This window comes from Mycobacterium marseillense (genome assembly GCF_010731675.1).
GTDB lineage: Bacteria > Actinomycetota > Actinomycetes > Mycobacteriales > Mycobacteriaceae > Mycobacterium > Mycobacterium marseillense.
Map to the genome: position 1 here is coordinate 3,481,980 of NZ_AP022584.1, position 57,671 is coordinate 3,539,650.

Sequence of the window (57,671 nt, forward strand, 5' to 3'; positions counted from 1 at the left end):
GGCGCGGTTCCCCGAACACTGTTGTGGGACAACGAGTCCGGTATCGGTCAACGCGGTCGCCTCGCCGAGGGCGTGGTCGGGTTCTGCGGGTGTTGGCCACCCGGCTGATCCAGACCCGACCGTACGACCCCGAATCCAAAGGACTCGTGGAACGGGCCAACGGCTACCTGGAGACCTCGTTCCTGCCCGGCCGCGCCTTCTCCTCGCCCGCGGACTTCAACACCCAACTGTGGGCGTGGCTGGCCACGATCGCCAATCGCCGCACCCACGCGACCACGGGCCTGGTGCCCGCCGATGCACTCGCGGTGGATCGGGCGGTGATGGCCGCACTGCCACCGATGGCCCCGGTGACGGGAACGACGGTCACGACGCGGTTGGGTCGCGACTACTACGTCAGTGCCGGCGGCAACGCGTACTCGGTGCACCCGGAGGTGATCGGGCGGATGATCACCGTCACCACCGGGTTGAGAAGATCACCGCTCACTGCGGTGACCGATTAGTCGCTGACCATCAAAGGCTCTGGGGCACAGCAGGTCTGGTCACCGATCCAGGCCATCTTGCGGCTGCAGCGGTGCTGCGGGAGCAATTCCGGGCTCGTCCGGCCGCGGGGTCGCATCTGGCGGTGGACGTCGAGGTGGCCGATCTGAGTGCCTACGACGCGCGGTTCGGAACCGGGGAGGTCGCCTGATGCCCGCCAAGCGCACACCGTCAGCGCCCGGTGACGCCGACAAGCTCATCGCACATCAGGCCCGCTTGCTCAAGGCTCCGCGCATCGCCGAGCACTACCACCGGCTGGCCGAACAGGGCCGCGACGTCGGCTGGTCGCTGGAGGACTACCTGGGTGCGGTCTTGGCGGTGGAATCGAATGCCCGTGCGGAATCGGGTGCACGTCAACGCATCCGGTATGCCGGGTTCCCGGCGATCAAGACGATCACCGACTTCGACTTCACCGCCCAACCCGCCGTCGACCGCGCTCAGATCGCCCGACTGGAAGCCGGTGGCTGGCTTGCCGAGGCCCGCAACGTCGTGCTGCTCGGCCCACCGGGCACCGGCAAAACCCCTGGCGACCGCGCTAGCGATCGCCGCCGCCCACGCCGGACACCGCGTCGCCTTCGCCCCGGCCACCGGCTGGATCACCCGACTGGCAGAAGCCCACCGCACCAACCGGCTCGAAGCCGAACTCCGCAAGATCAGCCGCTACGGGCTCATCGTCATCGACGAGGTCGGCTACATCCCGTTCGACACCGAAGCGGCCAACCTGTTCTTCCAACTGGTCTCCACCCGATACGAGAAATCGTCGATCATCCTGACCTCCAACCTGCCGTTCTCACGCTGGGGACAGGTCTTCGGCGAAGCCACCATCGCCTCAGCCATGATCGACCGGATCGTGCACCACGCCGACGTCATCGCCCTCAAAGGTGCCAGCTACCGCATCAAACACACTGCGATCGAATCCCTACCCTCCGTGGAAGCCGATCGTCAGGCAGACTCAACTCCGTAAACCTGCTCACTTTTCAACCGGAGCAGGCTGCTCAGGATTCAACCGGAGCCGACAGTTCGACCTCCCCGAGGCAGTCGAGGGGGCGCCACCTGTATTGACCGCGCACGGTGTCGCCGAGCGAGTCACTGTGACGGGCGGGTCGTTCTTCGAAAGCGTGCCAACCGCTGACGCTTATGTGATGAAGAACGTCATCCACGACTGGCCTGATGACAAAGCCATCGCGATCCTCGGCACCATCAAAGCGGCAGCTCCTTCGGGTGCGAAGCTGCTGCTGCTGGAGATGGTCGTCCCCGATCACGACCGCGAATTCCTCGGCCACTACGCCGACATGGAGATGCTGGTGCTGGCGGGCGCACTGGAGCGCGGCCTCGAGCAATGGACCGACCTTCTCCGACGGGGCGGCTTCCGGCTGCAGCGCGTGGTGCAGACGGCAGGGCCGCTCTGCGTCATCGAAGCCGTGCCCAGCTAGGAGGCGCGCTTCCGATTCGCACCTCGCTACCGCGGGCCTCTACAGGGAGTTTCTCAGCTCGATGCCAGCAGGCCATCGCCCTGCCGTCCGCGGACGCGCTGGAGCAGTGGATGGACCGCACCGGCTAAGGCGCGATCGCGTCCGCCTCCGCGTCGACGGCCTGCGCGGCCTCGGCCGGCCTCTCGCGTTTCTCCCAGCGGCGCAAGGCTTCTCGGCAGGGGGACTCGACCAGCGCGTAGCTGACGGCGGCGATGGCGAACCCGAAGATCAGCGTCAGCACCAACACCGTCGGCATGTTGCCGGTGAACGGGAACGTCCCGACGATCGGGAACACCATGGCCAGCGCGGCCAGGTGCCAGATGAACAGGCCGTAGGACCAGCGGCCCAGGGTGACCATGGCGACGGTCCCCAAGACCCGGTGCGGCGTATCCGGCCGATCCAGCACCAGCGGCGCGACCAACGCGAAGGCCACCAGCGCGCCCATCGCGGTCTTCACTGCGAACTGCGCGGGCGTACCGGGCACCAGGCCCTCCGGGCCGGCCAGCGGCGACGCCGCGACCAAATAGGCCGCCCCCGCGACGACGGCCATCACCAGGCGGTGGCGGGCGATGCGATGCGGCAACCCGACGCCGCTGTGGACCCACTCGGCCAGCAGCATGCCCGCGGCGAACCAGGAGAAGAACGCCGGCGGCCAGTTGAGCGGATTGATGCCCTCACCCGCGAGGCCCGGCACCCAGCCCCACGCCCAGCTCAGCGCCCCTAGCGCGGCGATCGCCGGCACCCGCGCGCGCACCGGGAGGCGGCGGGCCAGCAGCGCGAAAATCGGCAGCGCCAGATAGAAGCTGACCTCGACCGAAAGGCTCCACATCTGGGTCAGCCCGCCGGTCAAGGTGAGCGGCACATAGATCTGGGTGAGCGTCAGGTTGGCCAGCCACACGGTCAGGCTGGCGTGGTCGGCGTCGGGCAACAGCGTCAGGATCACCACGACCGCCACCACGTAGGCGGGCATGATGCGCACGACCCGCGACCGCAGATAGTGGCCGGTGCGGGGCCGGGGCGCCAGATCGCGTGCGGCCGCGGCGTGCCCGCGCCACAGCAGGAAACCCGACAGCGCGAAGAACACCGCGACGGCGAGGTCGAAGCGGCCGAACAATCGGCCGGAGGCGCCGCTGGAGTGCCCGGTCTGGAAGGCGACGTGGGTGACCACCACGCCCATCGCCGCGCAGGCGCGCATGCCTTCCACCGCCGGCAGGAAGCTGCGCACCCCGCCCACCCGCTGGTCGTCGCTCACCCTCACAGTTTGCCTGTGCTGGGCGGCCCGACGAATGGGTACACCCGAAGGACCCGCCCGCGCGAGCGTCAGGTTCGTAAGCCGCCGCCTTACTTTGTGCTGTTAGGGTCAAACGAGTTTGCCCCGGGCTGCTGCTCGGGTCGGGTCGCGGCTGAAATGCAAGGACTTGAGGAGGGCACAGCGACGTGAACCGAGCAGTCATGTTGCGGTTCGCCGCATGCGGGATCATCGGACTCGGAGCTGCCCTGCTGATCGCCGCGCTGCTGTTGTCGACGTACACCACCAGCAGGATCACCAAGGTCCCCCTGGACCTCGACGCCACGCTGGTCGGTGACGGCACCGGGACGGCACTGGACTCCGCGTCGTTGTCCACCGACCACGTCGTCGTCAACCAAAACGTGCCGCTGGTCTCCCAGCAGCAGATCAGCGTCGAGTCACCCGCCAACGCCGACGTCGTCACGCTGCAGGTTGGAAGTTCGTTGCGGCGCACGGACAAGCAGAAGGACAGCGGGCTGCTGCTGGCGATCGTCGACACCGTCACGCTCAACCGCAAGACCGCGCTGGCCGTCTCCGACGACGCCCACACCGGCGGCTCGGTCCAGAAGCCGCGCGCCGTCAACGACGAGAACCCGCCCACGGCGATGCCGCTGCGCCACGACGGGCTGTCCTACCGGTTCCCGTTTCACACCGAGAAGAAGACGTATCCCTATTTCGATCCGATCGCGCAGAAGCCGTTCGACGTCAATTACGACACCGAGGAAGACGTCAACGGGCTGACCACGTACAAGTTCACCCAGAACGTCGGCTACAACGGCGACGGCAAGCTGGTGGCCCCGGTGACGTACCCGTCGCTGCTGGCCGGCAACGAGGACGCCAAGCAGACCACGTCGGCGTCGATGTGGGGCGTCCAGGGTGGCGACCCGAACGAACAGATCACCATGACCCGCTACTACGCGGCGCAGCGCACGTTCTGGGTGGACCCGGTGTCGGGCACCATCGTCAAGCAGACCGAGCACGCCGACCACTACTTCGCCCGCGATCCGCTCAAGCCGGAGCTCACGCTGGCCGAATACAAGGTCACCTCGAACGAGGACACCGTCGAATCCCAGGTCAACGCCGCCCGCGATGAGCGCGACCGGCTGGCGCTGTGGTCGCGAGTGCTGCCGATCACGTTCACCGCGGTCGGCCTGATCGCGCTGGTCGGCGGCGGCCTCCTCGCCTCGTTCAGCCTGCGCAGCGAGAGCGCGCTGACCGACCCCGGCCTGGACCGGGGCGATCAGGACTTCTTCGGCCGCAGCGGCCTCGAGGAGCCGGTGCCCGGCGCCGAGGCCGAGACGGAGAAGCTGCCCACCCAGCGCCCCGATCTGCGTCAGGAACCCGGCGGGGACCCGCCCGGCTCGCCCGGGGCCCCCGGACCCTCCGGCGCATCCGGCCCGGACGAGCCCACCGAGGCGGGGCCGACCGAGTCCAATCCGCCCGGCCCGCACGACCGCGAATAGCCCGGCCCGGATGCCTTAGCCGTGCGCTGGACCCGGCCCGGGTACGCACTGGTCCTGGCACTGCTGGTGGTCGGGCCCCTGCTGGCCCCGGGGTACCTGCTGCTGCGTGACGCGGTCTCGACGCCGCGGTCCTACCTGTCCGATACCGCCCTGGGGTTGACGTCGGCGCCGCGCGCCACCCCCCAGGATTTCGCGGTGGCGCTCGCCTCGCACCTGCTCGACGGCGGCGTCGTGGTCAAGGCGCTGCTCGTGGCGGGGTTGTGGCTGGCGGGCTGGGGCGCGGCCCGGCTCGTCGAGGCGGCCGTGCCGCCTGCGGGCGCGCCCGGCCAGTTCGTCGCCATCACCCTGTCGATCTGGAATCCCTATGTCGCCGAACGACTTCTGCAGGGCCATTGGAGCCTGCTGGTCGGCTACGGCTGCCTGCCCTGGGTGGCGACGGCCGTGCTGTCGTTGCGCGCGGGATCCGGCTCGTTCTTCGCGCTGGCTTTCTGGATCGCGCTGGCCGGGCTGACCCCGACCGGGCTGCTGCTGGCCGCGACGGTGGCGCTCGTCTGCGTGGCCGTCCCGAGTGACGGCACGGCCGGGTCCTGGCCGCGCCGGTGGTGCGCCGCGGCGGCGCTGGGCACCGCGCTGGTGGCGGCGCTGCCGTGGTTGGTGGCGTCGACGGCCGGTGCGTCGCTGACCGCCCACACGGCAGCCAACCGGCTGGGTGTCGAGGCGTTCGCGCCGCGCGCCGAGCCCGGGCTGGGCACGCTCGCCAGCCTGGCCAGCCTCGGCGGAATCTGGAATGGAGACGCCGTACCCGGTTCGCGCGCAACGCTTTTCGCGGTGTTCTCGGCCGCGGTGCTGCTGGGGATCGTGGCGGCGGGCCTGCCGACGGTGGCCCGCCGTCCGGTGGCAGTTCCGCTGCTGGTGCTGGCCGCGGTGTCGGTGCTGGTTCCCGCGGCGCTGGCCACCGGGCCGGGCCTGCACCTGCTGGGGGCGGTGGTCGATGCCGTGCCCGGCTTCGGTGTGCTGCGCGACGGGCAGAAGTGGGTGGCGCTGGCCGTGCCGGGCTACAGCCTGGCGGGTGCCGGCGCGATGGTGACGCTGCGACGGTGGGCGCCGCCTCCGACAGACGTTGCGGCGGCGCTGGTCTGCTGTCTGGCGCTGCTGCTGGCGCTGCCCGACCTGGCCTGGGGGGCCTGGGGCAAGGTGGCGCCGGTGCACTACCCGCGCGGCTGGGCCGCCGTCGCCGCGGCGATCAACGAACAGCCGGCTGCCGTCGCGGTGTTGCCGGCCGGGACGATGCGGCTGTTTTTCTGGGCTGGCCCCGCGCCGGTGCTGGACCCACTGCCCCGCTGGGTGCGCGCCGAGGTGCTGAGCAGCGGCGACCTGGTGATCTCGGGGACCACCATCGCCGGCGAGGGTGCGCACGCCCGCGACGTGCAGCAGCTGCTGTTGGCCGGACCCGATCCGTCGGCACTGGCCGCGGCGGGCGTGGGATGGCTGGTGGTGGAAGCCGACAGCGCCGGCGACATGGGGTCGGCGGCCCGCACCCTGGGCGCGCTGACGCCGGCCTACCGGGACGACGCGATCGCGCTCTACCGCGTCGGCGGGCGGAGCGTCGGGGCGCCCGCCGATCGTCGGGCGGCGACGCTGGTCGCCCACCTGGCGTGGCTGGCGCTACTGGTCGCCGGCGGTGCCGGCGCGGGGATCGGCGCGTGGCGGCGCCGGGCCCGTTCAGCCCCTCCCGCTGACTAGCCCCTGGACGGTGCGGCCGCTGTGCACCGCGTCCAGCACGCTGCGCATCGCGTCGGCGCTTTGCGCCCAAGAGAATTCGCCGCTGCGGGTGTGCGCCTTGGCGCCGAGTTGATCGCGCAGCACCGGATCGGCGAGCAATTCCTCGAGCCGGTCCACCAGCTCGGCATGGGTGTCCACCAATATCCCGGTCACCCCGTCGACGATCGAATCCGACAGGCCGCCCGAAGAGCGGTAGCCGATGGTCGGCACCGCGTGCTGGGCCGCCTCGACGACCGCCAGCCCCCAGCCCTCCTTGCGGGAAGGCAGCACGTGCACCCAAGCCCCTTGCAGCACATGGTGTTTCGTCACGTCGTCGACGTGACCGTGGAACGTCACCGCAGCGCAGATGCCAAGCCGCTGTGCGTGCTCGACGAGCCGCTCGCGCCACCAGCCGTCGCCGACGATGTCGAGATGCAGGGTGGGTATCCGCGGCAGCAACCGCGCGACCGCTTCCAGCGCGTCCTCGATCTGCTTGTGCGGCACCAGCCGCGACAGCACGACCACCCTCGGCGCGGTCGCGCGCGGACCCGACAGCGATTGCGCCGGCGCCTGATCCAGGCCGTTGCGCACCACTGCGATCTGGGCGCCGTCGACGCCCAAGGTGACCAGGTCGCGCGCGGACGGCAGCGACACCGTCACGTACTGGTTGCGCCGGTTCAGCCGGGGCGACAGCGTCGACTCGACGAACCAGCCAAGCCGGCCCAGCACCGGGCCGGCCACCGGCCACTGCTGGCGGTGGCAGTGGTGCACCAGCACCACCACGCGGCGGCCGTAGACCAGCCGGGCCAGAAAGGGCAGGCCGTTCTGGGTGTCGACGACCACGTCGGGCCGCACCGTGCGCAGCGGGCCCACCCCGAGGCGGGCCGCCGCCATCGCCAGCAACGCCCAGACGTACACCGAGTAGCGGCCACCGGCGCGGTCGATTCGCACGCCGTCGACGACTTCGCGGCGCGGAGCGCCGCGGTAGCGGGCGGTGCGCAGCGTGACGTCGATGCCCGAGGCGGCCAGTTGCGCGCCGATGCGCTGCAGATAGGCTTCGCTGCCGCCGCCCTGCGGGTGCCCGGTATCGCGCCAGCACAGCAGCAGGACCGAGCGCAGAGCAGACATCACCGGTCAGCCTAATGGGAATCGGTCGCCGCGCCATGCTGGGCCGCTAGCGCCGCACCCGCCCGTCCTGCCGGGTCCGGCGGCCGATCCACCGGATCAGTTCGATGATCCCGGCCAGCGCCAGCGCCGTCCCGAACGCCACCGCGAACGCCGCGACCGTGTTGTCGGCGAAGGCGTTGCCGCCGATGTAACCGATCAGTGTGTTGAGCGTCGCCCACACGACGGCGCCGATCGCGTCGAACACCACGAACTGGCGATACGGAAAGTCCAGCACGCCGCAGGCGATGGTGGTGGCCGTGCGGCCCCCGGGCAGGAACCGGGCCACGATCACCAGTGGGCCGCCGTGGCGGTCCAGTTCCCGGTGTGCCCAGTCGAGGCTGCGCTGTCCCTTCTCGCCGCGGGTGATCCAGCGGCGGGCGAAATCGTCCGCCGAGTGACCGATCGCGTACGCGAGGTTGTCGCCGACGAACGCGCCGATGGCCGCCATGACGATCACCCAGCCCAGCAGCATCGACCCGTTGGCGGCGAGGATGCCGCCGGTGAGCAGCGCCGTCTCGCTGGGCAACAGGGGAAGGATGGCGTCGAAAGTGCAGGAGACCAGGATCAGCGGATACGCCCACCACGAGTTGCCGAGCGCGTCAAGCAGGGAATCGAACACTAGAGCGCAACACTACACAGCGCGCGCCGGCGGCCCGGCGCTCACGAGGTCAGGAGGTCAGGCCCATCCGGACGAACGGTTCGGCCTCGCCGCGGCCGACGGCTTCGTCGTGCTTGGCGGCCGCGCGGTCGAACAGGTCGATCAGCACGGGCTCGTCGCGGACCAGCTGGCGGTACTTCGGCCCGAGCGCGAGGATCTGATCGCGCTCGGCGAGCAGCTTGCGGAAGATGCGTTCGCGTTCGGCGGGATCGTGGGTGTACTCGGAGTCGAGGTAGGCCGCGGCGTGGCGCCGGGCGCCGGCGATCGCCGTCCGGGCCTTGCCCATGGGGCTCAGCAACGAGGCGACGACGGTGACGACCAGGACACCGACGATCACGGCCAGCGACAGGTAGGTGCTGATCTCGACCAGCGAAACCGGCTCGCCGTCGTTGATGAACGGCACGTTGTTCTCGTGCAGCGCGTGCAGGATCAGCTTGACGCCGATGAAGCCGAGGATCGCCGCCAGACCGTAGGACAGGTAGACCAGTCGGTCCAGCAGGCCCTCGATGAGGAAGTACAGCTGCCGCAGGCCCAGCAGCGAGAAGGCCGTGGCGGTGAAGACGATGTAGACGTTCTGGGTGAGGCCGAAGATCGCCGGGATCGAGTCGAGCGCGAAAAACATGTCCGTGCCGCCGATGGCGACCATCACCAGCAGCATCGGCGTCATCGCGCGCCGGCCGTCCACCATCGTGAACAACTTGTCGCCGTCGTAGTGCTCGGTGGTGTGCAGGACCTTCTTGGCGATCCGGATGACGACGTTGTCGGCCCGGCGGGATTCCTCGCGCTCGTCGGGCCGCAGGACGCCGCCGGCCGCGACCAACAGGATCAGCCCGAACAGGTAGAAGACCCACGCGAACGTGTTGATCAGCGTGGCGCCGAGGAAGATGAAGCCGGTCCGGGCGATGAGCGAGAAGACGATCCCGAACAGCAGCACCTTCTGCTGATCCTCGCGCGGGACCCGGAAGCTGGCCATGATCATCAGGAAGACGAACAGGTTGTCGACCGAGAGCGCCTTTTCGGTGACGTACCCGGCGAAGTATTCCGGGCCTTCCTCGTGGCCGCCGAACGCGAGCAAGCCGACGCCGAACAGCAGCGCGATGCCGACGTAGGCGAGCGACCAGAGCGCGGCCTCACGCAGCGTCGGGACGTGCGCCTTGCGGACATGGAAGAAAAAGTCGAAGGCCAACAACCCGACGATGGCCAGGACGGTCAGGGCCCACACCCAATCGGGAACATCCATTCGCTGCCTGAGCCACCTTCGTCGGAGCCGTCGTCTGAGTCTTCGACGCTTCCGTACCCTCTTTGCCGCCACAGTATGTGTGCGCCCGGCCGTAGGGTTGGCCGGTGGCCGTGACCGACCTCTTCGCTCGCCGCGCGACGCTGGCCCGCTCGGTGCGGCTGCTGTCGCAGTTTCGCTACGAGCAGTCCGATCCGGCCCGCTTCTACGGCGCACTGGCCGCCGATACCGCCGCGATGGTGAGCGACCTGTGGCGCGCCGCCCACGCGGACTCCCCCGCGGGTCGCACGCTGCTCGACGTCGGGGGCGGCCCGGGCTACTTCGCGACGGCCTTCGCCGACGCCGGGGTCGGCTACATCGGGGTCGAGCCCGACCCGGCCGAGATGCACGCGGGCGGCCCCGCCGTCGCGGCGGGCCCGGGAACGTTCGTGCGGGCGTCGGGCATGGCGCTGCCGTTCGCCGACGCTTCGGTCGACATCTGCCTGTCGTCCAACGTCGCCGAGCACGTGCCGCGGCCCTGGCGACTCGGCACCGAGATGCTGCGGGTGACCAGGCCCGGCGGGCTAGCCGTGCTGTCCTACACGGTGTGGCTGGGCCCGTTCGGCGGCCACGAAATGGGCCTGACCCACTACCTGGGCGGCGAGCGCGCCGCCGCGCGCTACGCCCGCAAGCACGGCCATCCGGCCAAAAACGACTACGGGTCGTCGTTGTTCGAGGTGTCGGCGGCCGACGGCCTGACATGGGCCGCGAGCACCGGCGCCGCCCTGGCCGCTTTTCCCCGCTACCACCCGCGATGGGCGTGGTGGTTGACGCGCGTGCCGGTGCTGCGCGAGTTCCTCGTGAGCAATCTCGTGCTGGTGCTCCAACCCCAAGAGTGAAACGTGTTCTCGTTTTGCGTCGGCTTGGGTAGGGTGGCGCGCATGCCCGCCGACGACGATGACAGGGCAGCGCGATCTGAAACAAGCAGGAGGAGTGGCGGAAGATGACCGACGTCAAGACCGAATACGACAAGCTTTTCATCGGCGGCAAGTGGACGGAACCGTCGACCTCCGAAGTGATCGAGGTGACCTGTCCGGCCACCGGTGAGTACGTCGGGAAGGTGCCGCTGGCCGCCGCTGCCGACGTCGACGCCGCCGTCGCCGCGGCCCGCGCGGCCTTCGACAGCGGCCCGTGGCCGACCACGCCGCCGAAGGAGCGCGCGGCCGTGATCGCCAACGCGCTCAAAGTGATGGAGGAGCGCAAGGACCTGTTCACCCAGCTGCTCGCGGCCGAGACCGGCCAGCCGCCCACCGGCGTCGAAACGATGCACTGGATGAGCTCGATCGGGGCGCTGAACTTCTTCGCCGGCCCCGCCGTCGACCAGGTCAAGTGGAAAGAGGTCCGCACCGGCGGTTACGGGCAGAGCATCGTCCACCGCGAGCCGATCGGTGTGGTGGGCGCGATCGTCGCCTGGAACGTGCCACTGTTCCTGGCCGTCAACAAGCTGGGCCCGGCGCTGCTGGCCGGGTGCACGGTGGTGCTCAAGCCGGCCGCCGAAACCCCTTTGAGCGCAAACGCTTTGGCGGAGGCCTTCGCCGAGGCGGGGCTGCCCGAGGGCGTGCTGTCGGTGGTGCCCGGCGGCATCGAGACCGGGCAGGCGCTGACTTCGAACCCGGACGTCGACATCTTCTCCTTCACCGGCAGCTCTGCCGTCGGCAAGGAGATCGGCCGTCGCGCCGCCGACATGCTCAAGCCTTGCACGCTGGAGCTGGGCGGGAAGTCGGCCGCCATCGTCCTCGACGACGTCGACCTGGCGTCCTCGATCCCGATGCTGGTGTTCTCCGGGATCATGAACACCGGCCAGGCCTGCGTGGCCCAGACGCGCATCCTGGCACCCCGCTCGCGGTACGACGAAATCGTCGATGCGGTAAGCACTTTCGTGCAGGCGCTGCCGGTGGGCCTGCCGTCGGACCCGGCCGCCCAGATCGGTTCGCTGATTTCGGAGAAGCAGCGGGCCCGGGTCGAGGGCTACATCGCCAAGGGCATCGAGGAGGGCGCGCGGCTGGTGTGCGGCGGCGGCCGTCCCGAGGGGCGCGATGACCTAGCCAGCGGCTTCTTCGTACAGCCGACCGTGTTCGCCGACGTCGACAACAAGATGACGATCGCCCAGGAGGAGATCTTCGGGCCGGTGCTGTCGATCATTCCCTATGACACCGAGGAGGACGCGATCAAGATCGCCAACGACTCGGTGTACGGGCTGGCCGGCAGCGTGTGGACCGCCGACGTGCAGCGGGGCATCGAGGTCTCGGAGAAGATCCGCACCGGGACGTACGCGATCAACTGGTACGCGTTCGACCCGTGCTGCCCGTTCGGCGGCTACAAGAACTCCGGCATCGGCCGCGAGAACGGCCCCGAGGGCGTCGAGCACTTCACGCAGCAGAAGAGCGTGCTGATGCCGATGGGCCACACGATCGAAAGCTAGGTCTGGCGCGCGTCGAACGTGCACTCAGGGCGAGGGATCTGCCGGCGGATTCATACGGTCAATGCAACATCCGTGGATTTAGGAGTTGCGATGCCGAGTGGTTTTCCGCATTCGCCGGCGGTGCGTCGGGAGTTGTTCGACCGGGTATGTCGGGGAGCCCCGCTGGTTGTGGCGGCTCAAGGTATGGGCGTGTCAACGACCAGGGCGTGGGTGTGGTGGCGTGACGCTGGAGCGATGAAACTGCATATCGGAGGCCGGGGTCAACGTGGCCTGCTCAAGCCGGGCAACATGTCCTTGCCCGGTGGAGCGGGTCATCGGCTCAGTGTCAGCGAACGCGTGGAGATCATGCGCGGCCGCGACGGCGGACTCAGCGCCGCCGACATCGCCGAGCGGCTGGGTCGCGACCGCACAACGATCTACCGCGAGATTCGGCGTAACTGCAATGCCGACGGCGACTACCACGCTCTGATGGCGCATGCGCGGGCCGCGCAGAAAGCGCGGCGGCCCAAGGAATTCAAGCTCGCCGATAACCCGTTGTGCGCGATGATCGAAGGCTGGATGGATCAGGGCTGGAGTCCGAAACTGATCGCCGAGGTGTTGGCCCGCGATCACCCCGGTGACAGGCTGGCACAAGTGAGCCACGAAACCATTTATCAGTGCCTGTATGTGCAGACTCGCGGCAGTTTGCGCGCTGATCTGCACAAATGCCTGTCCACGAAGCGGGCCGCACGAAAGCATCGAGGCTCAGACAATCGTCGTGGGGTGTTTAGCGCCGGTGAGGAATTCACCATCGCTGATCGCCCACCTGAGGCTGATGACCGCGCCGTGCCGGGCCACTGGGAGGGCGACTTGATCGTGGGACCCCACAACAGCGCAATCGGCACCCTGGTGGAGCGCAGCACCCGCTTCACGATCCTGCTGCACCTGCCCGGTGACCGCACCGCGGCCACGGTAGCCGCCGCGATGATCGAGGCAATGAGCGAACTGCCCGAGCACCTGCGCCGCTCGATCACCTGGGATCGTGGCAGCGAAATGGCTAGCTGGCGCGACATCCAGCTACAGCTGGCCGCTCCGGTCTACTTCTGCGATCCCCACTCACCGTGGCAACGAGGCAGCAACGAAAACACCAACCGCCTGTTGCGATTCTGGTTCGAAAAAGGCAGCGACTTAAGCGGTTACACCAAAGCTGACCTCAGACGAATCCAAGACACCCTCAACCAACGCCCCCGACCCACGCTGAACCTCGATACCCCGGCCCAACGCCTAACCGCCCTCCTCGACCAAGCCGCCTAACCCAAAATGTTGCATTCACCGCTTGACAATGCCGCCGAATTTTCGCCGTGAGTGCACGTTCGGCGTTTGGGGGGTCGGCTACGGGCCGCCCATGCTAGAGACTATGCAATAGGGCATATTTTCTGCCGATTGTCGCCGCCGCAGGTACGGACCCGCAGGCGAACCCGCCCCATTTGTGCGGCGTACGTCACATTACGCCTGAGAAATTGCTTAATTTACGGATGTCTTATATGGTTCTTAGCATAATCAAGGGCCGCACACAGGCCGGGAGAACACCATGTGGATCATTGAGCTCAACGTCGCCGGCTATCAATTCACCCGCGAGATGCCAGACTTGCGGCGCCGGACATTCCGCTTCAGCCCGCGTCATATGCACTGGCCGGCGCTGCGCCACTCGCACGCTGCATGACGCCAGCCCCGGGAGGTACGCCAGTGCCGACTATCGGTGACGCCACCAAGGAGCACGCCCCGACGAAGCGTGGAAGCACGCGGACGAAGATGCTGGCCAGCGCGGCCGAGGTGATGCGCGAGCGCGGAGCCGCGGGCGTGACGATCGACGCGGTGCTCGCCCGCAGCGGCGCCCCGCGTGGCTCGGTCTACTACCACTTTCCCGACGGGCGCAATCAGATCCTGACCGAGGCGCTGCGCTACTCGGGCGACTCCATCACCGCCATCATTGATGACGCCGCCGACCGCGGTGCCCGGGTGCTGTTGCAGGAGTTCGTCGAATTCTGGGAGCGGCTCCTCACCGACGGCGGCTTCAGCGCCGGCTGTCCGGTGGTCGCGGCGGCGATCGGCTGTTCGGACGGCGATGATCCCAAGGGCCCCAAGCTCTCCGCCGAGGCCGGTGCCATCCTGGGCCGCTGGTGCACCGCGCTCACCCGCGCGTTCGTCAACGACGGCTTCGACGACGCCGACGCCGCATCGCTGGCCGTGATGTCGATCTCCGCGCTGGAGGGCGCCGTCGTCCTGTCGCGGTCCACCCGCAACGCGGGCCCGCTGCATCAGGTGGGCGAGCAACTCGAATTCCTGATCAAGGCAAAGGAATTCGTTCTCCGGAACAAGATTCCGGGCAAGCCTGACGGCTCGCGGTGACGTCGTCAGTCGCTCGCGGGTAGCGGCTTGACCTCTTTGAGGTTCAGCGCGGTCTGCCCGATGCTCAGGCTCCCCGCGCCCGGCTTGGTCACCAGCACCTCGGCGCCGGCGTCGTCCACGTAGCGCTTGCCCATAACGGTGCCCTCGGAGAACGACGGGTCCAGTTCGCCCGAGCGTTCGGCGCCCACCGGCACCATCGGCACACCGCCACACCGCAGGTCGTCGAGGCTGTCCGCGCTTCTGACGACGATCACCTGGGTGTCGCAGACCTGGCTGGCGAGACGAGTTCCGTTCTTGATCATTGATTTCCGTCCTTGATCGCTTACTGCTGGACCGGCGCGGCGCGCAATCCCGTGAGGGTCTGGATGATCTCCCGCCGCAACACCTTGCCGGTGGCGGTGGTGGGCAGCTCGTCGCGAAACACTACCTCGTCGGGAGTGCGTGATCCGCGCAAACTCTTGCGGACGAACTCGCGCAGTTCGGCGGGGTCGGGGTCGACGCCCGGCGCCGGCACCACCACCGCGACGATCGCCTGGCCCCACTGCGGATCCTCGACACCGACCACGGCGACGTCGCGCACATGGGGGTGCTCGACCAGAACCTCTTCGAGTTCGGCGGGCGCGATGTTCTCGCCGCCGCGGATGATGGTGTCGTCGCTGCGCCCGCCGATGAACAGGTAGCCCTCGTCGTCGAGCATGGCGATGTCCTTGGTCGGGAACCAGCCGTTCTCGTCGAGCACCGAGCCGATCCCGGTGTAGCGGCCCGAGACCTGCTCGCCCCGCACGAACAGCTCGCCGGTCTCGCCCGGCGGCAGCACATTGCCGGCCTCGTCGCGGATCTCCAGCTCGATGCCGGCCACCGCCTGCCCGACCGAGCCCAACCGCCGCGCGCCGTCCGCGGTCGACGCCGCCTGCGCCGCGCGATGGTCGTCGGGAGTCAGCACCGCGATCGTCGAGCTGGTCTCGGTCAGGCCGTAGGCGTTGACGAAACCCACGTCGGGGAGCAGCTCGAGGGCCCGGCGCACCAGCGGCAACCCGACCTTGGAGCCGCCGTATGCGAGGTTGCGCAGCGACGGCAGCTCGATGGCCGCGCCGTCGCCGTTCTCCAGCACGGTGATGATGCGGTCGAGCATGGTCGGCACCACCGTCGCGGTGGTCACGTGCTCGGCATTGATCAGCCGAACCCATTCCTGCGCATCGAAATTGGGCAGGTACACCATCTTTCGGCCGGCGTACAGATTCGACAGCGCGGCGCTGACCCCGGCGATGTGGTACGGCGGCACGCAGATCAGGGCGGCGTCGGTGTCGGAGGCCGCCCCGAACTCCACCGTCCCGGTGACGTAACTGGTCAGGTTGTTGTGCGAGAGTTCGACGGCCTTGGGCTGCGAGGTGGTGCCCGAGGTGAACAGCACGATCGCGACGGAATCCGGGTCGGGAAACTCCGCCGCCGGTTCGGCGGTGCGCGCGGCCTCGAGGAAATCGTCGGAGATCATCACCCGGTCCGACACGTCGCCGATCGCGTCGCGGTAGCGGGCGTCGACGACCACCAGCGGCTCGGGCAGCCGCTCGATCAGCGCCTGGATGCCCTCGGCGGAGAGCCGGTAATTGATCGGGGTGAAGGCCACCCCCGCGCGCGCCGCGGCGAAGATCAGCACCGGCAGCATCGCGCCGCCGGTGCCCACGTAGACCAGGTGCTTGGCGCCCGAGGCCGCGACCACCCCCGCGCCGCCGTCGGCAAGATCGCTGAGCTGCTGCGTGGTCAGCCGCAAGTCCCCGGATACCACCGCGGTGCGCTCGGCGTCGCCCGACGCGGCCATCTCGAGCAGCAGGGAAATGCTCATCCTCGATCTTTCTCTGGTTTCAGCACGTTACAAAGCTGACCAAAAGTGTCATGCCCGACTGTAGTTTAGATCACGCAAGCATCGCGTCGCCCAGCACCGTCGGCCGCTCCGCATCGCCCGAGCCCGGCGGCGAGGTTTACCCGCAGCTGGCGCCCGGTTAACCCACCCCGAAGCCCGCCCGGGCCCCCGCAGCGCCCGCGGGCACAAACACCGTTTGACGTAGTGGGGGAACCGCGTGCACTTGACATCGACCATCCGCCGACAGCAGACACCGCCGACGGCGAGCGCGCTGACCAGGCTGCGCGCCGGGCTGCCCGGCGCGATGCTTGCCGAGTTCTTCGGCACCTTCGTCCTGTTGCTGCTCGGGCTCGGAACCTGCGCGCTCAACGCGGTCGGGCTGCCCGGGTCCGGCCGCCAAAGCGTGCCGTTCGGTCCGGCGAACTGGCTGATCATCGTGTTCGGGTGGGCGTTCGCCGTCATGCTCGCGACCTATGTCGCCGGCGGGATCAGCGGCGCGCACCTCAACCCGGCGGTCACCCTGGCCTTCGCGGTGGCGCGAAAGTTCGACTGGCGCAACGTCATTCCGTACTGGGTCGCCCAGCTGATCGGAGCCTTCAGCGCGGCCGCGGCCGTCTACGCCGTCTACGGCTCGGCCATCGACAACTACAACGCCGCCAATCACCTGACCCGTCCGGAGTCGCAGGACACGTATTCGATCTTCGGGACCTTCCCCGCCGAGTACTTCCACGGCGGCTACCTGGGTCCCCTGCTCGACCAGCTCGTCGGCACCGCCATCCTGGTCGCGCTGGTCGCGGCGTTGATCGACCACCGCAACCAGGCGCCGGCGGGCAACATGGCGCCCCTGATCATCGGCTTCGTCGTCGCGGTGATCGGCTGCTCTTACGGGACCAACGCGGGCTACGCGCTCAACCCCGCCCGCGACTTCGGGCCGCGCGTGTTCACGTACTTCATGGGCTGGGGGAAGCTGGCGTTCTCCGGCGACTACGGCGGCACCACCGGATATTGGTGGATTCCGATCGTCGGCCCGCTGGTCGGTGCCGTGGTCGGCATCTTCACCTACGACTTCTTCATCGGCCACGTGCTCGACGCGCGCGCGACGATGCTGCTGACGCCGGAGCCGGGCCTGGCGCCGCTGCCGACCACCCACGCCGCATCGACGGTGGCCGGACCGGTCACCGTCGAGGACAGCGCGGACTCGGAAAGCCTTGGAGCCGAAGAGGATCAGGCCGCCTAGCGGCGGATCAGGTGCCCGTCCACTTGGGCGGCCGCTTCTCGGCGAAAGCGATGGCGCCCTCTTTGGCGTCGTTGGACGAGAACACCGGAGCCAGCAGCTTGTTCTGCTCGGCGAACATGGTGTCGGGGCTCCAGCCGCGGGACTCGACGATGATTTGCTTGGTGGCGGCCACCGCCAGCGGCCCGTTCGCCGCGATCTTCTCGGCCAGCTCGATCGCCGCATCCAGCGCGGATCCGGGGTCGGCGAGGACGTTGACCATCCCCAGCGCGTGTGCGCGCTCCGCGCTCAAATTTTCACCGGTCAGCGCCAGCTCCATGGCGATCGCGGACGGGATGCGCTGCGGCAGCCGCAGCAGCCCGCCGCCCCCGGCGACCAGGCCGCGCTTGACTTCCGGGATGCCGAACGCCGAGTCTTTGGAGGCCACGATCAGGTCGGTCGCCAGCGCCAGTTCGGTGCCGCCCGCCAGCGCGTAACCCTCGACCGCCGCGATCAGCGGCTTGACCGGTGGGCGTTCGGTGAAGCCCATGCCGCGGCCCTCGACGATGGGGAGCTCGCCCCGGGCGAAGGCCTTGAGGTCCATGCCCGCGCAGAACGAGCCGCCGGCCCCGGTGAGGATGCCCACCGACAGCCCGGGTTCGCCGTCGAGCCGGTCGACGGCGGCGGCCAGGCCGTTGGCCACCGCGGAGTTGACCGCGTTCTTGGCCTTCGGCCGGTTGATCGTGATGATGAGGATCCGGTCCCGCTGTTCGACCAGGACTTCGGGCTCGTTGGCCTCTTGGTTTTCGCTGCTCACGCGCCGCACAGCTCCTTCAGGTATCGGTGGCTCCTGTCGGACCGATGGTAACGGTCGCCGGGAATGGCGTTAACGTCCCGGAGAGATTCGGGTTACCACCGGGTGCCGTCACCGCCCGGCCTGAGCCGATCAGGCCGGCGCCATCGCGGCTTCGACGGTGGTGAGGTTCTCCGAAAGCCCCGCGGCCCTGCGGATTTCGATGAAGTCGTGAACCATGGCGTCGGTCACCTCGTGCGGGTCCTCGCACGTGGCCCCGTCGGCGAGCACCGAGATGTTGAGCTGATCGACATAGCTCCACACGGTGATGTTGAGCCCGCTGCCGGCGGTCAACGGGCCCACCGAATAGATCTCGGTGACCAATGCCCCGCCGACCCGGCCGCGCTCCCGCGGCCCGGGGACATTGGAGATGTTCAGGTTGAGGATCTTGTTGTGGCCGTCGCGGCCGGACGCCCACCGGAAGAAGGCCTGGGTGGGGCCGGGCGGCATGTATGCCGCCCATCGGCTGACCAGCTCCGGTCCCATCAGCTGGTTACTTTCCTTGGCCGCGATGGCGTTCTCGTGGCTGCAGCGCACCCGTTCCAGCGGATCGTCGGCATCGGTCGGCAGGCCCACCAGGACGCCGGTGAAACGATTGCCGGAGATCCGCTCGGGCGAGAAGTCGAAACTCATTGGCACCGAGGCCAGCAGCGGTTCGGCCTTGCCGTCGTAGCGCAACAGCAGCGTGCGCAACGCGCCCGTCGCCATGGCCAGGACCATGTCGTTGATCGTCGCCCCGAGCCGCTTGCCGGTCTCCTTGACGTCGGCCAACGCCAGCGTGGCGGTGGCAAACCGCCGCTCCGGGGTGATCTTGTGGTTCATGAACGTCGGCGGCGGTTCGAACGGCCGCGTCAGCTCCGGGGAGAACTTACGCGCGCTGCGGCGCACCCGGCCCAAACCCTGCGCGGTGTAGCGGATGGTGTGCGGGATCCGCCCGACGTGGCGCACGTGATCGGCGAACGCCGAGGCGACGAGCTGCCGCGTGGTGGGGGGCGGGTCGCACATGTAGGGCTTGCCCTCCGGGCACGGCTGCAGGTCCATGCCGCGGGCCAACAGATTCGCCGACGCCACCCCGTCGGCGAGCGCGTGGTGAATTTTGCCGACCACCGCAATCCTGTTGTTGGCCAAGCCCTCCACGAAGTACATCTCCCATAGCGGGCGGCTGCGATCGAGCGGGGTGCTGGCGATTTGCCCGATCGCCTCGTCCAGCTCCCGGCGGCCCCCGGGCGGCGCCACCCGCCACGGGCGGATGTGATAGTCGAGGTCGACCTCGCAGTTCTCCCGCCACATCGGGTGGTGGAAGTTGAGGGGGACCTCGATGAGCTGGTAGCAGAACGGATCGAGCTTGTTCAGCCGGCCAGCGATGACTTCGCGAAACGCGTCGACGTTCAGGGAACGCCGATCCACGTCCAGTTCGATGACGGCGGCTTTGATGGTGTGCATGTGCACGTTCGGTGCTTCGCTGTACAGCAGTACCGAGTCCCAGCCGCTAAGCCTCTTCACCGCTGCCCCTTGCCCATAGAGGGACCATACTCAGCGGCGCCAGCTCAGATAACCTCTTTTGCCCCGATCCGTGTTTTGGTGCGATAAACCTGGTTGAGGAACAGCGAGGCGACGTGCGCCGCGGCGCCCGCGCGCTCGCCGTCGATGAGGTCGTATCCGTGGCCCGCGCCGGGCAATTCCAGGTAGCCGACCGTCGAATGCGACACCCTCCGCAGCTTTTCGACGAAGCTGCGCGCCTGCTCCACGGGGATGACGCTGTCCTTACTGCCGTGAATCACCAAAAAGGGCGGCGCATTACGGTGCACCCGGGCGATCGGCGACGCGGCCCGGAAAACCTCGGGGTGACGGGCGATCGACTTTCTCACCACGACCCGCTCCAGGAAGTCGACGAACCGGGCCCGCTCCGGCGTCGAGCGGTCCTCCCAGTCATAGCGGCCATAGATTCCGACGACCGCGTCCACCGACGTGTCCGCGCCCTCGGGCAGCTTCGCCTGATACTGCGGGTCGTCGGGGGTCAGTCCGGCCAGCGCGCACAGGTGGCCGCCGGCCGAACACCCCGCTATCGCAACGAAATTGCGGTCGCCGCCGAACTTGTCGACGTTGGCGCGCGCCCACGCGATGGCGGTCTTGACGTCGACGATGTGGCGCGGCCAGCGATGGTGCGGCGCGACGCGATAGTCCACCGCCAGGCACACCCAACCCTGCTCGGCCAGCCGTGACATCAAGGCGGACCCCTGACCCATGCACCTGCCATGCACCCAGGCGCCGCCCGGCAGGAAGATCAGCACCGGTGCGGGTTGCGCGGGCAGGTCCTTGCGACGCCAGACGTCGAGCACCTGCGCGGGGTGGTCCCCGTAGTGGACGGCGCGGCGATACAGGTGGCGCCGCTGGCGCAGGCTGTCCCAAATCGGCGGCGTCCGTTCGGCCGCCGGCCAGTCCAGCTCGAGATCCGCCGCGGACACGACCCCCCGCAACGCCGCGAGGGAGACCTGCCGCGTGCTCTCGCGGTCCCGGCGCCGCGCGTCGTTGATCCCCGGTGTGAACCAGTCCTTGGTCGCCGCCGAAATCGCCTCCGGCGCGTGCCGCGCCCCCCACACGCCCATGGCGGTCATCCCGGCCAGCGGCTCGAGGTGCTTGCCGACCACCGGCAGCGACGCCCCGGCCACGCTCAGCGCCAGCGCATAGTCGGCGGGACCGGCCCGCAGCAACCATTTCACCCACGGTGTGATGCCCGGTCGGTTCGCCGTCATGTCGGGAACTGTACCCCCGGGCAGGTCGGCGAAACCGGCGTTTACGTAGAACCGGCTATGGTTGCGCTGACACTTTGCCCGAAGGCGTCGCTGAATGGGTTATTCACCCTGTTTAGAATACATTTGGCGGTTCGCTGCGCGCGGTGGATTTAGCTGTGCGCGACACGCTCAGACCGCCGCCAGGCTGGCGATCACCCGGTCGCCGATCAGGCGGACGCCGGTCAGCGTCAGCCCCACCTGCGCGGCCAGCGCGGCGGCGCTGTCCACTCCGACGGTCGCCCAGCGAAACCAAGGGCCGACCTCGCACGACGACTCGAGGCGGACCCAGCGCGACCGGATGCCGATGGTCTCGGCTTCGAATTCGGCGATGCAGCGGCCGCCGCGGGCCAACAGCTCGAAGGCGCGCCCGAGAATCCGCAGGGGGTCCCCGCCCAGTCCGACGTTGCCGTCGACCAGTAACACCGTTTGCCACAAGCCCGTTCCGGGCAGCTCCTCGAACACGTCACCCAACAGGGCCGGCGCACCGCCGCGACCCGCCAGCTGGATCGCGGTCGCGGAGCGGTCGATACCGAGCGCGGGGATGCCCCGCTGGATCAGCCTCGCCACCAACCGCCCGGGACCGCAGCCCAGCTCGATGGTCGGCCCGGTGCACATCTGCGTGACGGCTTCGTCGAAAACCTCGTCGACGTCACCGGATACGCCGGCGCCGTTCGGGGGACATCGCACGCCCAGCCAGCGGTGGGCCGGCAGCGGTCGCAGTTCGCCGTCGTCGTGGCGGATCCAACATCGCTCCCCGCCGAGTGCCCGATCGTAAAGTTGCCCCAGCATGTCTCGCCCCTCGCGTCGCGGCCGATCGGGCGGCCTGCAGACGCTCGGCCCCAGGCGGGACGTCGCGAACACGAGCCGGCAAACCCCAACAAGCTGACGGCAAGCACGTTCGCCAGCATTGCACCGATACCCCGATCGCGGCTCGGTTAATCCACTGCCTTGTGGGCCCTCGGCGGGCCCGTTAGGGCTACGTGGCAGCGGCCGTTTCGGTTCGATAGCGGTGTCGCGTCACCCGAACAGAAACGACTCCAGCAGCGCGTTCACCCGGGCGGGGTCCTCCAGCGCCGCGAGGTGGGCGACGCCGTCCAGCACGGTGAAGGACGCGGTGGGAATCGACTCGGCCATGGCCCGGGTCTCGGCCACCGGGAAGGTGGCGTCTTCCGCGCCGGCGACCACCAGCACCGGCGCCGTGACGCGCCCCAGCAGGGCGTGCTGGTCCGGGCGGGCCGAGACCACGCTGCGGACCGCCCAGCGGACCGAATCGACGTTTACCGCAGCCACGTTCGTCCGCACGGTCTCGACCACATCGGGGCGGGTGCGCAGCGTGGTCGGACCCAGGAACGCGCGGACGCTCGACCGCGTCAGCGGCGGCCGGATGCCGCCGAGTAGTTGCGCCAGCCACAGCATGGCGGCGTATTGAACCTTTTGTGCGACACCGGCTTTGGAGGCCGTGCAATTCATCAGCACGGCCCGCTCGAGCCGGTCGGGGTGCAGGGCGGCGAAGGTGCCGCCGATCATCCCACCCCAGGAATTGCCCACGAAGTGGGCCCGGTCGATGCCCAGCCCGTCCAGCAGGTCGACGACGCAGCGCGCGCAGTCTTCAAAGCTGAACGGTCCGCTCAGCGGCGCACTGCCGCCGTGGCCGGGCGGGTCGATCAGCACCAGGCGATGGCTGTCGCCGAAGCGCGCCGCCTGGCCGGCCCAGAGGTCGCCGGTCATCAGCAGGCTCGGCCACATCAAGACCGCGGGCCCGGTTCCGTCACTCACCTGGACCCGGAGCGTCCCGAGGGCCGTGTCGACCGATCGCGTGGCGAGGTGGGGGACGTTTGCGGGCACGCTGCCTCCTGAGGTCATACACGACAGAACACCGATAGCGGTCCTTTGATTTTCCCCGTCGGCGATACTGGATCGGTGACGAACGACGTTGTTCATCCTGACCTGCAAAAACTCGCCCGCTTCGCCCCTCGGCGCCTCGTCGGCCCCCGCACCCTGCCCATGATGCGGGTGGCGATGGCCTGGCGGTCACGCCTGGGCAAGCCCGTCCGCGACGTCGAGGTGATCACCCTCGAATCGGGCGCCGGCGTCCGGCTGTTCCGGCCCGCGGGCGTCAGCGAGCCGACGCCCGCGCTGCTGTGGATCCATGGCGGCGGATACGTGATCGGCGACGCCCGGCAGGACGACCGGTTGTGCAGCGGGTTCAGCAAGCGGCTGGGCATCACCGTCGCGTCGGTGGAATACCGCCTGGCGCCCGAACATCCGTATCCCGCACCGCTGGACGACTGCTACGCGGCGCTGACCTGGCTCGCCGCACTGCCGTCGGTGGACCGCTACCGGGTGGCCATCGGGGGCGCGAGCGCCGGCGGCGGCCTCGCCGCGGCCCTCGCCCTGCTGGCACGCGACCGCGCCGAGGTGAGCCCCTCGTTTCAGCTGCTGACCTATCCCATGCTCGACGACCGCAGTTCGGCCACCGAGCCCAGCGCGAACTACCGGCTGTGGGACAACCGCAGCAACCGCTTCGGCTGGGCCGCCTACCTGGGCAACGCGGACCCGCAGGTCGCCGTGCCCGCCCGGCGCGACGACCTGAGCGGGCTGCCGCCGGCGTGGATCGGTGTGGGCACGCATGACCTGTTCCATGACGAAGACCTGGCCTACGCCGAACGGCTCAACGCCGCCGGGGTGCCGTGCCAGGTCGAGATCATCCCCGGCGCCTTCCACGGATTCGACCTTGCCTTGCCGAAAGCCCAAGTAACAAAGCGGTTTTTCGATACCCGCTGCGACACATTGCGGGTAGCGCTCGCCACCGCCTGACCGCTGGGTACATCGAGATACATTCGATGCCACGCGGTCAATCCTGCGGCTTCGGCTATCTGAACCGAATCCCTCCAACAGTCGGACGGTAGATGCTTCACTTAGAGAGTGCACATCCGTCGAGTGGTGACCGGACACGACGCATCCGGCAAGTCTGTATTTGTCAGCGATGAAGCAGTGCAGCCGCGGCTACCTGTATTGCTGCCCGCCAGTGAATTTCATCTCCTTTGGGGAGGCGACGACACGCCACAATATCCGGATGACGGTGCAATGCCCGAGTGGCATACGTACTTTCCGCCGATCGGCGGATTTCGGTTCGCGATGCTCACTATTCCCCCAGCAGCCGCACCCAAAGATCAGGAGCTGGGCGATCCCGGGGAAGCGCTGGCTGATTTTGAAGAGAAGCTACCGGGGATGATTCGTTACATGGACCGTAGCGACCCCGGCATGCATACCACCGACACTATCGACTTCGAAGTGGTTCTTGAGGGCACCTTAGTGCTCGAACTGGACGACGGTGCGGAGGTGATCCTGCATCCCGGCGATACTGTGGTACAGAACGGAACACGACACCGGTGGAAGAACGCTGGCGACACTCCCGCCCGGATGGCGGTGTTCATTTGCGGCGCCTCGCATGCCAGGGTGCCGTGAAGCTGATCAGGGTAAATCTGTGACACTACGGAAAGCTGCACAAGCAGCTAGCCCTTGGATGTTTCGGCTATGTTCTGGCTAGCTCTGGTTTAAACCCCCGCGCCATCGGCGATTTCGTAGGCTTTGCTCAGTAACGAAGTGATTTGCTGAACGGTAGGGATTCCTGCTGCGGCCCGATTCTCCGGTTCATCTGCCGCACGGCGTATGACGCCTTCACAAATGATCGCCAACTTCCACAGCCCTAGTACGTGCCAGTACTGCAACGCGGCGGGGTCACGTCCCGTGGTCTCAAGGTAGAGCCGAGCCATCTCGGCGCGATCCGGGAAACCGTCCAATGTAGACGGCGCAAAGTCACCGCCGGTCGTCTCACCGGGTTCGGGCCAATAGGTGAGCAGGGTGCCCATATCGGCCAGCGGGTCACCGAGAGTTGAGAGTTCCCAGTCCAGTACCGCAACCACCTGGTTGGTGGACACAGAAGTTATCAGGTTTCGTAGATGAAAATCACCGTGCACCAATGTGATCTCGCGCTGCTCAGGTATCGCCGCGGCTAGGCGGCGGGTAAGCTCGTCGACCTCGGGCAGTGTTCGTGTCTTGGACAGTTCCCACTGCGCCGACCACCGCTTGAGTTGGCGGTGTGCGTACGCTTTGTGGCTGGCCAGATTTGCGAGTCCTGCATCGGTAAGGTCGACGCCGTGAACGGCTGCAAGGGTACGCGGCAACGACAGGGCGATCTGTCGGCGCTGCGGTGGTGCTAGCGTCTCGGCGATGTCCATCGTGTCGACGGCCAAACCGTCGACGAATTCCATCAACACTAGCGGCACGCCGAAAGACTCGGAACCTGTTGTGTAACCGAGGATTTGCGGCACCGGCACATCCGTGTTCGCCAACGCCACCATAATGCGAGCTTCGCGGACAACATCGTGAGCCGATGCGAGCAGGTGCCCGAACGGCGGACGGCGCAGCACCCACGTACGACCCGCCCCGTCGCTGACACGGTAGGTGAGGTTCGACTGTCCCAGCCCAATCCGCTGAAAGCCTAACGGCAGCGTGAATTCGATCCCCAGCGTAAACATCCACTGCGCCACCGCGCCGGGATCAATGCCGAGGATCTCTTGGTTTTCAGTCACGGACGGCATCTCCGCTCCGGAACGGACGAACATCGCCGAGCCGCTGTCCGCCGTCGACAACGAAGGTTTCGCCGGTAACCCAGCTTGCTGCATCGGAGACAAGGAACGCGATGACCGCGCTGACGTCCATTGGCTCGCCGATTCGCGCTAGCGCAGTTGAAGAGTTCAACTGGTTTTCTTTTTCCTTCCAGAGTGTTTCCGCCAATTTGGTGCGCACCACGCCTGGCGCTATCGAGTTGACGCGCACATTCGGGGAAAGTTCGAGTGCCAACTGTTTGGTGACGTGGATCAGAGCGGCCTTCGAGGCGTTGTATAGCCCGAGATTCGCTTCGCAACCCATCCCACCGATGGATGCGGTGTTGACGACGGTTCCGCCATATCTGGTCATCCATGCGCGCGCCACCAGCGACGTCCACATGATTGGTGCCCAAAGATTTACATCGAAGGTCTTGATGAATCGTCCATGGTCTTGGTCGATCAGCGGCCCGTACGCCGGGTTGGTGCCGGCGTTGTTCACCAGGATGTCAATGCTGCCAAAGCGTTCGAGTGTGCACTCAATGCAATGCTTCGCTGCTTGTACGTCGGCGGCATGAGCTGCGACGCCGAGCACGTTCCCATCTACCTCGGCCGCCGCAGCGTCCGCGGCATCCTGTCGGCGCGAAGTCAGCACAACGTTCGCACCAACTGCAGCAAGTGCTTTCGCTGTTGCCAACCCGATGCCACGAGACGCGCCGACGACCATCGCGGTTCGGCCAGTGAGATCAAGGTTGCTCATGTCATCGCACCGTCACGCACCGCCCATGGGCATCGTTGGAACGTTGCGGTACTTTCCCAACTCCCGCTGGGCGATGGTCCGCTTGTGCACTTCGTCTGGGCCATCAGCTAGCCGCAACGTTCGCAGATGCGCCCACGCCATCGCCAACGGAAAGTCCTCCGTCACCCCCCCGCCGCCGTGCACTTGGATGGCACGATCCACCACCTTCAGTGCCACGTTCGGTGCCGCCACCTTGATCGCTGCGATTTCCGATCGGGCTTGTTTGTTGCCGACTGTGTCCATTAGGTACGCGGTCTTGAGTGTCAGTAGCCGAATCATTTCGATCTCGATGCGGGATTCCGCAATCCAATCGCGAACGTTGGCATTCGCGCTGATTGGCCTTCCGAACGCAACCCGCGACAGGGCGCGTTCGCACATCAGCTCCAGGGCACGCTCGGCCATGCCAACAGCGCGCATGCAATGATGAATCCGGCCGGGCCCGAGCCGGGCCTGGGCGATCGCGAAGCCCTCACCCTCACCCTTGAGTACATCCTTCGCGGGCACCCATACGTTGTCGAAGTCGATTTCCGCATGCCCTTCCCGGTCGTGATATCCAAACACCCGCAGGTTACGTATGACCGTGACGCCCGGCGCGTCGCATGGCACGACCATCATCGACTGCTGACGGCGTACCGCCGCGGTCGGATCCGTCTTGCCCATGACAATCAAAACCTTGCAGTTCGGGTGCATCCCGTTGGATACGAACCACTTTCGTCCATTAAGTAGGTAGCCTTCGCCGACGCGAACCATGGTCAGTTCGACGTTGGTCGCGTCCGAACTAGCAACGCGCGGTTCGGTCATGGCGAAGGCAGATCTAATGGTGCCATCCAGCAACGGCCGCAGATAACGCTCTTTATGTTCGTCCGTTCCAAAGAGGTTGAGCACCTCGATATTACCGGTGTCTGGTGCGCTACAGTTGCATGCTTCGGGTGCGAGGTGGCTACGCCCCATGATTTCAGCCAACGGCGCGTATTCAAGATTGGTCAGTACCGGACCCGACGTGAGGTCAGGGTAGAACAGGTTCCACAGGCCCCGCTCCCGAGCTTCCGCCTTCAGCTCTTCCAGGACGGGTGGATGGAAATGGGGATCGCCAGCCGCAGCCATTTGCTGGTCGTATACGGCCTCGGCGGGATATACGTGAGAATTCATAAAGCTCAATAGATTTGACCGATACTGCTTTGCGCGATCGGATACATCGAATATCGACATTGTAGCTCTCCTATTCGCCGCACAGGCGTTGCCTCGTGCTCCTGAAGGGCGGCTTCTTGGTCTGTTTACGCGCCGCGCTTAGCGCTGGACTAGTTCCGCGCCGCGCCAGAGCGCACCGCAGCGTCTCCGCCGATCGAGCTACCAAAGACCTGTGGGCCTAACAGTGCTGTAGGACAACACTTTCCGCGGCTATGCAAGCGCGGTGGAATTATTGCCATCGACCGGAAACTGTTCGGAGTCAACGTATCGAATCTGCCAGCCAGGGCGGAGGGAGAGTGTCGGGGCTGCTGATTTCATTGGTGATCCATTTGCCCATTCGCCGCAGGACTTCGATCCCGTCTTGGGGGCAGGCCAGGGATGCCGAGGTTGCGTATCCCAGTGAGACAAATCTTTGAGCGCCGTACAGCGGCAGGATGTTCTGGAGGTCATCCTTCAAGGCCTCCGGGAATACTCCGACCGTTTGGGTGTACGCGTTGGTGCTCTTGATGGCGTCGGCGAGGGTGTCAGCCGGTACCAGGTTGGCGGTCCGGTCGCCCAGCATGCCGGCGAAGTCGACTGAGTCGGGCAGCTGGGACACGATGATTGCACCCTCGTCGTTCTCACCGCCGATCACGCGGTACCAGTCGTCATCAAGGCGAAGCGCGTCGACGTGTGCCTTCAGCTCGCGGTCGTATGCCTTGGGCTTGGTGCTGAGTGTCGGAGGCAGCTGCAGCATTGCGTCGTAAACTCGCTCAGCGAAAGCGTTGAGCTTCTCTACGCCCGCGGCGTCTGTGCCGCAAAGCGCATAGATGACCCGCGCATTGACACAGCCGACCTGGTTGAGCGCACCGATGTCGGTCGCAAGCCGCATGGCAGCTTCGCCTTGCAGGGTGTCGGAATCAAAAACTTCGGGACCGAGGATGCTGACGCTGCGTTTGGGGTCTAGGGCGATGAGCTCCAGCCCCGGCTGGATGTAACGGGTGACGTGTTTGATCGATGCTAAGCCGCCCCACGCCACGATCTTCTCGAAGTGGTGCGGCTGATAGAGCTGGTCCTCTAGCGCGGTGTCACCCCCACGCCAATATGCCACCGAAAGATGCTTGGTGATCGGATGTTCCGGAGCCATCTCGCACATGGTCTCGGCGATCGCGAGTGCGGTGAATGGGTCGTTGGACGGCGCCTTGATCAACGCGTCGCTACGCAAGATCGCGTTGCGCACAATAGTCAGCGCCGATATTCCCGGCGCATTACCGGCCACGATGTGCAGAGCACGCGCACCAAAGCAACGCACCGCGAGCTGAGGGCCGTTGCGACGCGGTTCGGCCACCCACCCTTCTAGGTAGGGGACGCCGACCTGCGTCTCGGCTATTTCGCGGACGAGGTCACCAGAAAACATCTGGCCGAGCCCAGCGAAGGACTCGTCGACTATCGATGGCGTCGTCGGGGCAGTCCGATAGGAAAGCTCGCAGGCACGCTGGAGCCGCTCGTTGGTCGTGATGTCGAGATGTCGCCCCAACTCGTCGAGGTAATCGACGATGTCGTCGAACGACAACCGGTACAAGTCGGCCAGCTGCCCTGGGTCACTGAGTGCGAGCCGATCCAGGTAGCGGTGGGCATCGGGGGTCTGGAACGTTAGGTCGCCACCCCGGCCCCCTACCTCGATCAAATCATCGGTATATACCGCACCCCGGATGACCATGCTGGCCATCGGTTTCGATGTCTGCATCGCCATCATTCATTAACCCCAGTAAGGAATTCCATCGCGTCACGATGAGCACTTTCGGTAGCCGCGCAGGTGATCTTGTCGTCCCCGCCCTTAAGGTCGCTGTACCGTTCGATCCCGCCAACGACGTAGGCACTCGTACGCCCACACTCACACATATGATCCCAGTCGACGGTGATCCGATCACCAGTGACAAACCCACCCCAGCGTGTCTGGGCACTGAGATCGAAGAAGGCCGCGCGCCCCGTGACCATGCCTCGCCGCGGCAATGCCCGACCGGTATCAGGGTCCAGCACAAACGGAATCGCCGATGGAGCGAAGTGGTAGCGCTCACGCTCACACATCAAGTGGACCGCCTGTACCTCCGACATGGCATACGCCATCGTGATCGAGTCGATACCAAAGAATCGGCACACATCCTCTTTCCAGTTCGGCGGGGGGACCATCCCCTTGGCCCCACCGCCACTGGACACCACCGAGTTCGGCGCGAACATCTTCTCCATCCCTTTACTCAAGCCGCGGGTCGCCATCCCATGGAATAGATTCCACGTTCCCGCCATAAAGACACGCTTGTCCTTGAGTTCAGCGGCGGTGCGCTCTAAGAACGCCTCTAACTGCGCCGGCATCTGCTTCTGCAGCTCCTCAAACTCATCCCGGCGAGCCGCAAGCGCCGGAGGAACCTCCAGCCGGTCGACATCACCTCGCGCCTGCGCCGCCCGCAACCGCGCTGCCAAGAACAACACATCGGAGCTCAAACGACCGGGATAGGCCACGTACAGCCGATCCTCGGAGCCGAGCACGTGATCGACGATCATGTCCAACACCCGAATATGCCCACTGGCGCCATGTCGGAAAAACGGATATATCGCGAAGATCTCTTCATCCGCCGACATATCAGCGTCTTCACCAAACCGCTGCAGGTACGTCACCCGGAACAACCGTCCGAAGTTCTGCCATTCTGCCTTCGACATCGGCAATAAGGACATCGTGCCCGACGTCCCCGACGAGTGCACGATCTTCAGCTCCGTCTGCTCGTCAAGGACCGTCACCCATTCATCGATCAACTTACAGTTCGACACATCGAGCGCCGACAGATCAATGGCAGTCAGTTTGTCCAACCACCGCGTGAGGTCACCAAAGCGCGCTTGTTCCAGCAACGCAGCAGGATACGATTTGTACACCGTGTGCTCGAACAAAATCGGAACAACATCATCGACATCGACAATCTCATCGATCCCCTGACGATCTGCGAAGCGATCGAGCATCGGGATCTTCGACCGCAGGCCATCGAACCGGTACCGCAGCCCCTCCTGCTGCAGCTGGGCGAGCTCATCACGATCAATCGACTGCATCGCCGTCAACGAATCACCAAAGAACGCCGCCGGCCCGTCACACAACCGCCGCGCATCCCCACCACGACCCCCGTCACCGGCCATTAACTCACCCATAACACTCCTTAATCCAGCGCCTACACCACCGACTCATCGGCGGAAGCGCGGGATCTCGACCCTGCAAACGTTAGGTACTCGCTTAACGAGTTAGTACACACTATCTTTTGCTAAAATGAAGTTCGTGTCAACCTCAGAGGTAGCTCAACAACGTCGCCACCAATGAACGCGCCTGGCCGTAGGTTTGATGCACGCCCGCACCGATCCGAGTTGGCTCGCCTGCTGACGAGATCCAATGTGGTTGCTGCATCGCGCTTCTCGTGGGCGACGTCGATCAGATCATGGACCTCACGCCCCGAGCCTTTTCTGGTCGGCGCGATTAGACTTATATTGACCGTCGCACACCTTTGTGGTCGGATGCTCTACATCATTAGACATCTGGTCACCAGTAGTCCATCCGATTCAACAGACACCCAACGCAATAGCCGGTCGGCAAGCCGCATCTCCTCTTCGGTGAGCATCAGCGCCGCACGAGTGGGCTCTGGTCGTGTCAGGGCTCGCGTGGTGGCCCTGGAGCCATAGCGGCCGACGCAGGTTGCGGAAGGAAAGAACAGATGAAGGTGGGAGCGATCGAGATCTTGCCGGTAATCGACACAACCTTCGCAGCGCCGCCGTCGCTGATCTATGACTATGCGGGCAGGAGTGAAGATGAGGCCTGGGAATCGCACCGTCAGCTGCTCAACGACCAAGGACTGCTGGAACAGTCGATGGGCGGCTTCCTGATCCGTGGTGCAGGGAACCACCTCACACTCGTCGACCTTGGTCTTGGCCCAAACGAAATGATCGGGCTCTCAGGCGGTGGACTGCTCGATAGCCTCGCCGCGTATGGCGTTGGGCCCGAACAGATCACGGACGTCGTATTCACTCACCTACATCTCGACCATATCGGTTGGGCAACCAAGGACGATGAAGTTGTGTTCCCGAACGCGACCTATCGATGCGACGTTGCCGACTGGGATTTCTTCGTCACAAACTTCTCCGCTGATGGGTCTGGCGAGGCCTCGGCCTACTTCGCACAGGGGCTTGAGTACTTCCAACTGCAACGGGACATTTTGCTGCCGGTACTGGATCGGCTCGAGGCCTGGTCGTCCGATGGCCCTTTACTGCCTGGCCTCGATGCCATGCGCATTCCTGGACACACGCCCGGCAGCACGATCGTCGTCGTCTCCGACGGCGGACAACGCGCGCTGCTCCTTGGCGATGTCGCGCACTGCCCGGCCGAACTCGTCCATGATGAGTGGGAGTGCCTTGCCGATGTAGACCCCGAGTTGGCCACTCGCGCAAGAAATGCCCTCGTTCGAGAGATCGAGGGCGAGGATCTACCGATGGCGGCCGCGCACTTCCCGGGCCTGCAATTCGGTCGACTCCTTTTCGCGGGGGCGAGCCGCCGGTTTACCTATCTGTGACGAGGAAGGTTGTCTTTGCCAGCCGGGAAACATCGACGCATTCCGGCCCGATCACGCCATCCAGAATTGGTGATACCCGGCCCCGGCAGGGCCGCCGGACCGGTCCGCACCTGCCGGTGCGGACGCCACCCGGCCGGTAGGACCGGGCGACATCGCCAGCAGTCACGCGGACTGAAGTCTCAGGCGTGATTTCGATGGGCGGTTCCAGCAGTTCGCCCGTGTGGATGGCTCCGGCCCGGACAAGCGCGACCGGCTTGCGGCGCTCGCCAACGGGCTTGGGCGGCCTCAACCCCGCTTGTACCATCGCCATCGGACGCCCGGCGAGGCCGCCGCCGCGGTCCATGTCAAGACTCCGACCATCGTCAAGATGGCCGCTCGGATGACCGCGGCGGGGCTGCTCGTCCGCCGCCGCGATGGGCACGACAGCCGGCCCGTACGGTTATGGCTCACCAATAAGGGGCGGAGCCTACAACTGGTTCACCGACGTTCACCATTCTATTGGAGCAGTTTGTCGCAGTGGACAACCCGACTCCCTGAGCGGTGATGGCTAAGCTTTCGTCACACGAGGCGTGATTTCCTCCCAGAGCGCGGCGGTTGCACCCGCTTGATCTATGGAGTCCCCCATGTCAAGATCGGCTGCGGACTGTATCAACGTGTCAAGAGCGCCCTGTAAGTCATCGGTGTCGAGTTCATACACTGCCGCATAACGGTGCTCCGGCCGATCCATACCCTCGACTGCGACTTCTGAGAGCCGATAGCGAGACGCGGCGACAAACCCGTCCGCAGCGAGAATCTCAGGGAGGTGGATTTTGTCGTACCAATGGTTGTAGTCGTCATGCCGGTCGGGGGTTATCGGGTTCGTGTACACGATCAGCAATGCCTTGGACATGTGGGGCCCTTTCTTGGTTGTCGATCCCGGAACGTTGAATGTTGCGGTCTCTGTGGTCGAAAACTCCTGGGGGTCTCGCGCAATGACACGCAAAGTCGCACGCGGGATTTCATGCTCGGCGCCGGCCCCGGGCGGAGCCTCGTCGTCGGGGACGGCATCGTCGAACCCATCAGCCCCATTGCGACGCGGCCAGTTCGCGCTTGACGACCTTGCCGGCTGCGTTGCGCGGAAGATCGTCGTGGGAGATGAACCAGCGGGTCGGAACCTCAAAATAGGCCAAGGCGGCAGTGGCGAACGCAGCAAGTTCTGCCACGGTCGCTGCGGCGGTGCGGCGCAACACCACAGCAGCAGCAACCTCTTCACCGAGATCGTCATGTGGAAGTCCGATCACCGCGGCATCCAGCACGGCCGGGTGCTCTTGTAACCTCGCTTCGACCCGGCGCGCGGACACATTCTCACCTCCGCGGATCACAACATCCTTTCCCCTGCCGGTGAGGTATAGGAATCCGTCGGTATCCACGCGTCCCAAATCTCCTGTCCGCAACCAGCGCTCAGCCGTAATCACCGAAGCGTCCGATTCGTTCCAGTAGCCGACCATCACGCTGGGGCTACGGACAAGAATCTCGCCTACCCCTTCGTCGTCCTCATTCTCAATGGCCAACTGGACTGTTAGCAGTGGTCTGCCAACGGAATCAGGATGACGCATTAGATCGTCTCCGACAGCGACGCTCACCGCTCCACCAGCCTCGGTAAGGCCATACGAAACGGCGGCACCTCGTTTGACTTTCGGAAACCGTGCGATGACCCGGTCCCAAAGGCCCTTCGGCACGGGAGCCGCCCCCATCACGAGCGATCTCAGGGCAACTTCGTCCTGAGCATCCTGCGGACTTTCCTCGAGCGCGTCCAACACGCGCGAGACCATGGTCGGCACTGCCGACCACACCACGATTTTGTGCTCTCGTAAGAGTCGAATCACTTCCGAAGGATCGAATCGGCCCTTGAGGAATGCCATGGTCCCACCCGTGACGATGGAAGAGAGCAGCTGTTGTACCGCGCCGATGTGAAACAAGGGAACCGACATCAACGAGGTGCGCCTCGACGCATCGTGGCGTACGGAAAGTTGATCCGAGTTGATCAGCGAGTTTTGAGTGGCGGCAATCAGATTGCGATGACTAAGAACAGCACCCTTTGGGCCGCCCGTGGTTCCCGAAGTAAAGATGATCACGGCCGGTTCGTCTTCGTCTGCACTTAGATCTTCGACTGCCTCCTGGGCGGCTTCGGAAAAAGTCAGTTCGTCGAAGCGAATGGCAGCTACACCCTCGGGAATCAATGCCAGGCGACGGTCGTCGGCAACGACAAGCCGCGGACCCAACGCGGCTACCACGTCGGAAACGACATCGCCACTCCACCAAGCATTTCCGGCACTGACCACCCAGCCCTGGCTCACGCACGTCCAGAACATGACGACCCATTCTATGGAGTTCGCACCTAGCAGCAGCACGCGATCGCCGCGGCGAAGTGAGTGCCGCGATCGAAGCTGCTCGGCAAAGCTGGCCGTGGCTCCCGACAACGCGTCGAATGTCAGCGTCCGGTCACCCTGTATAACGTATGGCTGGTCTCCCAATCGGACAGCATTCCGCAGCAGTTCGGCAAGCGAGCGCGGTCGTGATTCGAAAACTTTGCAAGGCGAACCGAGTACGTGCTCGGTAACCACATCGGTACCCCACGAACCGACGAGCTCAGGCATCGTGTACGGCAGCCGACGATGCCGACTGAGCTTCTTCTCGATAGTCGGCGAAGTTCCGATCGCGGTCGGACAAGCTGTCGCGAACGCCTTTGGACCTCATGGATTTCATGAATTCCCTCGACGATCGCTGATGGAACCCGATGGCGTTGAGCTCCGCGCATGCCCGCATCCCGGTCCGAATCCCTGCTGCCTCCATCGCTCGATGGCAAGCCCGCTTGTTCAGAGCCAGGATGTCAGCGGGAACCTTGCTCACGCGCTCGGCGACGCTGACAACGGCATTTTCCAATTCGTCCGCTGGAAAGCTTCGCGTCGCGAATCCGAGTTCGGCAGCCTCCTTACCCGAGATCCAGTCGCCGGTGAGCAACGCCTCCATCCCCCGCCGCATCCCAAGCAACCACGGCTGCCAGACCATGTCAGGCGTCGACATCGAGCGCACGGGTGGGTAACCGACTCTTGCGTCGTCGGCAATGTAGACCACGTCGCACGCCGCGGCCAGTTCGGACCCACCAGCAAGGCACCACCCGTGGACCTGAGCCACGATCGGCGTTGCGAGATCCCACATCTCGAACCAACCGGCGATGACATGCCTCGGCCACCACCCGTCGACCTTCGATGTGTGACGTTCCACCGGACGAACCCAATTCTCGAGATCGTATCCGGCCGAAAAGCATTTACCGGCACCACGGATGACGATCACTGCAACGTCAGGTGACGAGTCGGCCGCGCGCAATGCTTCGAAGAGGGCCAGGCGGAGCTCATCGCTGAGCGCGTTCCGCTTCTCGGGTCGGTTGAGGGTCAAACGACGAACCCGCGAAACGGGGTCGTCAACAATGATCAGTTCTTGGGACATGCGACAGACTCCTCGGTGCTTGGAAAGCCAGGGCTACGCCATCTGGTCGGCCCGTATCCGGCGTCGACGATCAGCTTCTAAAAGGTAAGTACTTACTATATACTAGCTTTCGATTGGTTGCGAGAAGGAGGCCTATGAAATACGACCGGAGCGAATTGCTCATCGGCGGGGACTGGCGTGGCGAAGGAACGGGTTGGATTCCCGTGATCTCTCCAGCCACTGAGCATGTGGTGACGGAAGTCCGCCGCGCGGAGACCGCAGATATCGACCTCGCAGTGACCAAAGCCCGTGCAGCGCTCGAGTCGGGGCCATGGCCGCGGATGTCCCGTAGCGAACGCGCGGAGTTGATTCTTTCAGCGGTGCGCCAGCTAGCCCAATCGACCGATGACATCGCCACGGTTGTAACCCATGAGATGGGCGCACCTTTCGCCGACTTACTCAAGTATCAGATACCCGCCGCCTTGGCCACGGCGAAGGCGTTCGTGCGATTCTGCGCCGATGTCGCAGAACAAAAGACGCGGAAGGGTCGTCAAGGATGGGCCCTCATCGAGCAGGAACCGGTTGGCGTCGTCGGCGCTATAACGCCGTGGAACGCCCCGTTCTACTTCAGCATCCTGAAGGTCATCCCCGCCCTGCTGGCCGGCTGCACCGTCGTGCTCAAGCCCGCCGAGGAGACCCCGGTCAGTGCGTTCTATCTGGGCGAAGCGCTCTACGCGGCGGGGCTTCCCGAGGGAGTTTTGAGCATAGTGCCGGGCGGCAGCACGATCGGAAAGTACCTGGTCGCACATTCCGGCATCGACAAAGTGTCATTCACCGGAAGCACCTCGGCGGGAAGGGAAATCGGCGCGGTCTGCGGAAGGCAGCTCAAGCGCTCGAGCTTAGAGCTCGGCGGGAAGTCGGCCGCCATAGTCCTCGAGGATGCCGACCTCGGCGTGGCGATCCAATCGATGAGTGCGGGCGTCTTCTACAACACCGGCCAGGTGTGCGCTGCGCTCAGCCGGGTACTCGCCCCTGTAAAGCGGTACCGGGAGGTCGTCGACAGCCTCTCCATTGCCGCGAACCAACTTCGCGTAGGGGACCCGTTCGACCCAGCCACCGACGTTGGGCCTTTGGTCTCGTCGCGACAACGTGATCGGGTCGAAGGCTACCTCGCGTTGGCCGAAGCCGAGGGCGCGGTCCTCGAGACCGGTGGACATCGGCCCCCCGACATCGGCCATGGCTACTACATGCAGCCAACCGTGTACTCCGGAGTCACGAACGACATGAGAATTGCGCGCGAAGAAATCTTCGGCCCGGTGGTCGTGGTGATTCCCTACGATTCCGTCGACGAAGCCGTCGGAATCGCCAACGACTCCATCTACGGTCTGCACGGCGGGGTCTACACGAGCGATCCGAAGACGGGGGTAGATGTCGCGCGGCGACTCATTACAGGCGCCGTCTCGGTCAATTCGTTCACGCTCAATTCGGATGCTCCGTTCGGCGGACGGAAGTGTTCGGGCTACGGCCGGGAGTTCGGCCCGGAGGGTATCGCAGAATATCTCGAGTACAAGACGATCAACGTGCCGGAATTTGTAATAGAGGAGGTCGCTAGCGCCGGACATACCGGCGTTTGAGCCAACAATTGCCGTAACGGGACTATCGCACTGCACAACAGGAATCGCGCAGAAGCAGCCGATAGAGAACCGCAGTCCGCCGATTCACATCCGAACCCCAAAGACGAGTCGAAAGATTGGTGAGGAGCATTGAGTGGCTGACAACGAGGCTTCAGGTGACACACCAGAACGCACTCATCAACGGAAAAACGCCCGCCGTGCTCCTGGCGAGGGGCGGCTATTACTCTTGGACGCCGCGAAGGAACTATTTGCGGAGTCGGGGTACGCGCGAACGACAACCCGGATGATTGCCGAACGCGCGGGCGTAGCTGAAGCTTTGCTGTTCCGAAACTTCGGCTCTAAGGCCGCCCTCTTCACTGACGTGACCTTGGGACCTTTCAAGCAATTCATCGACGATTGGAAGAGTGAACACGGTGACGACCAGGCAGGAACTCCGCCTGAAGAACTCGCACCCGAACTGATCGGACGGTTCTACGACCTCTTCCGTGACAACCGTGGATTGATGATCACCTACATCGCGACGAGCGTGTTCGATCCCGAAGTTGTCAGCCTGGAAAAGGCACCGCTGTTCATGGAAACGATCGACACCCTCGCACGGTGGAGCGAAAAGACGTTCATCGATGCTGGCGGGGTGGATCAGGTCGATATTTTGGTGGCCAACCGGGCATACGTCGGCATGCTGTTGTCGATGGCCCTGTTCGAAGACTGGTTGATGACCAAGGTCGGCCGGCGTCCGAGCAGAGACCAGATCGTTGCAGAGTTGTCCCGATTGATTCTGTACGGAATGAGCCGCCCAGGTCATCCCGGTTCGCACCCCGCCGCTCAAGGCGATACAGCTACGCATGGCCGAGACTAAATCGCTCTGCTGGTTCCCGCCCAGTACGGGTCACGGAGTTTTCTCTTGAATATCTTGCCCGATTCCTCTCGCGGTAATTCAGCGCTGAATTCGATTACTTTGGGTATCTTGTAGTCGGCGATGTGTTCGCGGAGGAACGCTTTGATCTCATCCGGTCCCACTGAGCTGCCCGGGACAGGCTGCACCACCGCCGCGAGCACTTCACCAAGATGCTCGTCGGGAATCCCGAACACCGCGCAGTCAGCCACTTCCGGCATACCCCCCAACGCGGCTTCAACCTCCGCCGGATAGATGTTGGTGCCTCCCATGATCACCAGATCGGCCTTGCGGTCACAGACATAGAGAAAGCCATCTCCGTCCAGGTAGCCCAGGTCACCTGATGCCAGCAGCAAGTTGTCCGCCCCGGTATCGGTGGTCCTACCGTGGTAGGTGAAGCCTGGAAGCATGTCCAGCCGGGAATGGATTTCACCGACTTCTCCCGCGGGCAGTTCCTGCCCGTCGGGAGCGAGGATTTTGACGGTGGCACCCTCGACCGGGTGGCCAACTGTTCCCGGGTGCGCAAGCCATTCCTCGCTGGAGCAGAAGGCGACGGCCCCCGTCTCGGTGGAACCGTAAAACTCGTAGATCACCGGACCCCACCATTCGATCATTCGCCGCTTGACATCAGGAGGGCACGGCGCCGCGGTATGGGTTACATGCACTAGTGAGTCCACGTCGTAACTGTTTCGCACTCGCTCCGGCAGGTTGAGGAGTTGTACGAACATCGTCGGAACCAACTGGAGCGTGGTGATCTTGTATCGATCGATCAGCGCAAGCAGGCCCTCGGCGTCGAATCGAGACTGCAGTACGGCCATGGCCCCAACCTGCAATGCGAACATCGCAGTGGCATTGGGCGCGCTGTGATACATAGGGGCTGAAATGATGGTCCTGCTGCCTTCGGTCAAGCCCAGTGTCTGCTGGGCGGCCACCGCGAATGCAGCACGTTGTTCGGCGGTGAAGGCCTGCCGCCGCACCCCTTTGGGCCGCCCTGTGGTGCCGGATGTGTACACCATGCTGGTTGACGAAGTCCGGGGTGGTCCGTCCCATGGGTCCTGGGCGCCAAGCCACGCCGCCCAGTGAATGTCGCCATCGGACGCCGCCTGGTCGCTCGCGGTACCGCCATGAGATTGGACCACGTGCTCAGGTGCATCGACGACGATCACCCTGACCGCCGATGATAATTCATCGCGAATCGGGCCAAGGAGATCCGCATGAGCGATCAGTACCGAGGCGCCTGAATCTTCCAGGATGTACTGGACTTCGGCGGCCTTGAAATGCCAGTTGATCGGTACCGTTATCGCGCCCAGCATCCCGGCTCCAGCGGTCACCTCCAGGATGGGGACATCGTTTCGCATGAGAAACGCCACGCGGTCTCCGTCACGTACGTTCAAGGAAGCCAAACCACTGGCCACCCGTGCAGCGTTGGCGAGAATCGCTGCCCGAGAATGAAATTCGGCACCCGAGAGGAAGCCTGGGTTCGTTGCGAATGCGCCATCTGCCGTGCTCGTCACGATTTCACGTCCCACTCTTCGTTGGTCGGCCAAGCGTCGCGCAGCAACTGCTTGACCACCTTTCCCGTGGCGTTGGTTGGTAGTTCTTCGCACCGCATCCACCATCGACTCGGAACTTCGAAGTACGCCAATGTCTCCGAAACGAACGCCTTGAGTTCGGCGGGCACTATCGTCCTTCCTTCACGCGGAACCACCACGGCCGCGACGGTTTCGCCGAACTCCTCGTCCGGCATACCGATCACTGCTACGTCGGCAACCGCTGGATGTTCTCTGATCGCGGCTTCCACGTTCGCTGCTGCGATGTTCTCACCGCCGCGGATGATCACGTCCTTAATCCGGCCCTCGATGAACAGATAACCTTCATCGTCGATGCGCCCGATGTCGCCGGTGTGAAGCCAGCCCGCCGTATCGATGACGCTTGGCTCGGGACTCGCGAGATACCCGGTCATGTTTGTCGGAGAACGAGCGATGATCTCACCCTTACCTGAGTCGTCGGGGTCTTTGATTTTCAACTCCACAACAGGGAGTGGCCGTCCAACCGTGCCCGGCCGGGAATGCATGTCCCGGCCCGTGGCGACAGTCAACGTGCCCCCTGCCTCCGTCATGCCGTAAATCGTTCCGGCGCTGCGAACGGTGCTCGGAAATGCCGCCCGGACCTGCTCGATCATCTGGGGTGTCACTCGAGTTCCGGAGACGGTCACGGATCGCAGGCTCGAGGTGTTGCGAGCTGTGATGTCGGGATGATCGATTACGCGGTTGATCATGGTCGGCACGGCTCCCCAAGAATGCACCCGCTCCGTCTCGATGAGCCGGAGAATCGTCGCGGCATCGAAACGTCCGATGTGAATCACGAGCTTGCCGCCCGTCAGCAGCGCACCGAAGATCGACTGGATTCCACCCATGTGAAAGAGCGGCACTGTTATCAGTGTGATGGCGCCCTGATGATCCGCGGGCAGATCCGACGGCAACCGCTTCTTCACGACGAGGAAGTTTTGTTGATTCGCGATCACCGACCGGTGAGAGAGTTCGGCTGCCTTTGGCGCACCCGTTGTGCCGGAGGTGAATACAACGACCGCGGGCAAATCCTCCTCGAACGGACCCTCCTCGACCAGCGACGAACCGCACCTCGTCGCCGTCAAATTCAGCGGTATCCGCATCACCGGATACTCATCCGGGATCATCTGCGCGCGGCGATCATCAGCGATCACCAAGACCGGCGTCGCCACCGAAAGCGCGTGATCGAGCTCTTTACCACTCCACCATGCGTTACCGCTTACCACCGTCGCACCCGAAGCCAGCACTGCGAAAAACGCCACAATCCAATCCGCGCTGTTCCCACTGAGCAACAGCACGTGATCGCCTGACCGCACGCCATGCGCTTCACGAAGCTGCCACTTCACGGCATCAACACAGCCCAGAAACTGGTCAAAAGTGAGTCTGCGATCGCCCTCAACGAGGAACTCGCGTTCGCCCCACCGGACGGCGTCTTCCAGGAATCCACAGACGGTGCGCCACCGATTCACATAGGCCAAATAGGGTGGGGTCGTGTCGAGGCGTTCGACATCGGTGCCCCAGTTGCTCTGATCATGCATTGCTGAGATCACCTGTCCTCCACGGTAATCGAGTGGCTGGCGACGTCGAATGTCCCGTCACCTACAGCGCGAACGCGCCGACCGCAGAACTCCTCCGTCATCATCTCTTCAGCCAAGGAACTGTTATCGCTCGAAAGGATCATCCGTCGACCGTCGGGCGTTTCGGTGACCGCAATCGCCCTGGCCTCACCCGGTTTGCTTTTTCTCGGTGCCAGCACGGTATAGCCGACAATCGATGCGGTGCCGACATGGTTCTCAATGAGTTCCTTTGGAGGACATTGCGAAACAAAGTTGTTTGACACGTCGAATGATCGGAACTGGTTCTGCGCCGGCAGTGCTGACCACACTGAGAACGCCTGCTTAGTGAGCACGCCAGATACTGACGAAATCAACCCCGTGCGATCCGTATCACGCAGGACTAGCGCAAGTTGGGCAGTGGCGTGAAGCACAAAATTATTGAACGGACCGCCCGCATAACGCATTCCGCCCATGAAAGACGGAATCGGCGTGTCTGAAGTCAGGCCCAATGCCGCTGCATGGGATTGGATCGCGATCGGAAAGCAAGAGTATAGCTCCACCAGATCAAGAGCTTGCGCCGTTATTTCGGCGTGGCCGAGGGCAGCCGCCGCGGCCTGTCGAGCGCCTGGCGCCTCCCCCAAATTCTTCCGACGAGTCAGCGGCACCATCGCATTTGACAGGGCGCTTGACACCGGATAGATCCATCGCGAGGGGTCGACCCCAAGCTGTCGCGCCTTATCGACTGACGTGAGAAGCAAGGCAGAAGCTTGGTCCACGCTCCAGCGGCTGACGTGCTCATTACGGTATGGGAATGCAATAACCGGATTGTCCGGAGCATCGGAAGTAACGGCGTCAACAGTTACCGGCGAACGCTTCCACGCGTAGGGGTTGCGCGCCGCGATCTCGCTAAGCCCGCTGTAGAGCGCCGCGGTATCGGACAGGTCGTCATTGACCGACTGACCGCGGGCCGCACGAGCCGCCGTCGCAATGATTGCGTAGGCACCGACGGCATCTTGACCGAGACCCGCCGCGATCTCTTCGGGAAGCATGATCGACGAGTCTGCACGCCACGCCTCATCAGGTTCCGTTTCCTGCTGCTCGTCGTCGAGTTCAAGACCACGCTTGGTTGCACACAACAGGCGAAAGCCCGCCTCGCCTCCGGTGATGAGGCAGACATCCGCAGCTCCGTCCACGATCTTGGTGCACGCGTCCGCCAGAAGCGATTCTTGCAGTACGCCCACACGGGCCAAGATCGAAGTCGCCGTGGTTGCTCCGAAGGACGTGGCGATCGCACGGCCGGGATCGCGGTAGTGCCAACGCCCCTTTGGTACGTACACACGATCAATCTCTGTGAGCACCTCCGGCTTGCCGGCGTCTTGCGCCGCAGCGGCAGTCGCTCGCCGCATCAGCGTGAGTGGCTCGTCTGCAATTAAAGGCTCGGCGATGCGCTGGCTCTCGAGACCGACGCCAACTAAAACGGGAGTTCGACCAGCGACCTCGCGATGATCACGAATCACCCGCGTCATCACAATCCTGTTGAAAGACAACGGTCGCCGAGGCCAACGTCGTCTTGCCTACTCGATCGTTCTCCAGCCATAGATCCAGGTCCACCACCGGTCTGCCTTTGGAGTCGATTTGCTTCTGGCAAATCTGGCCACCAGAACACACCCTGTCACCGAAAGAGTTCATTTGACGCATCCGAAGTGTGAATCGCTCGATCCATCCAGAATCACCCACCCAGTCCGAGGCGACCTTGAACAACATCGCACTAGTCCAGCCCGTGTTGAGGAACACCGAACTATGTCCGCTGTCGAGGGCGAACCCGAGGTCGTGATGCACACGATTCCAGTCTTGTGATCCGCTGACCTGCAGTGCGACAGTGGTCCAATCCACTGTTACTTCAGCGCCTATCAGCTGCTGATCAACCTCGACTTCGGCCCATTCGGGCCCGCCCAATGCACGCTCGTTCCCCCGCCTATTCATCGCCGCCGTCACTTCCCTCGGCAGCAATCTGGCGCTTCGAACGGTGCACGAGAACCGAATTGCGACACGCCGCAACGAACTGTTCACGTTGATTGGTAAAGCGCCGCTCGGTGACGATGCAAACCGCCTGCGGATCGATCTTGATCGGCTTGAAGAAAATATCGGCAATTCGCGTCTCCGACGAGAGCCGGTCCCCGATCCGTACTGGTCTCCTGTACTCCCACGCCACCTCGAGGTTGATGCCTCGGTCACCTGGAGTTGGTACACCATATGTCCAGCCTGGGCGACGGACACCCGACTTCGGTTTCCGAGGCCATGGCCCCCCACCCGCGAAATAAGGCAGGAGCGGACCCGGTGCGATAACCTCGCCATACGGTCCGCTACGGGCCACTTCAGGATCGAGAAACAGCGGATTCAAATCGTGGATCATGTTGCAGTAGCGCCGTATCGGATCGTATTCGACCGGGTACCTTCCTTCGCTGCGGTCGACGACCACACCGATCCAATCAGACCTGACACAGTCGATGTCGTAATCATCGCGCGTCAAGATGTCTCCAGACTCGAATGGCGAAGCGAGTGGGCAACGATTCAACCCGGTGGGTGGTCCCATGGGCACGTCCATTGAAGTTAATTTAGCTTATTAGTGAGTACTTGCTTACAAGCCTATATCGATGTCTCGCAGGAAGTCAACATGCGTCGTGTCGTCTGACAGCTGCGCGCCGATGCCCGCGGCGAGCTCGGTTGAGGGCGGGCGGCGCCCCCGGCCTTCCAACCGCGGTTGTCGCCAACGGCCGCTATTGAACAAAGTAAGCACTTACACTTACTATCAGCTTTATGACCGACCCTGGCGTCGAGCCGGACGCTACCTACGTCGAACGTCTGGCGCTCGACTTGATCGGGCTCAACAATCCTCGGACCATGCGCCGCCGAGAGTTCCTTGGGCTCTGGTTCGACGCCGGACTCACCTGGGTGCACTTTCCGAAGGGGCTTGGCGGGCTGGGCATTTCGCGCGGCCTACAAGCAGTAGCTGATCGCGTGTTGCGCGATGCAGGCGGCACACATTCGTTTACCGCCAACCCCATCGGGTACGGAATGGCCGGCCCAACACTAGTCGAACATGCTCGACCCGAGATTGCGCGAGAGCTGTTGCGTCCACTAGCTAGTTGCGAACACATCTGGTGCCAACTGTTCAGCGAACCGGGCGCCGGCTCTGACCTGGCCGGCCTCGCCACGATGGCGGTGCGCACTGGTGACGAATGGGCGGTCAACGGGCAGAAGGTTTGGACGAGCGGTGCTCAGGTCGCTCGGTACGGATTGCTGCTTGCCAGGACCGACCCCGACGCTCCCAAGCACAAGGGATTGACCTACTTCGTCGTCGACATGCATGCAGCCGGAGTGGATGTTCGTCCACTCCGGCAGATCACGGGACACGCCGAGTTCAACGAAGTGTTCCTGTCCGATGTCCGAGTGCCGGATGCTCACAGGCTCGGCGAGCCAGGTGAGGGATGGCGCGTCGCGATGACGACGCTGACAAACGAGCGATCGGCCATCGGCGGCGGGGCGCCGGCTCGTGGTTCGGGGACGATCGCCGATGCGCTGTCGCTCTGGCGAAGCCGTCCCGACTTGCACACTCCTGCTCTCCGGCGGCGACTCGCACAGATCTGGGCTCGAGCCGAAGCTCAGCGCATTACCGGGCAGCGTGCGCGGGCGGCCGCGAAACTCGGTTCGCCAGGTCCAGAAGGTGCGATCTCGAAGCTGGTCTGGGCAGAACTCAATCAATCCGTCTACGAGTTATGCATGGATCTGCTCGGTATGGAGGGCACATTGCACAACGGGTACGGCACGGTTGACGTGCTCCCCCGCCGCGACGAGCTTCATTCGATTCCACACTCGTTCCTCCGCTCGCGCGCGAACACCATTGAAGGCGGCACTTCCGAGGTACTGAGAAACATTCTCGGCGAACGCATCCTCGGATTGCCCGGAGATCTCCGGGCGGACGCCAACAAGCCCTGGAGGGAAATTCAACGTGGTTGACCCGCTACCCGGTTATGCCCTCACAGTCGAGCAAGAAGACCTGCGTCAGACTCTTCGACGGTTCCTTGCCTCCACGACGCCCGAAAGTCAGGTGCGCGCGCTCGTGGACACGTCCAGCGGCTTCGACCGGGCCACCTGGAGTCGCCTAGGTGCTGAGCTCGGAGTACTCGGACTCTCCGTCGCCGAGAACCTGGGCGGGTCCGGAGCGGGCTTGGTGGAACAGGCGATCGCCTGCGAGGAATTCGGACGAAATCTGTTCCCAGGACCGGTATTCGGCACCATTAACCTTGCCATTCCACTACTTTCGGCTCTCGAAGACGAATCCGTCCTCCCGTCAGTGATCAGCGGTGAGCGCACGGCTACCGTAGCTTTTCCGCACAGTAGCCCGGTGATGGACCTGTCGGCGATCACTGTGTCGCAGTTCGACGGAGTCCTGAACGGTCAGATGGCACAGGTGGTCGACGGCACCACCGACGTCCTCATCATTGCGGCCAAACGCTCCGACGATTTCGGCCTTTACGTAGTAGAGGACGCCGACCGAGTAGAACTTCCCACGCTCGACCAAACACGCCGCCAGTCGCGGGTGATTCTCGATGATGTTCGGGGTATCGAACTTGCCACTGGTTCTGACGCCACCCGGGCAATCGAGACCGCGCTTTGCGCCGGCACTGCGCTTTTAGCGGCCGAGCAAGTCGGTGGAGCCCAGCGGCTACTCGAGCTCTGCGTCGAGTACGCGGGAACGCGCTGGCAATTCGGTCGAAAGATCGGCTCGTTTCAAGCGATCAAGCACAGGTGCGCCGACATGCTCGTGCTCGTGGAACATGCCCGCTCGGCGGCCTACCATGCGGTCGGTTCGCTACAAACCGGCGCGGACGACGCGCAGCTGGTGACGAGCATGGCGAAAGCGATCTGCTCACAGGCGTTCCTGTCCATCGCCAATAGTGCAATTCAAATCCACGGGGGCATCGGCTTCACCTGGGAGCACCCAGCGCATCTCTACCTCAAGAGGGCCGTCACCGACGCAGCACTCCTCGGCAGTGCCGAGGTGCATCTGGACCGCATCGCATCGATCGTCCTGGATCGTCCTCAAGACACTGCCTAACTCGGGGCTCTGGCTCCACGGTGCGACCCGCGCGCAGGCTCGGGCGACAACCCAACCTCACGGATTTAGGTCGATGCACCGTCACATCGCGCGGCATCCAAATCCGCTGTCAGTGAAGTTGAATTGGAGCGAATCGCGGCATGCAAGGCACACCTTTTCGGATTTCTCCGCCGAACCCAGTGGTCAGGACCGCAGCCGCACCGGCATCCGCTTGACACCGGGAGATGTGGTCGCGCGCATCCGGACGACTTCGCCCGCGAGCTCGATCTTCGGATACCGGCGCACCAACTCCTCGAACACGATTCTCGCCTCGAGACGGGCCAGCTGCGCACCCAGGCACGAATGCACGCCACACCCGAACGCGATGTGCGGGTTGGGATTTCGGATTACCTTGAACTCTTCGGCGTCGGCACCGAAGATCTCCTCATCGCGGTTGGCCGAACCGTAGAGCATCACCACCACCTCACCGGCGCGGATCCGTTGACCGCGGATCTCGGTGTCGGCGGTAGCGGTACGCGCAAAGTTTGTGACTGGGCTCGTCCAGCGCAGCATTTCCTCGACCGCCCCGGGGATCAGTCCGGGGTCCTCAACGATCACGCGGTGCTGGTCGGGGTGGGCGATCAGCGCCAGCGTGCCGAGCGAAACGAGGTTTCGCGTGGTTTCGTTACCCGCGATCAGCAGCAAAAACGAGAAACTGAGCAGTTCCTCGTCGGTCAGCTTCTCACCGTCGACTTCGGCTTGAATCAGCGCCGAGAGCAGGTCATCGCGGGGTTCGACACGGCGAGCGGCGATCAACTTGGTGAAGTACTCGAAAAGCTGGCCCGTCGCGACGAGCGGGTCGAGGTCGATCCCAGGATCGGTGGTCTGTGCCGCGATCGCGTCGGACCAAGCGTGGAACTGCTCCCAATCTTCCCCCGGGGCGCCGAGCATGTCGGCAATCACTTTAGTAGGCAACGGAGCTGAGATCTCTTCGACGAATTCGTGTGTGGCTCCCGGCTCGATCTTGTCGAGAATTCCGGACACCAGCTCGCGGATCTTCGACTCTAATCCACTGACCTGGCGGCGAGTGAAGCCGGCGCTGATGAGTTTGCGCAGCTGCCGGTGCCGCGGCGGATCGGTGAAGATGAGGTTGCCCTCCTGCACCAGGCTCGGCCGCTCAGGGTCGGGAATTGTGATGCCCTGTGCCGAAGAGAACACAGGATTGGTCGATACGAACCGAATGTCCTCGTACTTCAGCAGCGCCCAAAATTTGGCGGCGCTGTTCCAGCACACTGGCTTCGTAGCTCGTAGCTCTTTGTAGACGGGATACGGGTCGCCCACATAGAAGTCGGGGGAATGCAGCGGATACGCGGTCAAGATTCGATTCCAATCAGTGTGCCGATGTTGTCGGTCGATGTGCCGAACGGCCCGACCGCCGAGGTCATGCCGCCGTCGACACACACTGCTGCGCCGGTCATGAAGGACGCCGCGTCGCTGCCGAGGAATGCAATGACCTCGGCAACCTCGTTCGGGGTTCCGATGCGCCCGCTCGGGCTGGTCGGGCCCATTACCTGCAGGAGTAGTTCCGGCTGCTCGTGGAGTTGGCCGAGTATTGGCGTGTCAATCGTTCCGGGGCACACCGCATTCACGCGGATGCCATGCGGAGCGAGATCGACGGCCGCGCTTCGCATCAATCCCAAAACACCTGCTTTGGTCGTACAGTACGCTGCACCCGTTGAGGTGCTGAGAATTCCCATGGCCGAAGCGGTGATTACGACCGATCCTCCTCCTGAGGCGGCCATCCTGCGCCCACATGACTGTAAGCCGAGAAAAGGCCCCCGCAGGTTGACCGCGAGCACCCGCTCCCACTCGGTGAGCGGCACATCGAGCACTGACCCAACCGTCGAGACACCGGCGTTGAGCACCGCGATATGCAATGCACCGTAGTGCTCGACTGTGGCCTCGACCATTCGCTCGTTCTCGTTGGCGTCGACGACGTCGACCACGATCGAGAACGCCTGACCGCCAGCCCGCACGATGTCATCGGCTACGGCCTCGGCGCCAGCCCGGTCGACATCAGCGCAACACACCTTGGCCCCGCACTGGGCCAGGAGCAAAGCGGTGGCTGCCCCGATCCCCGACGCCGCGCCGGTCACCAGGGCGACCCGACCGGCAAGAGTGCGTGTTGACATGGTTGGGTCCTCCGAATCTCACGAACGGGTAGCACGCGTATCCGACAATTGCTCGCTAGCTCTGCCTCATTGGGATACATCATGGTGGACCACACGGTGCATAGCCGACGTCGAGCGTGTCGGGTCACGTTATCAACGCCTCGCGATCAATAGCAAGTACTCACTTTGTCGGATGGAAGATCGCGTCGTACTGGGTGACAGCCTGTTGCCCCGACTCGCTTCGCCGACGACGTTGCGGAAGGCTATGGGTCCGACGGTGTGGATGGCAGCATGGAATTACTGGCGCTTGGAAGACGACAACCACACCGAGTCCTGACATTCGATCGCAAGCACATGACCAGGATGTTGAGCCGCCCTCGGCTGAATCGTTTCGCACCTCAACGCGAACCGGAGGCGACGTGGTCAACACCGCTGTGATCTCTCGTCTCCCTGCTCGTATGCCAACGCATACCAAAGCGCTTCATTGGACAGTGCATACGCCGGCACAATCAGCGGTTAAATCGGAATCTTCGCAGGGCATCCCGACATGTGAGACCACAAATCTCGACATGGATCGGCATGCCGTTCAGAGTTCGTGGTCGATCTCATGATCTTCTCTTCGAGGTCGGCCAGTTGCGTCAGAGGCACGAATGCACGCCGTATCCAAACACGCTTTGTGGATCGGCGTTTCAGGTCGCGCTGAACTCCCTGGCGCCGGCACCAAGTCTTCCTCCGAACGTTCGGCTCCAATCCAATGACATCTTGACGAGCGAATCCAGAGCGGATCAGTTTGCACGACTATGGGTGCCACAGCGGGTCGGCGAAGATGAGGTTGCGAAGTGTCGCACGCTTCGTTGGCTACCGCCAGGTCGCGTGCCCGGTGACGTCGTAGGGAAGGGTCGAGAAGGTGTGGATACCCGGTGATGCGGCGCATACGGCCGGAACCGTGTTTGCGATACGGGCACCCGTGAAGTGGTTGGCGGCCCCCATCGGACTACCCGTTCCGGCGTCCAGCGCTACCTCGGCTGTCAGGCCCGGCTCCCCGGTGATCTTGATGCGATAGCCGCCGTTGCCGGGAGGCTGCGGCCAATGAGGAGCGAGGGTAGCGTCACATCGGGCGTAGTGGTGAGCCATGATCCGGGTCACCCCGTCCACCATCGCCTCGAGGCTGACGTGGATCGCCGCGACGCACCCCGGCTCGATCCTGACGCTTCCGGAGTCAATGAGCTTGTCGGTGACGACATACTCCCAATCCGTTCGTACCTCGTCGATTTCGACGTTCATGGCCTCCGCCATGAGAAGCGGACTCGCCTTCCACCCGAACTCGGCGAACTGCAGCCGAGTGTCGCGCAGCGTATCTTCGACGTCAGGACGGTTGCCCATCCCCATGATGTTGTTCAACAAGGACAGGTCCTCGTAAAACGGCAGGATACAGAAAACCTCCTCAGTGTCGATGCGGTCAAAGCTCACGCACCCCGTGACGAGTTTCGTCGGCAGGTAGTCATCCATGAAACCGGGAGAAATGCCAGTGATGTGAAAGGAGGAGCCCCCCTCCTTGCACGCGGCTTCAAACCGCTCGGCAGTGTCGGGGGCTGACGAGGGAAGGAGCATAGTCAACGGGCTTGACCCTGTTACGTTGATCCCTGCCCGGAGGATTCGGCAGATCTCCTCGGCCACCTCGTCACGGCCGGACCAGTCGGCCCCGGTGTAAACGACGCAATCAGTCTCAAGCTCGAGCAACGCATCGACGTCACGGGTAGCGCGCACGCCCACCGCAGGGAGACCGCACAACTCGCCAGCGTCGAGCCCCTCTTTGCCCGGTGAGTACACCCGCAGCCCCACGAGCTCCATGCGAGGGTCCGTGATGATCGTCCGCAGGGCGGAGCGACCAACGCTTCCTGGCCCAAAGTGGGTAACTCGATACATCTAACGCCCCTTCTGATCGGTTCGAAATAGATTGAATAACACCAGCATTTGCGTAGCAAACACCAGGACTGCAAATGCTGTCAATGCCTGTGAAGTAGCCACTCACTATTTTTGTTTGCCAGCTGATAGGTTCTGGTCGTGACGGATTTGAGACTCGACTTCGAAGGCCGACGACGCTGATGGCAACTGCAACGCCGAGGTTCGTGAGGCCGACCATCGGCGTTGCACCGGCAGATAGACGTCAATCTGGATCCGCTTCGCAAACGAAAGGCGAGAGTGTGTGCTGGAGGCCGGGCAACAGGCGTGAATAACTCGACACGATCGACGGGTCGTCCCGGTTCGCTCTGTGGCGCAGGACAATCCTGCCTATCGTGACGCGCTTGCCCCAGCTATCACGTGGCTACAAAGCTCGGCCGATCGTCACCTCGTGATGATGAAGTCATTGTCGCGATGCACGGTCAATAACGCGGTCATCCGTTTGCGGTCGAACGGCCAGAGGTCGATATGGTTGTCGTCGGCGAAGTACCAAGAGTTGCAGCCCGTCGTCCATACGGTAGGACCCATGGCCTCGGCTACGTCGTCGACGAAGCGGCTGGTGGCCTCCTCGGTGACTTCAACGGTGGTGATGTCGCCGTCGCGGAATCGCTGCAACCAGCCGGTGATATAGCGTGCGGTCGTCTCGGCTACCAGTTGCAGAGACATCGATCCGCTGGGCGAGTTCGGCCCAAGAATCGTGAACAGGTTTGGGAATCCAGGGATAGCGGTCATCGCCCAAGCCCGCGGGCCCTTGGCCCAGGCGTCATCGATGGACAGCCCATCGCGACCCCGCAACGCCATCGGCCGCATGTAGTTGTGTGCCTCGAAGCCGGTCGCGAGGATGATCGCGTCGACGTCATGATGGACGCCATCTGCGGTTTCGATTCCCGCTGGGGTGACCTTCGCGATGGGCTCGCTGACTAATCTTGCGTTCGGCCTCGCAATGGCGCGGTAGTAATCGCCGGACATCACCTGGCGTTTGCAGAATGGCTGGTAGTCCGGAGTCAGCGCCGCGCGCAGAGCCCGGTCTCGAACCAAGACGCGCAGACAAGTGCGGGCATACGCCTGCGCCATTCGCCTTCGCCAGGTAGGACGGATGACCAAATCGACTGCGAGATCCGTTCCAATGCGCTGGATCCAGTCCACTATCCATTCCAGCCCAGGAACCGCCGAAAGCGCCCGACGGACGATACGCGGTTGCGGCAACGTCATCGGCATCCACATCACCCATTGCGGAGTGCGGGTGAAGTGCGAGATATGGGCAGCTTCGGGCTGCAACGCCGAGAAGACCTGAACCCCCGTTGATCCGGTACCGATCACGGCGAGGCGTTTGCCAACGGTGTCGATATCCTGCCAGCGAGCGGTGTGCACTATCGGTCCAGCGAAGGAGTCCAGACCCGAAATCACTGGGATGAAGGGGTGATGCAGCACACCAGTGGCCGAGATGAGGAAATCAGCGTCGAACCGCTCTCCAGTTCCGGTCTCGATTCTCCACCGATTGTCCTTGAACTCGGCGGAGGTGACCTCGCACCCCAGCTTCAGATGCGGTTGAAGCTGTAACTGATCGACCACGTCGCGGTGATACCGCTGGATCTCTGCGCCCGGAGCCCAGAAATGCGTCCAATTCGGATTAGGGGCGAAAGCAAATTGATACATGTGCGACGGAACGTCACACCTCAAACCAGGGTAGCGATTCCAATGCCATACACCACCGACGTCGGAACCCTTTTCCAGGATGACGAAGTTGGTGAAGTCGGCCTCCTGCAACGCGTGAGCAGCAGCGATCCCGGCCATGCCAGCACCGACGATGACGACTCGCGGCTCCCGCCGAACACTTTTCGCGGCATCCGCGTGTCGATGTGCTCGAGTCAATCCGGTTCTCCGATCACGCTTATTGATATCTCAGGCCCACGGCGATTGCAGGCCGATCATCACAAAGTCGCGGCTGAGACATCTGCGACAGAGGCACGCGCTCTCCGTCGTTCCACGCTTGCCTCTGTCGCTGATGTAACAGAACCTAGCATCGCCGGTAGATATTAGCAAGCGCTTACTTATGTCACGGGTTAGCCCGCGGTTGGGTACGGCAAAACGCTCGAATAGCCACCGCGAGCCATCGTGAGCAGAGTGCGCTCGCCAATTACACACCCCGAGGACGCCGGTTGCCGTTCCAGTGCGCCGTCGGTCTTGTAGACAGTGAGTACTTACCCCTATAGTTCTGCCCATGGCCGAAACAGGTCTTCCGCGCCAGCGGCATTCAGTAGAACGGCCGCGGTTCGTCACGGCAGGGTGCCCGTCGCACCATGGCGACGCAGCCTCGCGACGCGAGGGGCGACAGCAGCCGGTGCATAGGCGTTTACGTGATCACACCTTGCGTCACTCACATTGTTCGAGCTCGGCCCGCGCGACACCCAAATCCGCATGTCGCCAGCGATGGTGCACCGTCCCGATAGCCATGATCGCCACGGCTCTTTACGTGGGCGCCTCAGTCGCGCCTCATGCCCGAGCCGATCCCACGTCCAACTTGAAAGAAGCGGTAACACAGCTCCGTAACGGAACGTCGTGTGGGTCCATTCGCTACGACGCGATTGCGGAGCAAGTAGCTCAGGTAATCACCCGAACCAACGACGAGTACATCAGTCACGTCGCAAAAGACATACCGCCCCAAGACCCACTACCAGGACTCAAGGATCTGGGCTACAAGGGGAAAAAAGCCAAACTGCTACTCGGAGCTGCCAAGAACGAGGCGGATGCGATCAAAGGCGCGCTCATCGAGGGCTACGCCTCGTTGCCCGATTGCTCTTACACAGACTATGGCGCCGACGTGCGGACCAATGCATCGACGGGCTTAATTTTGACCGCCATCGTGCTGGCTGGACCCTAGCGAACCGTGGTTGCGATGAGGGAGAACCAGCGCCGGCGAGAGCGCGCGAGTCCGGCACAACGGTGATTCGACGTCGACCTTCACCTTCTGGCCGACCACGAGAGACGAGTTGTATACCCACACAACCAGAAAGACCAATCCGTTGCATCGCATTCTCTCTATCATCGTCGCACTTTTAAGTTTCGTAACCACCGTTGCGACGGCGCCCGCCGCCGGTGCCGCCGAAACAGTGACATATGAGGTCACGTCGTACAACATTGACTCCGCCGAGGTGGAGTACTACGACACCGCCGGCCGGCAACTCCCGGGCCAAGTACCCCTGCCGTGGCGGATCAACGCGGCGGTGGTCAATCCCAAGAGCAACGACGCCGAGGTTCGTGCTAATTGGCGTCCAACACAAGGAGTGTCGAAGTGGGTCACGGTTCGGATCTACTATCGGGGCAGCATGCTCTGCGAGAACACACTTGATCTTGGCAGCACGATCTGCGAAGGTACACCACGCCACATCGGCTAGTTTGTGATGAGTTCCGGGATTTGGGTCGCCACACCGAAGGTTATTGTTACCGACCGGAAGTTCTGCGTCCGCAAGAGTTTTGGCCACAATGCGCCGATGGTGGCGACCCGCAGCGAGGCGGGTGGGCGTCGAGCCATTTGTCCGTCCAATTACGTTGCCCGGTCGCACGGTCCCCGGCAGAGCGCGCCTGTCACGGTGAGACGCGGAGTCGCTACAAACGGAACACCCGCCGGCTAGCATCACCATTGACGCAAAGTACACTCCACGGCGCGGTCGCCCTGCAAGGACACCACCACGTGCCCGTCGATGCCAATCTGGCAATGGAAGTTTGCAAGCACGCCAGGTACGTCGGCCGGCCACTCCCGTTCACTGTAGTGATTGAAAGCACTCACCGTCGCCCATTGGTCGGGATCGGCAAGGGTCGTGGTATAGGTCCACGACTTGTAGCGATTGATTTTCGGCCGAACCGAGTATAAATATCCAGCCGCATTGTCGGCGTAGGCCGTGATGCTCGCTGGCTGTTTCGCCATGAAAAATATCTGGGCGTATAGCTCAGCTTCCGCTGTAACGGTATAGGTGATTTGATGACCGTCAGCGTTGGCCTTTGCCGTCGGATTCGTAGAGGTGACGACAGCGGCACACACAAGGAGTGTTGCCGCACCCTTGCCGATCGCTCCTGGCAAGTTTGTCATTCCGGGAACGATGCCTGACGTTTGAACGCTGCGTGATGGGTTGCGATGACGCGGCAAGTGGTGTGCGACCGTGCCACCTACTCCTCGAAGCCAAGTCCAGAAGCTTTCGAGTGCATGAAGATTCGACGTTCCGCCCTCAGCAGGGGCGCCCTGCGCTGCACGACTGTGTGATCCGGCCATCTACTTCCTCTACATTTGACGGATTTAGATGTAAGCACTTACTATCGCGATTATCTATTAGTGCTCCACGATAGGCAAGAGGAACCGTGGTTGAGAATCTCGCTAATGGCGCAACTGACGGGCTTGCGTCGCACGACGGTGTGCGCGCCGACTTAGAGCGAGCGTTACAAGAGGCGAACGTTCCTGTGCTTGTTGCGGTCCTGGTGCACCTGACCGGTGACCGGCGGTGGCTGACTGCACCGTATATCTTCGATCAGGACGCCGTGCAGCGTGACGAGGCCAGCGGCGGATTGGCCCCAGAGCATGTCAGTGAAATCCGTTGCGCCGCATTGAACGTACTTATGGAGCGGCGACGAAATGGGCTCGATTGGTCCGGGCGTGACGAGCAACTCGACTCCGACCTTTTTGTCGAAGTAATGAGTGCGTGCGTCGCCGAAGCCGTTCCAGCCGAGTATGAGGCAATGGTTCGCGAGGAGATCGGCCTTTCTGAACGCGCCGTGAACTGGCGCCTGAAGCCATCTCCAACGGACCGCAGCGATTTCCGCGTCCTGATCATCGGCGCTGGGGTATCCGGACTCTGCGCGGCCATACAACTTCGCCAGCTCGGCGTGCCCTACACGATTCTCGAGAAGAATCCGAGCGTCGGCGGAACGTGGTACGAGAACACCTACCCCGGGTGCCGCGTCGATGTGCCAAATCACTTCTACTCCTATTCTTTCGAACCCAATCCGCAATGGCCGCATCACTACTCCGAACGCGACGAGTTGTTCGCCTACCTGACGGCTTGCGCGACCAAGTACGGTGTTAACCCAAACATCCGCTTCAACCACGAAGTGACTTCGGCTCACTTCGATGTTCGCCGCCAACGGTGGACTGTCGAAGTGTCGACTCCGGAGGATCTTTGTATCCAATTCGAGTCAAACGTGCTGATCACTGCAGTAGGACAGTTGAACCGGCCCCTCATACCGGCGCTCAAAGGGCTGGAAAACTTCACAGGTCCGGTCTTCCATTCTGCGACCTGGCGCCATGACGTGGACCTATCCGGTAAGTCCGTGGCAGTACTCGGCACCGGTGCCTCGTCGATGCAGTTCGCTCCCGCTGTTGCCACCACCGCGGCTGCCACCACGATCTTTCAGCGTTCACCGCAGTGGGTCGTGCCGAATCCGCTTTACAAGCGGAAGGTGTCGGAAGAAATCAAGTGGCTTCTGAAACACATTCCGGCGTACGCCGGTTGGTACCGCTTCGCACTGCTCTGGCGAGTCTGCGACGGACTGTGGCCGGCATTGCAGGTCGACCCGGAATGGGACGATAACGGGCGTACAATCAACGCGCATAATGAACGCGTCCGCCGGCGCCTTACGGCCTACATCGAGCAGAAGTTGGCGGACAGGCCGGATCTCCTCGAAAAGGCCCTTCCACGATATCCGCCGTACAGCAAGCGGATTATCGTCGACAACGACTGGTTCGAGATGCTCAAGAAGCCGAGCGTAGCGCTTGTCACCGAGTCGATTTCGCATGTAGCTCCGGACGCGATCGTCACCAGCGATGGAACGCCTTATCCGGTCGACGTCATTATCTGTGGCACCGGGTTCGCAGCGACGAAGCTGCTCTGGCCCATGTCGATTACCGGCAGTTCCGGTGAGAAGCTTCATGAGGTCTGGAACGGGGATGATGCCCGCGCCTACCTCGGCATGGCGGTGCCCGGTTTTCCAAATCTATTCTTCCTCTATGGGCCGAACACAAACCTCGGCCACGGGGGAAGCATCATTTTCCATGCCGAATGCCAGGCGAGATACATAGCGCAGTGTGTTCGCGAAATGGTCGAAGGTGGCCATGGCACGATGGAGTGCCGCACTGAGCTGTTCGATGACTACCAGAATCGCCTTGATGCCGCGCTCGATACGATGATCTGGTCTCAGGTCGAAGTCGGTAGCTGGTATCGCAATAGCGGCCGCCGGGTGGTGACCAATAGTCCGTGGCGATTGGTGGATTACTGGTCGATGACTCGGGAGCTCAATGGGGACGACTGGATGTTCGAGCCATCGAATTGACCCGTCGTCGCCCTTCGCAGAATTGATCCTGCGCCAAATCAGTTTCTAAAGGATGTGCTGCCGTAGCACGCCGCGTTGCCTACGTCCAGCGTGTTCTCGCAAAGGACGCTGTCGCGGTACAGAATCCGCACGGTGACCCACTTGGAAGGCATTGCGGCAGGACGCCAGTCAGCACGAACTTCGGCGTCGTTGCTATGCGGGTTTGCGACCAGCACATTCATCCGCCATGGCAGTTGTACATGTTGCAGCGCCCTGCGTCCGGATTGGTCGTAGTACTCCAGGTTGACTTCGCCGATGTTTGTGGAAGTGATCTCATACGCGACGGTGTCCTCGGCGTAAGCAGTTGGCGTCAATGTCAGCGTTGAGACGCCGACCGTCAACGCAACAATCAACGTCCGAACCACGACTGCCTCCACGAGATATCCACTTTCACCTACGCTGCTCGCCGACGTCGGATGGCGCATGCTTGCTAGGTAGACACCCGCCGGGCGCGCGTGCGCCCGAGCATCGCGCAATGGCACGCCCATGCGATCACCGAGGGCCTATCGGCAGACATGTGACCGATTGATCATGCTGCCGAACCGCTTGACGCGCTGTAACGAGGGACCTGTGAACCAGTCGGGTTGATGGCTCTTAATTCCTGAGCTCACGTTTGAAAGGTGTTGCCACAGCAGATAAAAGCTCT

General features: G+C 63.8%; 50 protein-coding genes and 2 pseudogenes (2 of these 52 cut by a window edge). 21 read left to right on the forward strand and 31 right to left on the reverse strand.

What is annotated here, in order from left to right; all coding sequences use genetic code 11:
- The 3 genes and pseudogenes from istA to G6N26_RS16035 form a co-directional block, all read left to right on the forward strand.
- A pseudogene (gene istA / locus G6N26_RS16025) lies at positions 1-688 on the forward strand (IS21 family transposase); it begins 525 nt to the left of the window's first position.
- Positions 688-1,501: pseudogene (istB, locus tag G6N26_RS16030) on the forward strand (IS21-like element helper ATPase IstB). The pseudogenes istA and istB overlap by 1 nt, the downstream one beginning before the upstream one ends.
- A complete protein-coding gene (locus G6N26_RS16035) occupies positions 1,419-1,970 on the forward strand; it encodes a methyltransferase (protein WP_232067466.1) in 552 nt (183 codons plus the stop codon). The pseudogene istB and the gene G6N26_RS16035 overlap by 83 nt, the downstream one beginning before the upstream one ends.
- A 124-nt stretch (positions 1,971-2,094) precedes the next feature.
- On the opposite strand, the gene G6N26_RS16040 is transcribed toward G6N26_RS16035, so the two are convergent.
- A complete protein-coding gene (locus G6N26_RS16040) occupies positions 2,095-3,267 on the reverse strand; it encodes an acyltransferase family protein (RefSeq protein WP_083020528.1) in 1,173 nt (390 codons plus the stop codon).
- Positions 3,268-3,446: 179 nt separating this feature from the next.
- On the opposite strand from G6N26_RS16040, the gene G6N26_RS16045 reads away from it, so the two are divergent.
- On the forward strand, positions 3,447-4,760 hold the full coding sequence (locus G6N26_RS16045; RefSeq protein WP_163648824.1) for a PorA family protein: 1,314 nt from the start codon (positions 3,447-3,449) through the stop codon (positions 4,758-4,760).
- Positions 4,761-4,781: 21 nt separating this feature from the next.
- On the forward strand, positions 4,782-6,503 hold the full coding sequence (locus G6N26_RS16050) for a serine/threonine-protein kinase (protein WP_083020531.1): 1,722 nt from the start codon (positions 4,782-4,784) through the stop codon (positions 6,501-6,503).
- Here G6N26_RS16050 and G6N26_RS16055 read toward each other — a convergent pair.
- Genes G6N26_RS16055 through G6N26_RS16065 form a run of 3 tightly spaced genes read right to left on the reverse strand, consistent with a single transcriptional unit; the run spans position 6,483 to position 9,586 of the window.
- The gene (locus tag G6N26_RS16055; RefSeq protein ID WP_083020532.1) at positions 6,483-7,649 is read right to left on the reverse strand and encodes a glycosyltransferase family 4 protein; all 1,167 of its coding nucleotides are present in this window, start codon (positions 7,647-7,649) and stop codon (positions 6,483-6,485) included. The two genes, G6N26_RS16050 and G6N26_RS16055, sit on opposite strands and share 21 nt — an antisense overlap.
- Positions 7,650-7,695: 46 nt before the next feature.
- Entirely contained in the window at positions 7,696-8,307 is a 612-nt protein-coding gene (locus G6N26_RS16060; protein WP_067168378.1) for a DedA family protein, read from the reverse strand.
- Between the two features lie 49 nt (positions 8,308-8,356).
- Positions 8,357-9,586, reverse strand: coding sequence for a TerC family protein (locus G6N26_RS16065; protein WP_067168379.1), 1,230 nt, complete (start codon positions 9,584-9,586; stop codon positions 8,357-8,359).
- Between the two features lie 104 nt (positions 9,587-9,690).
- Between G6N26_RS16065 and G6N26_RS16070 the strand changes: the two genes are divergently transcribed.
- The 4 genes from G6N26_RS16070 to G6N26_RS16085 all read left to right on the forward strand — a co-directional run bounded on the left by G6N26_RS16070 (position 9,691) and on the right by G6N26_RS16085 (position 14,432).
- Complete coding sequence (locus G6N26_RS16070) at positions 9,691-10,461, forward strand: class I SAM-dependent methyltransferase (protein ID WP_067168380.1); 771 nt, start codon at positions 9,691-9,693, stop codon at positions 10,459-10,461.
- 104 nt (positions 10,462-10,565) lie between these two features.
- Entirely contained in the window at positions 10,566-12,044 is a 1,479-nt protein-coding gene (locus tag G6N26_RS16075) for an aldehyde dehydrogenase (protein WP_067168381.1), read from the forward strand.
- A gap of 90 nt (positions 12,045-12,134) precedes the next feature.
- Positions 12,135-13,337: an IS30 family transposase gene (locus G6N26_RS16080; protein WP_083020638.1), complete on the forward strand. Its 1,203-nt coding sequence runs from the start codon at positions 12,135-12,137 to the stop codon at positions 13,335-13,337.
- A 498-nt stretch (positions 13,338-13,835) separates the two neighbouring features.
- Positions 13,836-14,432 (forward strand): TetR/AcrR family transcriptional regulator, encoded by a 597-nt coding sequence (locus G6N26_RS16085; RefSeq protein ID WP_083019410.1) that lies wholly within the window; start codon positions 13,836-13,838, stop codon positions 14,430-14,432.
- Between the two features lie 5 nt (positions 14,433-14,437).
- Here the strand turns inward: G6N26_RS16085 and G6N26_RS16090 are convergent, their stop codons facing one another.
- Both G6N26_RS16090 and G6N26_RS16095 read right to left on the reverse strand, forming a co-directional pair.
- Entirely contained in the window at positions 14,438-14,734 is a 297-nt protein-coding gene (locus tag G6N26_RS16090; protein WP_067168382.1) for a hypothetical protein, read from the reverse strand.
- 20 nt (positions 14,735-14,754) lie between these two features.
- Complete coding sequence (locus G6N26_RS16095) at positions 14,755-16,272, reverse strand: class I adenylate-forming enzyme family protein (protein ID WP_067168383.1); 1,518 nt, start codon at positions 16,270-16,272, stop codon at positions 14,755-14,757.
- A 235-nt stretch (positions 16,273-16,507) separates the two neighbouring features.
- Here G6N26_RS16095 and G6N26_RS16100 point away from each other — a divergent pair, with 235 nt between their 5' ends.
- The gene (locus G6N26_RS16100) at positions 16,508-17,527 is read left to right on the forward strand and encodes an MIP/aquaporin family protein (protein WP_139799195.1); all 1,020 of its coding nucleotides are present in this window, start codon (positions 16,508-16,510) and stop codon (positions 17,525-17,527) included.
- A gap of 7 nt (positions 17,528-17,534) precedes the next feature.
- Here G6N26_RS16100 and G6N26_RS16105 read toward each other — a convergent pair whose 3' ends face one another.
- From G6N26_RS16105 to G6N26_RS16125, 5 genes are all read right to left on the reverse strand, one after another.
- Positions 17,535-18,320 carry a crotonase/enoyl-CoA hydratase family protein gene (locus G6N26_RS16105; RefSeq protein WP_067168415.1) on the reverse strand — a complete coding sequence of 262 codons (786 nt, stop codon included), beginning with the start codon at positions 18,318-18,320 and terminating at the stop codon, positions 17,535-17,537.
- A gap of 129 nt (positions 18,321-18,449) precedes the next feature.
- Positions 18,450-19,859 (reverse strand): WS/DGAT/MGAT family O-acyltransferase, encoded by a 1,410-nt coding sequence (locus G6N26_RS16110; protein ID WP_083019408.1) that lies wholly within the window; start codon positions 19,857-19,859, stop codon positions 18,450-18,452.
- A 44-nt stretch (positions 19,860-19,903) separates the two neighbouring features.
- On the reverse strand, positions 19,904-21,109 hold the full coding sequence (locus tag G6N26_RS16115) for an alpha/beta hydrolase (RefSeq protein ID WP_067168386.1): 1,206 nt from the start codon (positions 21,107-21,109) through the stop codon (positions 19,904-19,906).
- Between the two features lie 168 nt (positions 21,110-21,277).
- The gene (locus tag G6N26_RS16120; RefSeq protein ID WP_067168387.1) at positions 21,278-21,937 is read right to left on the reverse strand and encodes a class I SAM-dependent methyltransferase; all 660 of its coding nucleotides are present in this window, start codon (positions 21,935-21,937) and stop codon (positions 21,278-21,280) included.
- Between the two features lie 228 nt (positions 21,938-22,165).
- The gene (locus G6N26_RS16125) at positions 22,166-22,894 is read right to left on the reverse strand and encodes an alpha/beta fold hydrolase (protein ID WP_067168416.1); all 729 of its coding nucleotides are present in this window, start codon (positions 22,892-22,894) and stop codon (positions 22,166-22,168) included.
- A gap of 174 nt (positions 22,895-23,068) precedes the next feature.
- Between G6N26_RS16125 and G6N26_RS16130 the strand changes: the two genes are divergently transcribed.
- Both G6N26_RS16130 and G6N26_RS16135 read left to right on the forward strand, forming a co-directional pair.
- The gene (locus tag G6N26_RS16130) at positions 23,069-23,965 is read left to right on the forward strand and encodes an alpha/beta hydrolase (RefSeq protein ID WP_083019405.1); all 897 of its coding nucleotides are present in this window, start codon (positions 23,069-23,071) and stop codon (positions 23,963-23,965) included.
- Positions 23,966-24,091: 126 nt separating this feature from the next.
- Complete coding sequence (locus G6N26_RS16135) at positions 24,092-24,616, forward strand: cupin domain-containing protein (RefSeq protein WP_232067468.1); 525 nt, start codon at positions 24,092-24,094, stop codon at positions 24,614-24,616.
- 89 nt (positions 24,617-24,705) lie between these two features.
- On the opposite strand, the gene G6N26_RS16140 is transcribed toward G6N26_RS16135, so the two are convergent.
- The 5 genes from G6N26_RS16140 to G6N26_RS16160 all read right to left on the reverse strand — a co-directional run bounded on the left by G6N26_RS16140 (position 24,706) and on the right by G6N26_RS16160 (position 30,916).
- Positions 24,706-25,689: a phosphotransferase family protein gene (locus tag G6N26_RS16140; protein WP_232067603.1), complete on the reverse strand. Its 984-nt coding sequence runs from the start codon at positions 25,687-25,689 to the stop codon at positions 24,706-24,708.
- 46 nt (positions 25,690-25,735) lie between these two features.
- Positions 25,736-26,518, reverse strand: coding sequence for an SDR family oxidoreductase (locus G6N26_RS16145; RefSeq protein WP_083019426.1), 783 nt, complete (start codon positions 26,516-26,518; stop codon positions 25,736-25,738).
- Positions 26,519-26,530: 12 nt separating this feature from the next.
- Positions 26,531-27,766, reverse strand: coding sequence for an acyl-CoA dehydrogenase family protein (locus tag G6N26_RS16150; protein ID WP_083019401.1), 1,236 nt, complete (start codon positions 27,764-27,766; stop codon positions 26,531-26,533).
- 238 nt (positions 27,767-28,004) lie between these two features.
- The gene (locus tag G6N26_RS16155) at positions 28,005-29,480 is read right to left on the reverse strand and encodes an acyl-CoA reductase (RefSeq protein ID WP_232067469.1); all 1,476 of its coding nucleotides are present in this window, start codon (positions 29,478-29,480) and stop codon (positions 28,005-28,007) included.
- A complete protein-coding gene (locus G6N26_RS16160) occupies positions 29,477-30,916 on the reverse strand; it encodes a phenylacetate--CoA ligase family protein (RefSeq protein ID WP_232067470.1) in 1,440 nt (479 codons plus the stop codon). Before G6N26_RS16160 ends, G6N26_RS16155 begins: the two co-directional genes overlap by 4 nt.
- A 554-nt stretch (positions 30,917-31,470) precedes the next feature.
- Here G6N26_RS16160 and G6N26_RS16165 point away from each other — a divergent pair.
- Positions 31,471-32,322, forward strand: coding sequence for an MBL fold metallo-hydrolase (locus tag G6N26_RS16165; protein ID WP_139799194.1), 852 nt, complete (start codon positions 31,471-31,473; stop codon positions 32,320-32,322).
- Between the two features lie 220 nt (positions 32,323-32,542).
- Entirely contained in the window at positions 32,543-32,866 is a 324-nt protein-coding gene (locus G6N26_RS16170) for a MarR family winged helix-turn-helix transcriptional regulator (RefSeq protein WP_083019399.1), read from the forward strand.
- 3 nt (positions 32,867-32,869) lie between these two features.
- Here the strand turns inward: G6N26_RS16170 and G6N26_RS16175 are convergent, their stop codons facing one another.
- The 3 genes from G6N26_RS16175 to G6N26_RS16185 all read right to left on the reverse strand — a co-directional run bounded on the left by G6N26_RS16175 (position 32,870) and on the right by G6N26_RS16185 (position 35,808).
- The gene (locus G6N26_RS16175; protein WP_083019397.1) at positions 32,870-33,211 is read right to left on the reverse strand and encodes a DUF4286 family protein; all 342 of its coding nucleotides are present in this window, start codon (positions 33,209-33,211) and stop codon (positions 32,870-32,872) included.
- 169 nt (positions 33,212-33,380) lie between these two features.
- On the reverse strand, positions 33,381-34,958 hold the full coding sequence (locus G6N26_RS16180) for a class I adenylate-forming enzyme family protein (protein ID WP_083019395.1): 1,578 nt from the start codon (positions 34,956-34,958) through the stop codon (positions 33,381-33,383).
- Positions 34,951-35,808: an enoyl-CoA hydratase-related protein gene (locus G6N26_RS16185; RefSeq protein ID WP_083019393.1), complete on the reverse strand. Its 858-nt coding sequence runs from the start codon at positions 35,806-35,808 to the stop codon at positions 34,951-34,953. Before G6N26_RS16185 ends, G6N26_RS16180 begins: the two co-directional genes overlap by 8 nt.
- Before the next feature lie 134 nt (positions 35,809-35,942).
- Between G6N26_RS16185 and G6N26_RS16190 the strand changes: the two genes are divergently transcribed.
- Together G6N26_RS16190 and G6N26_RS16195 are read left to right on the forward strand one after the other, a co-directional pair.
- Positions 35,943-37,421: an aldehyde dehydrogenase gene (locus G6N26_RS16190; RefSeq protein ID WP_083019391.1), complete on the forward strand. Its 1,479-nt coding sequence runs from the start codon at positions 35,943-35,945 to the stop codon at positions 37,419-37,421.
- A 133-nt stretch (positions 37,422-37,554) separates the two neighbouring features.
- On the forward strand, positions 37,555-38,277 hold the full coding sequence (locus G6N26_RS16195) for a TetR/AcrR family transcriptional regulator (RefSeq protein ID WP_083019389.1): 723 nt from the start codon (positions 37,555-37,557) through the stop codon (positions 38,275-38,277).
- On the opposite strand, the gene G6N26_RS16200 is transcribed toward G6N26_RS16195, so the two are convergent.
- The 5 genes from G6N26_RS16200 to G6N26_RS16220 are packed head-to-tail and all read right to left on the reverse strand — an operon-like array spanning position 38,274 to position 44,042.
- The gene (locus G6N26_RS16200; protein WP_197746757.1) at positions 38,274-39,827 is read right to left on the reverse strand and encodes an AMP-binding protein; all 1,554 of its coding nucleotides are present in this window, start codon (positions 39,825-39,827) and stop codon (positions 38,274-38,276) included. The genes G6N26_RS16195 and G6N26_RS16200 overlap by 4 nt on opposite strands.
- On the reverse strand, positions 39,824-41,419 hold the full coding sequence (locus tag G6N26_RS16205; protein WP_083019385.1) for a class I adenylate-forming enzyme family protein: 1,596 nt from the start codon (positions 41,417-41,419) through the stop codon (positions 39,824-39,826). Before G6N26_RS16205 ends, G6N26_RS16200 begins: the two co-directional genes overlap by 4 nt.
- 8 nt (positions 41,420-41,427) lie before the next feature.
- Entirely contained in the window at positions 41,428-42,963 is a 1,536-nt protein-coding gene (locus tag G6N26_RS16210; protein WP_139799193.1) for a hypothetical protein, read from the reverse strand.
- Entirely contained in the window at positions 42,944-43,393 is a 450-nt protein-coding gene (locus G6N26_RS16215; RefSeq protein ID WP_139799192.1) for a hotdog family protein, read from the reverse strand. The genes G6N26_RS16210 and G6N26_RS16215 overlap by 20 nt, the downstream gene beginning before the upstream one ends.
- 19 nt (positions 43,394-43,412) lie before the next feature.
- The gene (locus tag G6N26_RS16220) at positions 43,413-44,042 is read right to left on the reverse strand and encodes an FAS1-like dehydratase domain-containing protein (protein WP_083019380.1); all 630 of its coding nucleotides are present in this window, start codon (positions 44,040-44,042) and stop codon (positions 43,413-43,415) included.
- A gap of 212 nt (positions 44,043-44,254) precedes the next feature.
- On the opposite strand from G6N26_RS16220, the gene G6N26_RS16225 reads away from it, so the two are divergent.
- Together G6N26_RS16225 and G6N26_RS16230 are read left to right on the forward strand one after the other, a co-directional pair.
- A complete protein-coding gene (locus G6N26_RS16225) occupies positions 44,255-45,454 on the forward strand; it encodes an acyl-CoA dehydrogenase family protein (protein ID WP_083019378.1) in 1,200 nt (399 codons plus the stop codon).
- Positions 45,447-46,556, forward strand: a complete 1,110-nt coding sequence (locus tag G6N26_RS16230) for an acyl-CoA dehydrogenase family protein (protein ID WP_083019376.1) — start codon at positions 45,447-45,449, stop codon at positions 46,554-46,556. Before G6N26_RS16225 ends, G6N26_RS16230 begins: the two co-directional genes overlap by 8 nt.
- A gap of 183 nt (positions 46,557-46,739) precedes the next feature.
- Here G6N26_RS16230 and G6N26_RS16235 read toward each other — a convergent pair whose 3' ends face one another.
- From G6N26_RS16235 to G6N26_RS16250, 4 genes are all read right to left on the reverse strand, one after another.
- A complete protein-coding gene (locus tag G6N26_RS16235) occupies positions 46,740-47,915 on the reverse strand; it encodes a cytochrome P450 (protein ID WP_232067604.1) in 1,176 nt (391 codons plus the stop codon).
- Positions 47,909-48,727, reverse strand: a complete 819-nt coding sequence (locus tag G6N26_RS16240; protein ID WP_083019373.1) for an SDR family NAD(P)-dependent oxidoreductase — start codon at positions 48,725-48,727, stop codon at positions 47,909-47,911. The genes G6N26_RS16235 and G6N26_RS16240 overlap by 7 nt, the downstream gene beginning before the upstream one ends.
- 837 nt (positions 48,728-49,564) lie before the next feature.
- Positions 49,565-50,557, reverse strand: coding sequence for an NAD(P)H-dependent amine dehydrogenase family protein (locus G6N26_RS16245; RefSeq protein ID WP_083019372.1), 993 nt, complete (start codon positions 50,555-50,557; stop codon positions 49,565-49,567).
- Positions 50,558-51,052: 495 nt separating this feature from the next.
- Complete coding sequence (locus tag G6N26_RS16250) at positions 51,053-52,462, reverse strand: flavin-containing monooxygenase (RefSeq protein ID WP_083019370.1); 1,410 nt, start codon at positions 52,460-52,462, stop codon at positions 51,053-51,055.
- A gap of 658 nt (positions 52,463-53,120) precedes the next feature.
- Here G6N26_RS16250 and G6N26_RS16255 point away from each other — a divergent pair.
- A complete protein-coding gene (locus tag G6N26_RS16255) occupies positions 53,121-53,549 on the forward strand; it encodes a hypothetical protein (protein ID WP_139799191.1) in 429 nt (142 codons plus the stop codon).
- A gap of 142 nt (positions 53,550-53,691) precedes the next feature.
- Entirely contained in the window at positions 53,692-54,063 is a 372-nt protein-coding gene (locus G6N26_RS16260) for a hypothetical protein (RefSeq protein WP_232067471.1), read from the forward strand.
- Between the two features lie 239 nt (positions 54,064-54,302).
- Here G6N26_RS16260 and G6N26_RS16265 read toward each other — a convergent pair whose 3' ends face one another.
- Positions 54,303-54,755: a hypothetical protein gene (locus G6N26_RS16265; RefSeq protein ID WP_139799190.1), complete on the reverse strand. Its 453-nt coding sequence runs from the start codon at positions 54,753-54,755 to the stop codon at positions 54,303-54,305.
- Between the two features lie 266 nt (positions 54,756-55,021).
- On the opposite strand from G6N26_RS16265, the gene G6N26_RS16270 reads away from it, so the two are divergent.
- The gene (locus G6N26_RS16270; RefSeq protein WP_139799189.1) at positions 55,022-56,986 is read left to right on the forward strand and encodes a flavin-containing monooxygenase; all 1,965 of its coding nucleotides are present in this window, start codon (positions 55,022-55,024) and stop codon (positions 56,984-56,986) included.
- Between the two features lie 38 nt (positions 56,987-57,024).
- Here the strand turns inward: G6N26_RS16270 and G6N26_RS16275 are convergent, their stop codons facing one another.
- Both G6N26_RS16275 and G6N26_RS16280 read right to left on the reverse strand, forming a co-directional pair.
- On the reverse strand, positions 57,025-57,513 hold the full coding sequence (locus tag G6N26_RS16275) for a hypothetical protein (protein ID WP_232067472.1): 489 nt from the start codon (positions 57,511-57,513) through the stop codon (positions 57,025-57,027).
- Positions 57,514-57,528: 15 nt separating this feature from the next.
- Positions 57,529-57,671, reverse strand: partial view of a hypothetical protein gene (locus G6N26_RS16280; protein WP_232067473.1) — the 3' end only. It continues 298 nt past the right edge of the window; only the last 143 of its 441 coding nucleotides appear in the window; its start codon lies beyond the right edge, outside the window; it ends in the stop codon at positions 57,529-57,531.

Coding starts and splice junctions, on each gene's coding strand:
- G6N26_RS16075 (WP_067168381.1), top strand. CDS start 10,566: ATGACCGACGTCAAGACCGAATACGACAAGCTTTTCATCGGCGGCAAG.
- G6N26_RS16265 (WP_139799190.1), bottom strand. CDS start 54,755: ATGACAAACTTGCCAGGAGCGATCGGCAAGGGTGCGGCAACACTCCTT.
- G6N26_RS16250 (WP_083019370.1), bottom strand. CDS start 52,462: ATGGCCGGGATCGCTGCTGCTCACGCGTTGCAGGAGGCCGACTTCACC.
- G6N26_RS16205 (WP_083019385.1), bottom strand. CDS start 41,419: ATGCATGATCAGAGCAACTGGGGCACCGATGTCGAACGCCTCGACACG.
- G6N26_RS16085 (WP_083019410.1), top strand. CDS start 13,836: ATGCTGGCCAGCGCGGCCGAGGTGATGCGCGAGCGCGGAGCCGCGGGC.
- G6N26_RS16175 (WP_083019397.1), bottom strand. CDS start 33,211: ATGTCCAAGGCATTGCTGATCGTGTACACGAACCCGATAACCCCCGAC.
- G6N26_RS16210 (WP_139799193.1), bottom strand. CDS start 42,963: ATGACGCGGGTGATTCGTGATCATCGCGAGGTCGCTGGTCGAACTCCC.
- G6N26_RS16225 (WP_083019378.1), top strand. CDS start 44,255: ATGACCGACCCTGGCGTCGAGCCGGACGCTACCTACGTCGAACGTCTG.
- G6N26_RS16140 (WP_232067603.1), bottom strand. CDS start 25,689: ATGTTTACGCTGGGGATCGAATTCACGCTGCCGTTAGGCTTTCAGCGG.
- G6N26_RS16160 (WP_232067470.1), bottom strand. CDS start 30,916: ATGGGTGAGTTAATGGCCGGTGACGGGGGTCGTGGTGGGGATGCGCGG.
- G6N26_RS16145 (WP_083019426.1), bottom strand. CDS start 26,518: ATGAGCAACCTTGATCTCACTGGCCGAACCGCGATGGTCGTCGGCGCG.
- G6N26_RS16080 (WP_083020638.1), top strand. CDS start 12,135: ATGCCGAGTGGTTTTCCGCATTCGCCGGCGGTGCGTCGGGAGTTGTTC.
- G6N26_RS16115 (WP_067168386.1), bottom strand. CDS start 21,109: ATGACGGCGAACCGACCGGGCATCACACCGTGGGTGAAATGGTTGCTG.
- G6N26_RS16165 (WP_139799194.1), top strand. CDS start 31,471: ATGAAGGTGGGAGCGATCGAGATCTTGCCGGTAATCGACACAACCTTC.
- G6N26_RS16275 (WP_232067472.1), bottom strand. CDS start 57,513: ATGGGCGTGCCATTGCGCGATGCTCGGGCGCACGCGCGCCCGGCGGGT.
- G6N26_RS16090 (WP_067168382.1), bottom strand. CDS start 14,734: ATGATCAAGAACGGAACTCGTCTCGCCAGCCAGGTCTGCGACACCCAG.
- G6N26_RS16190 (WP_083019391.1), top strand. CDS start 35,943: ATGAAATACGACCGGAGCGAATTGCTCATCGGCGGGGACTGGCGTGGC.
- G6N26_RS16180 (WP_083019395.1), bottom strand. CDS start 34,958: ATGCCTGAGCTCGTCGGTTCGTGGGGTACCGATGTGGTTACCGAGCAC.
- G6N26_RS16240 (WP_083019373.1), bottom strand. CDS start 48,727: ATGTCAACACGCACTCTTGCCGGTCGGGTCGCCCTGGTGACCGGCGCG.
- G6N26_RS16125 (WP_067168416.1), bottom strand. CDS start 22,894: ATGTGGCCGAGCCTGCTGATGACCGGCGACCTCTGGGCCGGCCAGGCG.
- G6N26_RS16255 (WP_139799191.1), top strand. CDS start 53,121: ATGATCGCCACGGCTCTTTACGTGGGCGCCTCAGTCGCGCCTCATGCC.
- G6N26_RS16150 (WP_083019401.1), bottom strand. CDS start 27,766: ATGTCGATATTCGATGTATCCGATCGCGCAAAGCAGTATCGGTCAAAT.
- G6N26_RS16220 (WP_083019380.1), bottom strand. CDS start 44,042: ATGGACGTGCCCATGGGACCACCCACCGGGTTGAATCGTTGCCCACTC.
- G6N26_RS16120 (WP_067168387.1), bottom strand. CDS start 21,937: ATGCTGGGGCAACTTTACGATCGGGCACTCGGCGGGGAGCGATGTTGG.
- G6N26_RS16055 (WP_083020532.1), bottom strand. CDS start 7,649: ATGTCTGCTCTGCGCTCGGTCCTGCTGCTGTGCTGGCGCGATACCGGG.
- G6N26_RS16185 (WP_083019393.1), bottom strand. CDS start 35,808: ATGTCCCAAGAACTGATCATTGTTGACGACCCCGTTTCGCGGGTTCGT.
- G6N26_RS16065 (WP_067168379.1), bottom strand. CDS start 9,586: ATGGATGTTCCCGATTGGGTGTGGGCCCTGACCGTCCTGGCCATCGTC.
- G6N26_RS16245 (WP_083019372.1), bottom strand. CDS start 50,557: ATGGAGCTCGTGGGGCTGCGGGTGTACTCACCGGGCAAAGAGGGGCTC.
- G6N26_RS16095 (WP_067168383.1), bottom strand. CDS start 16,272: ATGAGCATTTCCCTGCTGCTCGAGATGGCCGCGTCGGGCGACGCCGAG.
- G6N26_RS16155 (WP_232067469.1), bottom strand. CDS start 29,480: ATGATGGCGATGCAGACATCGAAACCGATGGCCAGCATGGTCATCCGG.